49 protein-coding genes (1 of these 49 running past the window's edge) are annotated in these 46,941 nt (G+C 62.2%); 39 read left to right on the forward strand and 10 right to left on the reverse strand.

Translation table 11 applies throughout. From position 1 onward, the window contains the following. The 21 genes from HWE17_RS02735 to HWE17_RS02835 form a co-directional block, all read left to right on the forward strand. On the forward strand, positions 1 to 819 hold the 3' portion of the coding sequence (locus tag HWE17_RS02735; RefSeq protein ID WP_176387722.1) for an RNA polymerase sigma factor. It extends 423 nt beyond the left edge of the window; the window shows 819 of its 1,242 coding nt (coding positions 424-1,242); its start codon lies off the left edge, out of view; it ends in the stop codon at positions 817 to 819. Positions 820 to 848: 29 nt separating this feature from the next. Beyond that, a complete protein-coding gene (gene ubiE / locus HWE17_RS02740; protein WP_176387723.1) occupies positions 849 to 1,583 on the forward strand; it encodes a bifunctional demethylmenaquinone methyltransferase/2-methoxy-6-polyprenyl-1,4-benzoquinol methylase UbiE in 735 nt (244 codons plus the stop codon). Positions 1,584 to 1,614: 31 nt separating this feature from the next. Then, positions 1,615 to 2,568, forward strand: a complete 954-nt coding sequence (locus HWE17_RS02745; protein WP_176387724.1) for a Tim44 domain-containing protein — start codon at positions 1,615 to 1,617, stop codon at positions 2,566 to 2,568. Positions 2,569 to 2,720: 152 nt separating this feature from the next. Beyond that, complete coding sequence (locus HWE17_RS02750; RefSeq protein ID WP_255206086.1) at positions 2,721 to 3,359, forward strand: SCP2 domain-containing protein; 639 nt, start codon at positions 2,721 to 2,723, stop codon at positions 3,357 to 3,359. Beyond that, positions 3,356 to 4,927 (forward strand): ubiquinone biosynthesis regulatory protein kinase UbiB, encoded by a 1,572-nt coding sequence (ubiB, locus tag HWE17_RS02755; protein ID WP_035824160.1) that lies wholly within the window; start codon positions 3,356 to 3,358, stop codon positions 4,925 to 4,927. The genes HWE17_RS02750 and ubiB overlap by 4 nt, the downstream gene beginning before the upstream one ends. Before the next feature lie 18 nt (positions 4,928 to 4,945). After that, positions 4,946 to 5,548: a methyltransferase gene (locus HWE17_RS02760; RefSeq protein ID WP_176387725.1), complete on the forward strand. Its 603-nt coding sequence runs from the start codon at positions 4,946 to 4,948 to the stop codon at positions 5,546 to 5,548. Between the two features lie 79 nt (positions 5,549 to 5,627). Further along, complete coding sequence (locus tag HWE17_RS02765; RefSeq protein WP_099378504.1) at positions 5,628 to 5,936, forward strand: FmdB family zinc ribbon protein; 309 nt, start codon at positions 5,628 to 5,630, stop codon at positions 5,934 to 5,936. A 39-nt stretch (positions 5,937 to 5,975) separates the two neighbouring features. Then, entirely contained in the window at positions 5,976 to 6,617 is a 642-nt protein-coding gene (locus HWE17_RS02770; RefSeq protein WP_035824167.1) for a DUF502 domain-containing protein, read from the forward strand. A 69-nt stretch (positions 6,618 to 6,686) separates the two neighbouring features. After that, entirely contained in the window at positions 6,687 to 8,483 is a 1,797-nt protein-coding gene (gene aspS, locus HWE17_RS02775) for an aspartate--tRNA ligase (RefSeq protein ID WP_176387766.1), read from the forward strand. Between the two features lie 84 nt (positions 8,484 to 8,567). Further along, positions 8,568 to 9,032: a dihydroneopterin triphosphate diphosphatase gene (gene nudB, locus HWE17_RS02780; RefSeq protein WP_035824172.1), complete on the forward strand. Its 465-nt coding sequence runs from the start codon at positions 8,568 to 8,570 to the stop codon at positions 9,030 to 9,032. A gap of 13 nt (positions 9,033 to 9,045) precedes the next feature. Continuing rightward, positions 9,046 to 9,339: a hypothetical protein gene (locus HWE17_RS02785; RefSeq protein WP_176387726.1), complete on the forward strand. Its 294-nt coding sequence runs from the start codon at positions 9,046 to 9,048 to the stop codon at positions 9,337 to 9,339. A 108-nt stretch (positions 9,340 to 9,447) separates the two neighbouring features. Further along, on the forward strand, positions 9,448 to 9,711 hold the full coding sequence (locus HWE17_RS02790; protein WP_176387727.1) for a hypothetical protein: 264 nt from the start codon (positions 9,448 to 9,450) through the stop codon (positions 9,709 to 9,711). Positions 9,712 to 9,781: 70 nt separating this feature from the next. Further along, a complete protein-coding gene (locus HWE17_RS02795; protein WP_176387728.1) occupies positions 9,782 to 10,603 on the forward strand; it encodes an endonuclease/exonuclease/phosphatase family protein in 822 nt (273 codons plus the stop codon). A 9-nt stretch (positions 10,604 to 10,612) separates the two neighbouring features. Continuing rightward, positions 10,613 to 11,776: a cardiolipin synthase ClsB gene (clsB, locus tag HWE17_RS02800; protein WP_099401337.1), complete on the forward strand. Its 1,164-nt coding sequence runs from the start codon at positions 10,613 to 10,615 to the stop codon at positions 11,774 to 11,776. Further along, the gene (locus HWE17_RS02805) at positions 11,773 to 12,162 is read left to right on the forward strand and encodes an RNA-binding S4 domain-containing protein (RefSeq protein WP_096233566.1); all 390 of its coding nucleotides are present in this window, start codon (positions 11,773 to 11,775) and stop codon (positions 12,160 to 12,162) included. The genes clsB and HWE17_RS02805 overlap by 4 nt, the downstream gene beginning before the upstream one ends. A 258-nt stretch (positions 12,163 to 12,420) precedes the next feature. Continuing rightward, positions 12,421 to 13,023, forward strand: coding sequence for a TetR/AcrR family transcriptional regulator (locus HWE17_RS02810; protein WP_035824184.1), 603 nt, complete (start codon positions 12,421 to 12,423; stop codon positions 13,021 to 13,023). 79 nt (positions 13,024 to 13,102) lie between these two features. Beyond that, entirely contained in the window at positions 13,103 to 14,893 is a 1,791-nt protein-coding gene (locus tag HWE17_RS02815; RefSeq protein ID WP_035824186.1) for an acyl-CoA dehydrogenase C-terminal domain-containing protein, read from the forward strand. A 14-nt stretch (positions 14,894 to 14,907) separates the two neighbouring features. Then, a complete protein-coding gene (locus HWE17_RS02820; protein ID WP_176387729.1) occupies positions 14,908 to 17,307 on the forward strand; it encodes a 3-hydroxyacyl-CoA dehydrogenase/enoyl-CoA hydratase family protein in 2,400 nt (799 codons plus the stop codon). A gap of 62 nt (positions 17,308 to 17,369) precedes the next feature. After that, a complete protein-coding gene (locus tag HWE17_RS02825; RefSeq protein ID WP_176387730.1) occupies positions 17,370 to 17,816 on the forward strand; it encodes a PaaI family thioesterase in 447 nt (148 codons plus the stop codon). Between the two features lie 60 nt (positions 17,817 to 17,876). After that, on the forward strand, positions 17,877 to 19,073 hold the full coding sequence (locus tag HWE17_RS02830) for an acetyl-CoA C-acyltransferase (RefSeq protein WP_099378511.1): 1,197 nt from the start codon (positions 17,877 to 17,879) through the stop codon (positions 19,071 to 19,073). Between the two features lie 94 nt (positions 19,074 to 19,167). Then, the gene (locus HWE17_RS02835; protein WP_176387731.1) at positions 19,168 to 19,947 is read left to right on the forward strand and encodes an enoyl-CoA hydratase; all 780 of its coding nucleotides are present in this window, start codon (positions 19,168 to 19,170) and stop codon (positions 19,945 to 19,947) included. 453 nt (positions 19,948 to 20,400) lie between these two features. Here the strand turns inward: HWE17_RS02835 and HWE17_RS02840 are convergent, their stop codons facing one another. Continuing rightward, entirely contained in the window at positions 20,401 to 22,113 is a 1,713-nt protein-coding gene (locus HWE17_RS02840) for an anti-phage dCTP deaminase (RefSeq protein WP_369681702.1), read from the reverse strand. 344 nt (positions 22,114 to 22,457) lie between these two features. Here HWE17_RS02840 and HWE17_RS02845 point away from each other — a divergent pair, with 344 nt between their 5' ends. The 3 genes from HWE17_RS02845 (at position 22,458) to HWE17_RS02855 (ending at position 25,025) form a co-directional block, all read left to right on the forward strand. Beyond that, complete coding sequence (locus HWE17_RS02845) at positions 22,458 to 23,066, forward strand: TetR/AcrR family transcriptional regulator (RefSeq protein ID WP_176387733.1); 609 nt, start codon at positions 22,458 to 22,460, stop codon at positions 23,064 to 23,066. 82 nt (positions 23,067 to 23,148) lie between these two features. After that, positions 23,149 to 24,312: an iron-containing alcohol dehydrogenase gene (locus HWE17_RS02850; RefSeq protein ID WP_176387734.1), complete on the forward strand. Its 1,164-nt coding sequence runs from the start codon at positions 23,149 to 23,151 to the stop codon at positions 24,310 to 24,312. A 35-nt stretch (positions 24,313 to 24,347) separates the two neighbouring features. Then, entirely contained in the window at positions 24,348 to 25,025 is a 678-nt protein-coding gene (locus HWE17_RS02855) for a type 1 glutamine amidotransferase domain-containing protein (RefSeq protein WP_176387735.1), read from the forward strand. A gap of 30 nt (positions 25,026 to 25,055) precedes the next feature. On the opposite strand, the gene HWE17_RS02860 is transcribed toward HWE17_RS02855, so the two are convergent. After that, positions 25,056 to 25,652 (reverse strand): TetR/AcrR family transcriptional regulator, encoded by a 597-nt coding sequence (locus HWE17_RS02860; protein ID WP_176387736.1) that lies wholly within the window; start codon positions 25,650 to 25,652, stop codon positions 25,056 to 25,058. A 41-nt stretch (positions 25,653 to 25,693) separates the two neighbouring features. Here HWE17_RS02860 and HWE17_RS02865 point away from each other — a divergent pair, with 41 nt between their 5' ends. Beyond that, positions 25,694 to 26,221, forward strand: coding sequence for a dihydrofolate reductase family protein (locus HWE17_RS02865; RefSeq protein ID WP_176387737.1), 528 nt, complete (start codon positions 25,694 to 25,696; stop codon positions 26,219 to 26,221). Here the strand turns inward: HWE17_RS02865 and HWE17_RS02870 are convergent. Next, the gene (locus tag HWE17_RS02870) at positions 26,218 to 27,129 is read right to left on the reverse strand and encodes a metallophosphoesterase family protein (RefSeq protein ID WP_255206087.1); all 912 of its coding nucleotides are present in this window, start codon (positions 27,127 to 27,129) and stop codon (positions 26,218 to 26,220) included. The genes HWE17_RS02865 and HWE17_RS02870 overlap by 4 nt on opposite strands. 30 nt (positions 27,130 to 27,159) lie before the next feature. Here HWE17_RS02870 and bla point away from each other — a divergent pair, with 30 nt between their 5' ends. Next, positions 27,160 to 28,116, forward strand: coding sequence for a subclass B3 metallo-beta-lactamase (bla, locus tag HWE17_RS02875; RefSeq protein WP_176387738.1), 957 nt, complete (start codon positions 27,160 to 27,162; stop codon positions 28,114 to 28,116). A 266-nt stretch (positions 28,117 to 28,382) separates the two neighbouring features. Beyond that, on the forward strand, positions 28,383 to 28,556 hold the full coding sequence (locus HWE17_RS02880; RefSeq protein ID WP_176387739.1) for a hypothetical protein: 174 nt from the start codon (positions 28,383 to 28,385) through the stop codon (positions 28,554 to 28,556). On the opposite strand, the gene HWE17_RS02885 is transcribed toward HWE17_RS02880, so the two are convergent. Together HWE17_RS02885 and HWE17_RS02890 are read right to left on the reverse strand one after the other, a co-directional pair. Then, positions 28,553 to 29,356, reverse strand: coding sequence for a metallophosphoesterase (locus tag HWE17_RS02885; RefSeq protein ID WP_176387740.1), 804 nt, complete (start codon positions 29,354 to 29,356; stop codon positions 28,553 to 28,555). The genes HWE17_RS02880 and HWE17_RS02885 overlap by 4 nt on opposite strands. Positions 29,357 to 29,402: 46 nt before the next feature. Beyond that, positions 29,403 to 30,308 carry a LysR family transcriptional regulator gene (locus tag HWE17_RS02890; protein WP_176387741.1) on the reverse strand — a complete coding sequence of 302 codons (906 nt, stop codon included), beginning with the start codon at positions 30,306 to 30,308 and terminating at the stop codon, positions 29,403 to 29,405. Between the two features lie 119 nt (positions 30,309 to 30,427). Between HWE17_RS02890 and HWE17_RS02895 the strand changes: the two genes are divergently transcribed. Both HWE17_RS02895 and HWE17_RS02900 read left to right on the forward strand, forming a co-directional pair. Continuing rightward, on the forward strand, positions 30,428 to 31,294 hold the full coding sequence (locus HWE17_RS02895) for a pirin family protein (RefSeq protein ID WP_099378521.1): 867 nt from the start codon (positions 30,428 to 30,430) through the stop codon (positions 31,292 to 31,294). A gap of 65 nt (positions 31,295 to 31,359) precedes the next feature. Next, complete coding sequence (locus HWE17_RS02900; protein ID WP_217916680.1) at positions 31,360 to 32,061, forward strand: isochorismatase family protein; 702 nt, start codon at positions 31,360 to 31,362, stop codon at positions 32,059 to 32,061. Positions 32,062 to 32,067: 6 nt separating this feature from the next. Here the strand turns inward: HWE17_RS02900 and HWE17_RS02905 are convergent, their stop codons facing one another. Further along, a complete protein-coding gene (locus HWE17_RS02905) occupies positions 32,068 to 32,823 on the reverse strand; it encodes an ABC transporter substrate-binding protein (protein ID WP_255206088.1) in 756 nt (251 codons plus the stop codon). 228 nt (positions 32,824 to 33,051) lie between these two features. Here HWE17_RS02905 and pnuC point away from each other — a divergent pair, with 228 nt between their 5' ends. Together pnuC and HWE17_RS02915 are read left to right on the forward strand one after the other, a co-directional pair. Further along, entirely contained in the window at positions 33,052 to 33,642 is a 591-nt protein-coding gene (pnuC, locus tag HWE17_RS02910) for a nicotinamide riboside transporter PnuC (RefSeq protein ID WP_176387743.1), read from the forward strand. A 331-nt stretch (positions 33,643 to 33,973) separates the two neighbouring features. Further along, a complete protein-coding gene (locus HWE17_RS02915) occupies positions 33,974 to 36,541 on the forward strand; it encodes a TonB-dependent receptor (protein ID WP_176387744.1) in 2,568 nt (855 codons plus the stop codon). Here HWE17_RS02915 and HWE17_RS02920 read toward each other — a convergent pair. Further along, entirely contained in the window at positions 36,538 to 37,341 is an 804-nt protein-coding gene (locus HWE17_RS02920; protein WP_176387745.1) for a response regulator, read from the reverse strand. The genes HWE17_RS02915 and HWE17_RS02920 overlap by 4 nt on opposite strands. 349 nt (positions 37,342 to 37,690) lie before the next feature. Here HWE17_RS02920 and HWE17_RS02925 point away from each other — a divergent pair, with 349 nt between their 5' ends. Genes HWE17_RS02925 through HWE17_RS02940 form a run of 4 tightly spaced genes read left to right on the forward strand, consistent with a single transcriptional unit; the run spans position 37,691 to position 42,381 of the window. Next, positions 37,691 to 38,221 carry a spore coat U domain-containing protein gene (locus HWE17_RS02925; RefSeq protein WP_176387746.1) on the forward strand — a complete coding sequence of 177 codons (531 nt, stop codon included), beginning with the start codon at positions 37,691 to 37,693 and terminating at the stop codon, positions 38,219 to 38,221. A gap of 12 nt (positions 38,222 to 38,233) precedes the next feature. Then, positions 38,234 to 38,962 (forward strand): molecular chaperone, encoded by a 729-nt coding sequence (locus HWE17_RS02930; protein WP_369681701.1) that lies wholly within the window; start codon positions 38,234 to 38,236, stop codon positions 38,960 to 38,962. 57 nt (positions 38,963 to 39,019) lie between these two features. After that, on the forward strand, positions 39,020 to 41,374 hold the full coding sequence (locus HWE17_RS02935; protein ID WP_176387747.1) for a fimbria/pilus outer membrane usher protein: 2,355 nt from the start codon (positions 39,020 to 39,022) through the stop codon (positions 41,372 to 41,374). Next, entirely contained in the window at positions 41,374 to 42,381 is a 1,008-nt protein-coding gene (locus tag HWE17_RS02940) for a spore coat U domain-containing protein (protein ID WP_176387748.1), read from the forward strand. Before HWE17_RS02935 ends, HWE17_RS02940 begins: the two co-directional genes overlap by 1 nt. On the opposite strand, the gene HWE17_RS02945 is transcribed toward HWE17_RS02940, so the two are convergent. Next, the gene (locus HWE17_RS02945; RefSeq protein ID WP_099401350.1) at positions 42,378 to 42,614 is read right to left on the reverse strand and encodes a hypothetical protein; all 237 of its coding nucleotides are present in this window, start codon (positions 42,612 to 42,614) and stop codon (positions 42,378 to 42,380) included. The two genes, HWE17_RS02940 and HWE17_RS02945, sit on opposite strands and share 4 nt — an antisense overlap. Positions 42,615 to 42,867: 253 nt before the next feature. Between HWE17_RS02945 and HWE17_RS02950 the strand changes: the two genes are divergently transcribed. The 3 genes from HWE17_RS02950 (at position 42,868) to HWE17_RS02960 (ending at position 45,083) form a co-directional block, all read left to right on the forward strand. After that, complete coding sequence (locus HWE17_RS02950) at positions 42,868 to 43,425, forward strand: helix-turn-helix domain-containing protein (protein WP_034753667.1); 558 nt, start codon at positions 42,868 to 42,870, stop codon at positions 43,423 to 43,425. A gap of 167 nt (positions 43,426 to 43,592) precedes the next feature. Beyond that, positions 43,593 to 44,030, forward strand: coding sequence for a CHRD domain-containing protein (locus HWE17_RS02955; protein WP_176387749.1), 438 nt, complete (start codon positions 43,593 to 43,595; stop codon positions 44,028 to 44,030). 99 nt (positions 44,031 to 44,129) lie between these two features. Then, a complete protein-coding gene (locus HWE17_RS02960) occupies positions 44,130 to 45,083 on the forward strand; it encodes an AEC family transporter (protein WP_176387750.1) in 954 nt (317 codons plus the stop codon). Here the strand turns inward: HWE17_RS02960 and HWE17_RS02965 are convergent. Both HWE17_RS02965 and HWE17_RS02970 read right to left on the reverse strand, forming a co-directional pair. Then, positions 45,067 to 45,720 (reverse strand): FMN-binding negative transcriptional regulator, encoded by a 654-nt coding sequence (locus HWE17_RS02965; protein ID WP_176387751.1) that lies wholly within the window; start codon positions 45,718 to 45,720, stop codon positions 45,067 to 45,069. The two genes, HWE17_RS02960 and HWE17_RS02965, sit on opposite strands and share 17 nt — an antisense overlap. Further along, positions 45,721 to 46,182: an OsmC family protein gene (locus HWE17_RS02970; RefSeq protein WP_176387752.1), complete on the reverse strand. Its 462-nt coding sequence runs from the start codon at positions 46,180 to 46,182 to the stop codon at positions 45,721 to 45,723. A gap of 106 nt (positions 46,183 to 46,288) precedes the next feature. Between HWE17_RS02970 and HWE17_RS02975 the strand changes: the two genes are divergently transcribed. Then, a partial coding sequence (locus tag HWE17_RS02975; protein WP_176387753.1) for an aminotransferase class I/II-fold pyridoxal phosphate-dependent enzyme occupies positions 46,289 to 46,941 on the forward strand: 653 nt, incomplete at its 3' end.

Raw genomic sequence — 46,941 nt, forward strand, 5'->3', positions numbered from 1 at the left:
GCCTTCGGCCTGGCGGAAGCGGCCCTGTCGCAGCGGCTGTTGCGCGCCAAACGCAAGATCGCCGAAGCGCGCATTCCTTTCGAGTTGCCCCCGGAGCAAGAGTTGCAGCCACGGCTGGCACAAGTGCTGCACGTGATTTACCTGGTGTTCAGCGAAGGCTATTGCGCCAGCGGCGGCGACACCCTGCTGCGCGCGGACTTGTGCGCCGAGGCGCTGCGCCTGGGACGCTTGCTCGACTGCCTGCAGCCTGGCCAGCCGGAAGTGCAGGGGCTATTGGCCCTGATGCTGCTGCAGGCGTCGCGCGGCCCGGCCCGTTTGTCGCCCGAGGGTTTTCTGCTGACGCTGGAAGAGCAGGAGCGGCGCCTGTGGGATGACGCTCTGATTGCCGAGGGGCTGGCCGTGCTGGAACTGGCCTTGCCGGCGCGCGCACCGGGGCCATATCAGTTGCAGGCGGCCATTGCCGCCTTGCACGCCAAAGCGCCCACGGCCAGCCAGACGGACTGGCGCCAGATCAGCACCCTGTATGGCGCCTTGCTGCGGCACAAGCCGGAACCCTTGATTTTGCTCAATGCCGTGATCGCCTGCGCCATGGCGCATGGCGTCGAGCACGGGCTGGTGTGGCTCGATCGCCTGGAAACCGTGCCCAGTCTGGCGCTATCGCATTATCTGCACGCGGCCCGCGCCGACTTGCTGCGCCGCCAGGGCGACCGGCCGGGGGCGCTGGCGGCATACGCGCGGGCGGCCATGCTGGCTTCGAATGCAGTGGAAAGGCAATACCTTCTCCGGCGTCACGGGGAAATGCGCCTGCCGCTTGTATAATGCTCCCAAGTTCAAACAGACTGCCTACCATGACCAATACGACCCATTTCGGATACAAAACAGTTGCAGAAGACGACAAAGTGCGCGAAGTCGCCAAGGTGTTCCATTCCGTCGCTGCCAAATACGACGTGATGAACGACTTGATGTCGGGCGGGCTGCACCGTCTGTGGAAGACGTTCACCATTGCCAACGCGGGCGTGCGCCCCGGTTTCAAGGTGCTCGACATCGCCGGCGGTACGGGCGACCTGTCGAAGGCATTCGCCAAGCAGGCGGGCCCTACCGGCGAAGTCTGGTTGACCGATATCAATGAATCGATGTTGCGCGTGGGCCGCGACCGCCTCTTGAATCGCGGCCTGCTCACCCCCACCATGTTGTGTGACGCGGAAAAACTGCCATTCCCCGACAATTATTTCGACCGTGTCAGCGTGGCCTTTGGCCTGCGCAACATGACGCACAAGGATGTGGCGCTGGCGGAAATGCGCCGCGTGCTGAAACCGGGCGGCAAGCTGCTGGTGCTGGAGTTTTCCAAGGTGGCGGCGCCCCTGCAAAAGCCGTACGACCTGTATTCGTTCTCGGTCTTGCCGTGGTTCGGACAGAAAATCGCCGGCGACGCGGAAAGCTACCGCTACCTGGCCGAATCGATCCGCATGCACCCGGACCAGGAAACCCTCAAAACCATTATGGAAACGGCGGGCCTGGAACGCGTGCAGTACTACAATTTGACGGCAGGTATTGCCGCTTTGCACACCGGTATCAAGATGTAATGCATCAACGTTGGTGATTTTAGGAGATGGAATGAAATTGAAGAAATTTATGGTCGGCATGATGCTGGCCGCGACCACGGTATCCATGCTGGGCGAGGCGCTGGCCCGTCCCATGGGCGGTGGCCGTTCGTTTGGCCGCCAGTCGCAAAACGTGGGCCGCCAGGCGCCCGCACCGGCGCCAACCCCGGCACCGGCCGCCGCGCCACGCCAGGCGCAACCTGCGCCGGCTCCCGCACCGGCCCCTGCCGCCAAGGCACCGAGCCGCTGGAAGGGCTTGCTGGGCGGCGCCTTGCTGGGTCTGGGTTTGGGCGCGCTGCTGTCGCATTTCGGCCTGGGCGGCGCCCTGGCCAGCATGATCAGTACCCTGCTGATGGTGGCCTTGCTGGCCGGCGTGGCCTTCTTCATCTACCGCATGGTGCGCGGCAAGCGTGACAGCAATGCCAGCGGCAATGCGCCGTTCGCCGGTTTCGGCAACCAGCCTGCGCCAGCCGGCAACGTGCCTGACATCGGTTCGCGCATTCCACCGCTGCCGCCGCTGCAACCCGTCTCGTCCGGCGTTGGCCTGGATAAGCCGGACCCGGTCCCGGCCCCCGCTGCAGCGCCATGGGGCGTGCCAGGCGACTTCGACAAGGATGCCTTCCTGCGCCACGCGAAAAGCAATTTCATTCGCCTGCAAGCGGCCTGGGACAAGGCGGACGTCAACGATATCCGCGAATTCACGTCGCCGGAAGTGTATGCGGAACTGCGCATGCAAATCCAGGAACGGGGCGCGCAGCCGGACTTTACGGATGTCGTCACCATCGATGCCGAACTCCTGGGCATCGAGACGAGCGTCAACGATTACCTGGCCAGCGTGAAATTTACGGGCCTGATCCGTTCGGCGCCGGGCGCGGCGGCGGAACCGTTCGCGGAAGTGTGGAATATGTCGAAACCCGTCAGCGGCAACAGCGGCTGGGTCCTGGCAGGCATCCAGCAATTGAATTAATTGCAAAAACTTGCTGAATACTGGCTTAAGTCCATGCGGAATGCATGATGCTTAACAGATATTTCCTGCTGAACTGGTAAGATCGAAACCGCCCGCGTAGTTTTACGGGCGGTTTTTTCTTTTTAGGGGCGCGCCAGGCGCGCTGTATATAGATGGCACCACTTTCCGATCTCTCCCTGATGACGCCCGTCATCGCGACTATCAACCACTTGCTGGCGCAAGAGCCGTGGGCGCGCCAGCAGTTGGCCGTGCACGCCGGCAAGCTGGCCTGCATCGACACGGGCGCCGTGGCCTTGCGCCTGCGCGTCGACAGCGCAGGCATGCTGGAAGCGGCACCGGCCGATATGCCGGCCAACGTCACCATCCGCGTGAAATTGTCCGATGTGCCGCTGATCCTGCAAAACCGCGAGCGGGCGTTTTCCTACGTCAAGATCGAAGGCGATGCCGAGTTTGCCAATGCGATTTCGCAATTGAGCAAGGGCTTGCGCTGGGAAGCTGAGCACGACCTGGAAAAAGTCGTCGGGCCCATGCTGGCCACGCGCCTCGTTGCCGGCGCCAAGGATGCGGCTGCCTTTGTGCGCACGGGCCAGCAAAAGCTGGCGGAAAACGTGGCCGAATATTTCCTCGACGAACAGCCCATGCTGATCCGTCCTGCTACCTTGCAAGAGTATTCCGCTGGCGTGACGCGCGTGCGCGATGACGTCGAACGCCTGGCCAAGCGCCTTGCCCGGCTGGAAAAGGCGGCCGCCGCCGTCCAGCCGCAGTCCTCCTCACCGGATTTGTCTACATGATATTGAAATTCCTGCGCCTGTTTAAAATCATCCGTGTTTCCATCAAGTACGGTCTGGATGAGATAGCGATTTCTGGTCTGCAAGTTCCCCGCACCGCCAAATTGATCGACACCCTGATTTTCTGGCGCGACCTGTCGTCGCCACGGGGCTTGCGCCTGCGCCTGGCGCTGGAAGAGCTGGGCCCGATTTTCGTCAAATTCGGCCAGGTGCTGTCGACCCGGCGCGACCTGATGCCGCCCGACATCGCCGAAGAACTGGCGCGCCTGCAAGACCGCGTGCCGCCTTTCGATTCCGACCTGGCCATCGCGCAAATCACCAAATCGCTCGGTGCGCACCCGGATCAATTGTTTGCCCGCTTCGAGCGCGAGCCGGTGGCGTCCGCCTCGATTGCCCAGGTGCACTTCGCCACCTTGAAAGATGGCCGCGAAGTGGCCGTGAAGGTTTTGCGTCCAGGCATGAAAAAGCTGATCGACGAAGACGTGGCCCTGATGCACATCGCCGCCGACTGGACCAGTCGCCTGTGGGCCGACAGCAAGCGCTTGAAACCGAAAGAGGTGGTGGGCGAGTTCGACAAATACCTGCACGACGAGCTGGACCTGATGCGCGAGGCGGCCAACGCGAGCCAGCTGCGCCGCAACTTTGCCAATTCGGACTTGCTGCTGGTGCCGGAAATGCACTGGGATTATTGCTCCAGCAGCGTCATCGTCATGGAACGCATGGTTGGCATCCCCGTGTCGCAGACGGAGCGCCTGGTGGCGGCCGGCGTGGATTTGCGCAAACTCTCCAGCGATGGCGTGGAGATTTTCTTCACGCAAGTGTTCCGCGACGGCTTTTTCCATGCGGATATGCATCCGGGGAATATTCTCGTGTCGATCGCGCCCGAATCGTTCGGCCGCTACATCGCGCTCGACTTTGGCATCGTGGGAACGTTGAACGACTACGACAAGGATTATTTGTCGCAAAACTTCCTCGCCTTCTTCCGCCGCGACTACAAGCGCGTGGCCGAGGCACATATCGAATCGGGCTGGGCGCCGAAAGACACGCGCGTCGATGAGCTGGAAGCGGCCGTGCGCGCCTGCTGCGAACCGATTTTCGACCGTCCGCTGAAGGATATTTCTTTCGGACAAGTTCTGCTGCGGCTGTTCCAGACTTCGCGCCGCTTCAACGTGGAAGTGCAGCCGCAGCTGGTGCTGTTGCAAAAGACCCTGCTCAATATCGAAGGCCTGGGGCGCCAGCTGGACCCGGAACTGGACCTGTGGCAAACGGCCAAGCCGTATCTGGAAAAATGGATGAGCAACCAGGTGGGCCCGCAAGGCTTCATGGAGCGCCTGCGCGCCGAGGCGCCCCGCTATGCGCACATCTTCCCGCAACTGCCGCGCTTGCTGCACCAGGCCTTGACGGTGCATGGCGAGCCGCGCGAAAACGATGTGGAATTGATGAAAACCTTGCTGGCGGAACAACGCCAGACGAATCGCTTGCTGAGCTTTATTGTGTACTTCGTGGGCGCCTTCGCCCTCGGCGCGTTGGGCTTGCAAGTGTTCATGCGCTGGCATCAACTGCCGTTTTAAAGGCTGAGGACGTAAGTGATGGCTGACTTCCAAACCCGCGATCCGCTCTCGCCCGCCTTCTGGGACGAGCGGTTCGAGAAGCAATTTACGCCCTGGGACCACGGCGGCGTGCCGTCGCGCCTGCGCAGTTTCGTTGCCGGCAGCCCGGCGCCGTTGCGCTGCCTGATTCCCGGCTGCGGTTCCGCGTATGAACTGGTCTTCATGCTCGATCACGGCTGGGATGCCACGGCCATCGACTTTTCGCCGGCCGCCGTGGCCGCCGCGCGCGCCGTCGTCGGTGCGCGGGCAGGGCAGGTGGTGGAAGCGGATTTCTTTGCCTGGGAACCCGCCGCACCGCTGGACCTGATCTATGAACGGGCCTTCCTGTGCGCCATGCCGCGTGCCATGTGGCCGCAAGTGGCGGCCCGCTGGGCGCAGCTGCTGGCGCCCGGTGCCATGCTGGCCGGTTACTTTTTCTTTGACGACAATGCCAAGGGACCGCCATTTGGTATTTCTCGTGAGAAACTGCAGGAGTTGCTGGCGCCGCATTTCGACTGCCTCGCCGATGAAGCCGTCGATGATTCCATCGCCGTCTTCGCCGGCAAGGAGCGCTGGATGAGCTGGCGCCGCCGGGCGGACTGAGGCGGGCGGGGCAATTTCTGCTGGGAGCAAAGGAAAAGCTTTATAATTCAGGGTTTTTGATGATTTTCTCGGAGTAGAGATGCCGATTTACGCTTACCGTTGTGACGAGTGTGGTTTTGCCAAGGACGTCTTGCAAAAGATCTCCGATCCAGTACTGACGGTGTGCCTGTCGTGCGGCAAGCCCAGTTTCAAGAAACAATTGACGGCCGCCGGTTTCCAATTGAAGGGCACCGGCTGGTACGCGACCGATTTCCGCGGCGGCACGGCGCCCACCACGGCCATCCCGACGGGCCCGGCTGATGGCGCCAAGCCTGCCGCAACCACCGAGAGCGCGCCTGCTGCCGCGCCTGCGCCCGCCCCGGCTGCCGCTGCGCCGAAAGCGGACTGAGCGCGCGCCGCGCCGCTACGATCCCTTACCGAGAAACCGATGCGTAAATATTTTATTACCGGATTACTAATTTTGGTGCCCCTGGCCATTACGGCCTGGGTTCTGAATCTGGTGATCAGCACGATGGACCAGTCGCTATTGCTGGTGCCCGGCAGTACGAAGCCCAGCATATGGTTCGGCCACCTGGTTCCTCCGCTGAGCACCATTCCCGGCCTGGGCACGGTATTGACGGTACTGATCGTGTTCTTCACGGGCTTGCTGACGAATAACCTGGTCGGCAATTACGTGGTGAAACTGTGGGAAAAATTGCTGCAACGCATACCCATCGTCAATTCCCTGTATTCGAGCGTCAAGCAAGTCTCCGATACCCTGTTTTCCCCGTCGGGCAACGCCTTCCGCAAGGCCGTGCTGGTGCCGTATCCGCATCAGAACTCCTGGACCATCGCTTTCCTGACCGGTGTGCCGGGCGGCGATGCGGCGAACCATCTGGTGGGCGACTTTGTCAGCGTGTATGTGCCGACGACGCCGAACCCGACATCAGGCTTTTTCCTGATGATGAAGCGCAGCGATGTCGTCGAACTCGACATGAGCGTCGATGCAGCGCTCAAATATATCGTCTCGATGGGCGTGGTGGCGCCTGCGGAAGTTGTTGCTGTACCGGCCCCGGCAGCCAAAGAATAAAGGCAGGCGTCCCACGTGGGACGTGGCCGGATTGAACACTCACTAACCTGAACTGAGAATTTTATGTCTATGCGTACTGAATACTGCGGCCTCGTTACCGAAGCCATGCTGGGACAAACCGTCAGCCTGTGCGGCTGGGTACATCGCCGCCGCGACCACGGCAGCCTGATCTTCATCGACTTGCGCGACCGTGAAGGCCTGGTGCAAATCGTTTGCAACCCGGAACAAGCGGAAATGTTCAAGGTCGCCGAAGCCGTTCGTAACGAATTCTGCCTGCGCGTGACGGGCGTCGTGACCAACCGTATCGACGGCACGATCAACAACAACCTGAAGTCGGGCAAGATCGAAGTGGTCTGCTCGGAGCTGGAAGTGCTGAACCCTTCCGTGCCCGTGCCTTTCCAGCTGGACGACGACAACCTGTCGGAAACGACGCGTCTGACGCACCGCGTGCTGGATCTGCGCCGCCCGCAAATGCAAAACAACCTGCGCCTGCGCTACAAGGTGACGATGGAAGTGCGCAAGTACCTCGACGCGCTGGGCTTCATCGACATCGAAACGCCGATGCTGACCAAGTCCACGCCAGAAGGCGCGCGCGATTACCTGGTGCCGTCGCGCGTGAACGCGGGCAGTTTCTTTGCCTTGCCGCAATCGCCACAGTTGTTCAAGCAACTGTTGATGGTCGCCAACTTCGACCGTTACTACCAGATCACCAAGTGTTTCCGCGACGAAGACTTGCGCGCTGACCGCCAGCCTGAATTCACGCAGATCGACTGCGAAACCTCGTTCCTGACGGAACAGGAAATCCGCGACCTGTTCGAAGACATGATACGTGTCGTCTTCAAGAACACCCTGGACATCGACCTGCCGAACCCGTTCCCGGTGATGGATTTCGCCGAAGCGATGGGCCTGTACGGTTCCGACAAGCCGGACATGCGCGTCAAGCTGGCCTTCACGGATTTGACGGAAGTCATGAAGTCGGTCGAATTCAAGGTCTTCAACGGCGCCGCCAACATGAAAGGCGGCCGCGTGGTGGCCCTGCGCGTACCGCAAGGCGGCAGCATGCCCCGTTCGGAAATCGATGCTTACACGCAATTTGTCGCCATCTACGGTGCCAAAGGCCTCGCCTACATCAAGGTCAACGAGAAAGCCAAGGGCCCTGAAGGCTTGCAGTCGCCGATCGTCAAGTTCCTGCCTGCCGACGTGCTGGCCACGATCTTGGAGCAGACGGGCGCGCAAGACGGCGACCTGATCTTCTTCGGCGCCGACAAGGCCAAGGTCGTCAACGACGCCATCGGCGCGCTGCGCGTGAAAATCGGTCACAGCGAGTTCGGCAAGAAGGCCGGCCTGTTCGAAGACGTGTGGAAGCCATTGTGGGTGGTCGACTTCCCGATGTTCGAGCACGACGAAGAAGCGGACCGCTGGACGGCAACCCACCATCCATTCACGGCGCCGAAAGACGGCCATGAAGACATGCTGGAAAGCGATCCGGGCGCCTGCATCGCCAAGGCCTACGACATGGTTCTGAACGGCTGGGAACTGGGCGGCGGTTCGATCCGTATCCACCGCGAAGAAGTGCAGTCGAAAGTGTTCCGCGCGCTGAAGATCGACGCGGAAGAAGCGCAGCTGAAATTCGGCTTCCTGCTCGACGCCCTGCAATACGGCGCGCCACCGCATGGCGGCCTGGCATTCGGCCTGGACCGTATCGTGACCATGATGACGGGTTCCGAATCGATCCGCGACGTGATCGCCTTCCCGAAAACCCAGCGCGCGCAAGACTTGCTGACCCATGCGCCGTCGGAAGTGGACGAGAAGCAACTGCGTGAACTGCACATCCGTTTGCGCAGCGCCGAGCCAAAAGTAGTGTAATGAAGCATGCGGCTGCCCAAGCGGCCGCTGTTTGATCCACTATGCAAAAAAAGGCGCTGTCGTGGCGCCTTTTTCATTGTTCATATGACTCATAAAATCCCTGTTTCCGTGCTGGTCGTCATTCATACGGCTGACCTTGACGTCTTGCTCATCGAACGCGCGGGCCAGCCCGGTTTCTGGCAATCGGTGACGGGTTCCGTCGATGCCGTCGACGAACCGCTGCTGCGGACGGCCGCGCGCGAATTGGCGGAAGAAACCGGCATCGTTGCCGATGGGCGCGATATTGTGCTGCGCGACTGGAACTTGTCGAACGTGTACGAGATCTACCCGATCTGGCGCCACCGCTATGCGCCCGGCGTGACGCGCAACACGGAACACGTGTTCAGCGTGCAAGTGCCGCGCGATATCGCCATCACCCTGAGCCCGCGCGAACACTTGCAGTACGCATGGCTGCCTTACCTGGCGGCGGCCGACCGCTGTTTCTCGTCATCCAACGCGGAAGCGATTTTGCAATTGCCGGCCATGACGGGCCTGGCGCGCCCCACTTGATAGAAAGCATTCCATGTTGAACTGGTTACATTTGACGACGCAGCAAAAACTGCTGGGCACCCTGGGCATCGTTTTTTGCCTGTGCTTTATTTTCCTGCTGTTCAGCTCCACCGTCCCTGGCCGCACGCCGCCGATCGGCATGCCGCTGATGGCGATCGGCTGGCTGTTGCATCCGGGCGCCTTTGCCAAGGGCAAGCGCACCGTGGCCTGGCGCGGCGCACCGTTGCTGGTGAAAATCGTCTGGGCAGCCGGCATTACCGCGCTGCTCGTCAGCGTGACGGCGGGCGTGGGACGCATGCTGGCTTAAGCGCTGCAAACTATTGTCATGTGGTATTATTGCTTTAATAGTAATTTCACTTCCTGACGAAAGGCGTACATGCTGAACTGGTCTCAACTTTCTTTTCAGCAGCGTCTTGTGGGCGCCGTATTTCTGTCCTGGATAGTTGGCGCCTTGTATGCCGTGTGTTTCCCCGATCAGCTGCATGCCCGCCTTCCACAGGCAGGCTTGCCCTTGCTGATGCTGGGATTTCTGTTGCATCCCCGTTGCTTTGCCGGCGGACGGGGCGCCTTCAGCTGGAGCAGCGCACCCGGGATCGTGAAGGGCTTGTGGGTGATCGGCATGGTGGTGGGCAGCATCAGCGCCATCGATAGTTTGCTGGCAGCGATGACGGGCAGATAAAGCTGCCATAGGTGCGCACGCGCACCTACGCTGGCGCCGCGCGAGGCCCGTCAGGGAGTAGAATCAATGCATGAAAATCCGCGTAGCAACTTATAATATACACAAGGGTGTCTCCTCCGTGCGAGGCTTGCCCCGCGTGCATGCTTTAAAACAGGCGATTGCCCTGTTCCATGCCGATGTCGTCTTTTTGCAGGAAGTGCAAGGCAAGCATGACCGTAATGCGGCCCGCTATGGCGCCGAGAAAAACGGCCACAAGCATTGGCCGGAAGCGTCGCAGCACGAGTTCTTTGCCGGCGCCGAGCACCATTCCGCGTATGGCATGAATGCCGTGTACGATCACGGCCACCATGGCAATGCCTTGCTGAGCAAGTTTCTCATCGCCTCGCAAACCAACCACGACGTCTCCGACCATGCCTACGAGCAACGCGGCATCCTGCATTGCGTGCTCAAGACGCCGCAGGCCGACGTGCACTGTTATGTCGTCCACCTGGGCCTGTTCGAATCGGGACGGGGACGCCAGACGCAGGCGCTGATCGACGCCGTCATGGAATCGGCGCCGGATGGCGAGCCCGTCATCATCGCCGGCGATTTTAACGACTGGCGCAACACGCTCAGTGACAAGCTGCGCAATGCGCTCGGCGTGGTGGAAGTATTCGACCAGCGGGCGTCGAACTCGGCTCTGGGCGATCTGGTGCGCACCCTGGCGCGGCGCCAGAGCAAGACCCCGACACCCGTGCCGGCGCGCACCTTTCCCGCCGCCTTGCCTTGGTTCCGCCTGGACCGCATCTATGTGCGCGGTTTCCACGTGGAAGGCGCGCAAGTGATGCATGGCACCTTGTGGGCCAAACTGTCGGACCACGCGCCGATCGTTGCTGCTTTGAAACTCGCGTAGACTGCCGGCATGCGTACAGTCAATTTCATCGCCCACAACGACATCCAGCTGCTGTATTGCGGCACCGATTACTTTCCCGCTTTGATCGCCGCCATCGACGGCGCGCGCGCGGAAGTCTATTTCGAAACGTATATCTTTGCCGACGACGCCACGGGCACCCTGGTGCTCGACGCGCTCAAACGCGCGGCCGCGCGCGGCGTGCTCGTGTGCATGATCACGGACTGGTTCGGCACGGGCAACCGCCGGGTCAACGCCATGCATGCGGAGCTGGAAGCGGCTGGCGTGCACCACCGCATCTTCAACCCCTGGTTCAAGCGCGGCATCACGCGCACGCATCGCAAGATTTGCGTGGCCGATGGCGAAATCGCTCTGGTGGGCGGCATCAATATCAACGATGACATGTTTTGCGACTACGACCACAACATCAGCCTGGAAGCGCCGCGCTGGGATTTCGCCGTGCAGGTGAAGGGCCCGCTGGTCGACGCCATCCACGAAGAGGTGCAGGCGCAGTGGGCGCGCTTGGGCAAGATGAATCTGGTGCGGCGTATCAAGCTGTACCGCAAGATGCGCGTCGTCAGCAAGGAGCTGGCGAAGAACCCCGTCGTGGCCGGCTTTGTCGTGCGCGACAACCTGCGCAACCGCCGCACCATCCAGCGCGCCTACCTGCAGGCGCTGGGCCAGGCGCGTAAAAGCGTGATGTTGGCCAACCCGTATTTCGCGCCCGGACACAAGCTGCGCCGCGCGCTGGCCCAGGCGGCCCAGCGGGGCGTCGATGTGGTCTTGCTGATCGGCGTGGGCGAATTTCGCATGCAAGACGCCGTGGCGCACTCGTTTTATCCGAAACTGCTGGCCGCCGGCGTGAAAATCGTCGAGTACCGCAAGACGCAGCTGCACGCCAAGGTGGCCGTCGTCGACGATGACTGGGCGACGGTCGGTTCCAGCAATATTGACGCGCTGAGCCTGTTCCTGAACCAGGAAGCGAACGTGGTGATCAAGGACGTGGCGTTCGCGCAAAGCTTGCGCCAGCACATCGAGCAGGGCGTGGCCGACGGCATCGTGATTCACCAGGATGATTTCAAGCACATCGGCCGCTTCCGGCGCATCGGCTATGAAGCCGCCTTCCTCGTGTACCGGCTGGTGATGCGCATTTTTTCAGTAGGCAAGTACGCATGAACGAGATGACAACGGTAAGGCTGGACAAATGGCTGTGGGCGGCGCGCTTCTTCAAGACGCGCTCGCTGGCCAGCGAAGCCGTCGACACGGGCAAGGTCAAAGTGGGTGGCGAGCGCGTGAAACCGGCGCGCAGCCTGCGCGTGGGTGACGAGCTGGCCATCGACAATGGCGCGGAGACATGGGAAGTGGCCGTGCTGGGCCTGTCCGACAAGCGCGGCGCGGCGCCCGTGGCGCGTCTGCTGTATGGCGAAACGCCGGCCAGCATCGCCCGCCGCGAGCAACTGGCCGAGGAGCGCAAGCTGTTCCGCGAGCCGGGCACCACCATCAAGGGGCGGCCAACCAAGCGCGACCGCCGTCAATTGAGCAAGGCAGGCGGCCTCGACTGAGGCGCGCTGCTACCCAGGCGGCAGGGGCGCATGCCGCTTTTGCCTGCCTGAAATCGCTATAAACACGCGGCCCAAAAATGCTGCGCTGCACCAATAGAACATCGGCTCTAAAGTTCCCGTTTGACTTTTACGTGGTAGTGGATAATAGTACGAGCGTTCGGATTTTTTCGGAGCGTGCTTTTTTTTACCCTCGCTTCAGTCCGCCCAATCGGCAACATCACTTTTAGAACGGACCTCTTGAATACTTCAGTCAAATTCATGCGCAAGGGCGAACTGACCCGTGCAGCCATCCTCGACGTGGCGCTGGACCTGTCCAGCCGCGACGGCCTGGAAGGCCTGACCATCGGGCTGCTTGCGGACAAAATGAACATGAGCAAGTCGGGCGTGTTTGCCCACTTTGGCTCGCGCGAAGACTTGCAGATGGAAGTGCTGAAGCTTTACCACTATCGTTTCGAGCAAGAAGTCTTTTTCCCCAGCATGAAAGAACCACGCGGCATCCAGCGTCTGCAATCGATGTTTGCGCGCTGGGTCAAACGGGTCAGCGTGGAAATCGCTTCCGGCTGCATCTATATCAGCGGCGCCGTCGAGTATGACGACCGTCCCGGTCCCATCCGCGAGTCCCTCGTGGCCATGGTGCGGGCCTGGCAGGGCGCGTTGCTGCGCAGTGTCGAGCAATCGATCGCCACGGGCGACCTGAAAGCGGACACGGACGCCCAGCAGCTGGTGTACGAGATGTATGGCCTGATCCTGGCCCTGCATCACGACGCGCGTTTCCTGCGCGTGCCGGGCAGCATCGAACGGGCGCAAGCGGGCTTTATTCGCCTGCTGGCGTCGTACCAGAATTCCGTCACAAGCAAATAAGCCGTCAGGCAGTATCCGCAACAACGCATACGCAGTTCACAAGTACAACACTTTAGCTAATCGCCTTCAGGAGAAAATTATGGGTCAATACGTCGCGCCAATCCGGGATATGCAATTCGTCCTGCATGAGTTCCTGCAAGTGGAAGAAGAACTGAAGCAAATGCCGTCGTACGCCGATGTCGACGCCGACATCATCAACCAAGTGCTGGAAGAGGGCGGCAAATTCACCTCCGAAGTATTGTTCCCGCTGAACCATTCCGGCGACCGCGAAGGCTGCCACCACGACCCCGTCACGAAAAGCGTGACCACGCCTAAAGGTTTCAAGGAAGCCTACAAGCAGTACGTCGAAGGCGGCTGGGCGGCCTTGGCTTGCGATCCGGAATACGGCGGCCAGGGCTTGCCGGTCGTGCTGAACAATTCGTTCTATGAAATGCTGAACTCGTCGAACCAGGCCTGGTCCATGTACCCTGGCCTGTCGCACGGCGCCTACGAGTGCCTGAAGGAACACGGCACCGACCACCAGAAGGAAGTGTATCTGCCGAAACTGGTGTCGGGCGAATGGACGGGCACCATGTGCCTGACCGAGCCGCACTGCGGCACCGACCTGGGCCTGCTGCGCTCGAAAGCGCTGCCTGAGGCGGACGGTTCCTGGACCATCACCGGCAACAAGATCTTCATCTCGGCCGGCGAGCACGACATGGCGGAAAACATCCTGCACCTGGTGCTGGCCCGCGTGCCGGACGCGCCGGAAGGCTCGAAAGGCATCTCGCTGTTCCTGGTGCCGAAATTCCTGCCGAACGCGGACGGCACGGTCGGCGAACGCAACCCGATCACCTGCGGCGCCATCGAAGAAAAAATGGGCATCCACGGCAATTCGACCTGCCAGATGAACCTGGACGGCGCGAAAGGCTGGATCATCGGCCAGCCAAACAAGGGCTTGAACGCCATGTTCGTCTTCATGAACGCGGCCCGTCTGGGCGTGGGCATGCAGTCGCTGGGCCTGACGGAAATCGCCTACCAGAACGCGCTGATCTACGCCAAGGACCGCACGCAAATGCGTTCGCTGTCCGGCATCAAGAACCCGGAACTGCCGGCCGACCGCATCATCGTGCACCCTGACGTGCGCCGCATGCTGTTGACGGGCAAAGCCTACGCCGAAGGCGCGCGCGCTTTCACCTCGTACGTGGCGCTGCAGATCGACCGCGAACTGCACCACCCTGACGCCGACGTACGCAAGGAAGCGGCCGATGAAGTGGCGCTGCTGACGCCCGTCATCAAGGCCTTCATCACCGACAACGCCTGGATCGCCACTTCGGACGCGATGCAAGTGTTCGGCGGCCACGGCTACATTTCGGAATGGGGCATGGAGCAGTATGTGCGCGACGCGCGCATCAACATGATCTACGAAGGCACGAACACGATCCAGTCGCTCGATCTGCTGGGCCGCAAGATCCTCGGCGACAACGGCGCCAAGCTGCGCAAGTTCGGCGAAAAGATCAAGGCCTTCGTCGAAGACAATGGCACCGATGAAGCGATGAGCGAATTCGTCACCCCACTGGGCGATTTGGGCGACAAAGTCACCAAGCTGACCATGGAAATCGGCATGAAGGCCTTCCAGAACCCTGACGAAGTGGGCGCGGCATGCGTGCCTTACCTGCGCGTCGTCGGCCACATGATCTACAGCTACCTGTTCGCGCAGATGGCCAAGATCGCCCTCGAAAAAGAATCCAGCGGCGACACCTTCTACACCGCCAAACTGGCTACCGCACGTTTCTACTTCGCCCGCTTGCAGCCTGAAACGGCAACCCTGATCCGTCAGGCGCGTTCCGGTTCGGCCAACCTGATGGCACTCGACGCAGACCTGTTCTAAGACTTGAGGAAAATATGACCAATTTCATCGTTAAAAAAGTAGCCGTCCTCGGCGCCGGCGTGATGGGCGCGCAGATCGCCGCCCATTGCATCAACGCGAAAGTGCCGGTCGTGCTGTTCGACCTGCCAGCAAAAGAAGGCCCAAAGAATGGCATCGTGCTGCGCGCCATCGAGAACCTGAAAAAGCTGTCACCTGCCCCGCTGGGCAACAAGGATGACGCCGCGCTGATCCAGGTGGCCAACTACGAAGACAACCTGGACTTGCTGGCCGGTTGCGACCTGATCATCGAAGCCATCGCCGAGCGCATGGACTGGAAACACGACCTGTATCAAAAGGTCGCACCGCACATCGGCCCGAACGCGATCTTCGCCTCGAACACCTCGGGCCTGTCGATCACCAAGCTGGCCGAAGGCTTCGACGCCGACCTGAAATCGCGCTACTGCGGCGTGCACTTCTTCAACCCGCCGCGCTATATGCACCTGGTCGAAATCATCCCGACCGAGTCTACCCGCCCGGAAATCGCCGACCAGCTGGAAGGCTTTTTGACCACCACCCTGGGCAAGGGCGTGGTCCGCGCCAAGGATACGCCGAACTTCATCGCCAACCGCGTTGGCGTGTTCGGCATCCTGGCCATCGTGCACGAAGCCGAGAAATTCGGCCTGTCCGTGGACGTCGTCGATGACCTGACGGGCGCCAAGCTGGGTCGCGCCAAGTCGGGCACCTTCCGTACGGCGGACGTGGTCGGCCTGGACACGATGGGCCATGTGATCAAGACCATGCAGGACTACCTGCCGAACGATCCCTTCGCCGCCGTCTACAAGACGCCGGCCGTGCTGGCGCAGCTGGTGGAAAAAGGCGCGCTGGGCCAGAAGAGCGGCGCAGGCTTCTACAAGAAGGTCGGCAAGGAAATTCAACGCCTCGATTTCGCCACCGGTGAATACGTGGCCGGCGGCGCCAAGGCTGCCGACATCATCGCCCGCATCCTGAAAGAAAAGGATCCGGTCAAGAAGATGAAGGCGCTGCGCGAATCGACGAACCCGCAAGGCCAGTTCCTGTGGGCGATCTTCCGCGACGCTTTCCACTACATCGCCATCCACCTCGACACCGTGGCCGACAATGCGCGCGACATCGACTTCGCCATGCGCTGGGGCTTCGGCTGGAACGTCGGTCCGTTTGAAACGTGGCAGGCATCGAACTGGCTGCAAGTGGCCAACTGGGTCAAGGAAGACATCGACGCCGGCCACGCGCTGTGCAACGCACCGCTGCCAGCCTGGGTCTTCGAAGGTCCGGTTGCAGACAAGGGCGGCGTGCATACGCCGGAAGGTTCGTACTCCGCCGTGTCGAACAGCTTCGTGCCACGTTCGACCCTGTCCGTATATGACCGCCAGCCATTCCGCGCGCCCGTCCTGGGCAGCGGTGCCATCGACGGCAAGACCGCCGGCACCACCGTCTTCGAAGACGAATCCGTGCGCGTCTGGCATACGGGCGACGATGTCCTGATCATCTCGTTCAAGACCAAGATGCACGTGATCGGCGAGGGCGTCATTAATGGCCTCAAGCTCGCGCTGGCCGAAGCCGAGAAGAACTTCAAGGGCCTGGTGATCTGGCACGCGGACGCAGCCGAAGGCGGCGCCTTCTCGGCCGGCGCCGACCTGCAATCGGCCCTGCCGGCGTTCATGCAAGGCGGCGTGAAGGCCGTCGATCCGATCATCGCCGAACTGCAGAACACCTTCATGTCGCTGAAATACGCGAACGTGCCGGTGATCGCCGCGGTCGCTGGCCTGGCGCTGGGCGGCGGTTGCGAGTTGGCGCTGCATGCATCGAAGCGCGTGGCATCGATCGAGTCCTACATCGGCCTGGTGGAAGTGGGCGTCGGCCTGATTCCTGCCGGCGGCGGCTTGAAGGAAGCGGCGCAGCGCGCCTACAAGGAAGCCAAGGGTAACGACATCCTGCAATTCCTGAAAACGGGCTTCACCAATGCGGCCACCGCCAACGTGTCGAAATCGGCGCTGGAAGCGAAAAAAATGGGCTACCTGAAGGAAGACGACGTGATCGTGTTCAACGCCTACGAGCTGCTGCACGTGGCCAAGGTCGAAGCGCGCGCCATGTTCGACGCCGGCTTCCGTCCAGCGCTCCCTTCGCTGATCCAGGTGACGGGCCGTTACGGCTGGGGCACCATCAAGGCGCAGCTGGTCAACATGCGCGACGGCGGCTTCATTTCGGCGCACGATTTCAAGCTGGGCGAGATGATCGCCGAGATCGTATCGGGCGGCGACGTGGACCAGGGCAGCTTCGTCAGCGAACAGTGGCTGCTGGATATGGAACGCAAGGCATTCCTGGAGCTGTTGAACCATCCGAAAACCCAGGAACGGATCATGGGCATGATGCAAACCGGTAAGCCGGTACGCAACTAAGCCTGACGTCGATGACGATCCTGTTCATTATTTTTAAAGTATTGCTGCGCGTGAGGCCAAGCATGGTGTATGACCGTATCAAACAACAGATGATGGACACCTTGCCCTTCGTGCGGCTGCTGGGGATCAGCATCGACGACATCGGCGCCGGCACCGCGAAGGTGTCGATGCCGGAAGATCCAAAACTGAATAATCACCTGGGCACGCAGCACGCGGGCGCCTTGTTTACCCTGGCCGAAACGGCTTCCGGCGCGGCCATGGCTGGCGGCTTCGCCGAGCTGATACTGGGCTTGCGCCCGGTGGCCAAGGAGTCGCGCATCCAGTACCAGAAGGTGGCCCGGGGCGCGACGCGCGCCGAAGGCCGGGTACCGGGCGACCTGGCTGCATTGAAGGCGCAGCTGGCGCAGGATGGCAAGGTGGCGTTTCCCGTGGAAGTCGATATTTTCGATTCCGAAGGCACGCTGGCGGCACAGGTGACGGTGGACTGGTATTTGTCGCAGAAGCGATAGGCCAGCATCCCGGACATTCGACAGAACACGAACCTCGTTCAACATCTTTGAAAGCATAAAATGAGCAAACAACTTCAAGACGCGTACATCGTCTCTGCAACCCGCACCCCGATCGGCAAGGCGCCGCGCGGCATGTTCAGAAACACCCGCCCGGACGACCTGCTGGTGCGCGTGCTGCAATCGGCCCTGGCGCAAGCGCCTGGCCTCGACCCGGCGCTGATCACCGACGCCATCATCGGCTGCTCGTTCCCGGAAGCGGAGCAGGGCTTCAATATCGCGCGTAACTCGGTGCTGCTGGCCGGCTTGCCGAAAACCGTGGGCGGCGTCACCGTCAACCGTTACTGCGCTTCGGGCATCACGGCCATCGCCATGGCGGCCGACCGCATCCGCGTGGGCGAAGCCGACGTGATGATCGCCGGCGGCATCGAATCGATGTCGATGGTGCCGATGATGGGCCACCACCCATCGATGAACCTGGACATGTTCAGCGACGAAAACATCGGCATGGCTTACGGCATGGGTCTGACGGCCGAAAAAGTGGCGCAGCAATGGAAAGTGTCGCGCGAACAGCAGGACGCGTTCTCCGTGGAATCGCACCGCCGCGCCATCGCCGCGCAGCAAGCCGGCTTCTTCAAGGCGGAAACGACGCCCGTGGAAATCATCACGCGCACGCCTAACCTGGCTACCGGCCAGGTCGACGTGAGCCGCCGCACCGTCGACACCGACGAAGGCGCGCGCGCCGATTCGTCGATGGAATCGCTGGCCAAGCTGAAGCCTGTCTTCGCCGCCAAGGGTTCCGTCACGGCCGCAAACAGCTCGCAGATGTCCGACGGCGCCGGCGCGCTCTTGATCGTCAGCGAAAAAATCCTGCGCGAGCACAACCTGACCCCGCTGGCGAAATTCTCCTCGTTCGCCGTGCGCGGCGTGCCGCCGGAAATCATGGGCATCGGTCCTAAATTCGCCATTCCGGCAGCGTGCGCCGCCGCCGGCATCACGCAAGATCAGCTGGACTGGATCGAGCTGAACGAAGCGTTTGCCGCGCAAGCCTTGGCCGTCATCGGCGACCTGGGCCTGGATCCATCGAAGGTCAACCCAATGGGCGGCGCGATCGCCCTGGGCCACCCGCTGGGCGCCACCGGTGCCATCCGCGCCGCCACCGTGATCCACGCACTGCAGCGCACCAAGCAGAAGTACGGCATGGTCACGATGTGCGTGGGCGCCGGCATGGGTGCGGCAGGCATTTTCGAACGCGTTTGATCTGCCGGGCGTCGTGAGGTAAGAGGTCAGATTAGATTGGTCAAAACTTGGGCGCTGGGGATACCTCGGCGCCCTTTATCTTTTTGGAGACGACATGGATATTTTGTGCAGCAAGAGCGAGGGCATTCTGACCCTGGAATTCAACCGCCTGGAACGCAAGAATGCGATCACGGGCGCCATGTACCAGACCCTGGCCGATGCGCTGGTAGCGGCCGAGACGGACGATGCGGTACGCGCCATCCTGATCTGCGGCAAGCGCGAGATTTTCACGGCGGGTAACGACCTCGATGACTTCATGAAGACGGCGCGCCCGAAAGATGGTTCGCTCGACCATGACCGTCCCGTGTTCCAGTTCATGCGCGCCCTGTACGGCAGCAGCAAGCCCGTGGTGGCGGCTGTCTCCGGTCCCGCCATCGGCATCGGCACCACCTTGCTGATGCACTGCGACCTTGTCTATGCGGCCGACAACGCCAGCTTCTCGATGCCGTTCACGCAACTGGGCCTGTGTCCGGAATTCGGCTCCAGCCTTCTGCTCACGCAACTGGCCGGCTACCCGCGCGCGGCGGAAAAGCTGATGCTGGGCGAAGCGTTCCCTGCCAGCGAAGCGCTGGAAATGGGCCTGGTCTCGAAAGTCGTGCCCCTGTACGAATTGATGACGTTCGCGCAAGGCCAGGCTGCCAAACTGGTGGCTCTGCCAGCCGCCTCGATCCGCGCCACCAAGCGATTGATGAAACAAAGCCGCATGGAACCGATGAAGGCGGCCATCGCCGACGAAAACACACTGTTCAGCGCCATGCTGGGCGGCGCCGAGGCGAAGGAAGCGTTTACGGCCTTCTTTGAAAAACGCAAGCCGGATTTCAAGAAGTTTGCCTAAGCTGACTGCCGGTGCTTGATGTAGGGCAGTGATTCTTCACTGCCTAGTTGTCGTATGCAGGCGTAGGAGTTTGTTCTTGATGGCAGCAGATAGGCACCATCAAACCTTCGATTTAGACGCTAAAAAGATGGCCTTGAGGCGCATCCTTACCAGGAAAGCGTGCGGGCAAACGATAAAGTTTCAGAGATAATTAATTCACGCTCGGTGTTCTCTCGTCGAGCAGATGCTGGCGCAGAGTACGCGAGTATTAAACTAGGCGGGCGATGCAAAGGTTTAGCAACTCCGCTGCGTACGATGGGGCTATCGAAGTCTAGACTGAGCTGTTTTGCTTGCTCTTTGGGATCAGTTTTCATGAGCGATAGTCGAGTTTCGGAATGAAGATAGCAAAGTCAGATTAGGTTAGCTTAATGCTACAGTCAAGCGGAATTCGCAACTACATGAGAATCCGTAGCCTTATCGTGAATTCACCTCATCCGCCTCCGCAGTAGCCTTCGTACCTACGACCATAGTAAGCCCAGCTTTCATAGCATGTTCTGGCTCTGAAGCCTTGATCCGTAGAAGAACTTTTGCTTCGAAGGACCTGTAGTCGTCCAAGTACTCTCCGACGGCCTTGGGCGCATCTTTAGGCATGATTTTTATCACTCCTCCAGTTGCGCTATCCTTCCGCTTAGTCATCTGGAAGAAATTCAGGTATTGTCGAGGCGTCACGCCTTCAAAGTGGATGAACTTGACCTGATCAAAAGGTCGAACATTATGACCTACTTTTTCCTCTTCGTCATCCTCAGTATCGAACTCGATTGCATCCGAATGTAGCTTTTGTGCCAAGCTTTTTTCGTATGGTTCGATGTAGTACACCTTCGAGATCCCTGCTGCCACTATGTGGCGGGCGCAGCTGTGACACGGAAAGGTTGTAGTAAAAAGTTTCGCCCCGACTATGCCGGGAGTGCCAGTACGTGCTAGCGAGATGATTGCATCCATCTCTGCATGTACAGCCCTGGAAAATTCTGTCAAATCGTCGATGTGAGATGCCTTGAACACCGTCGAAAGAACCTTGTCAAGTATAGTGTCGGGTATCAAACGCTTAGTCAAACCAGCATCATCAACTGTGGTTAATTCTTCAAGTGCGAGACGAATATCCTCCTTGTGTGAGAGCTTCTCTCTATCGTTGAAACAGACTTGCTCTTCACGGTGTACGCAGCGGCGATCGTTCGTCCCATCCTCTGTTGTATACAAGCCTCCGGATGACTTCGGTACGTCGTTACACCCGGTGGATACTATTTTTCCTGATAAATCAGAGATCGAGGCACCGACCTGACGAGACAGGCATGCTGATTTGAGCCCAGCTGAATAAGCAGCATACATTCCATACTCTTGTGTGGTTGGAGATATGCCGTTCTCTCCATGCAGTAAGCCTACAAAACGCTTTAACTTCCGTTGAAGCGAGCTTGTGGTGCCGGCATCTGTACTAGTGTAGAAATCAGCTAGTTTTAAGGCTTTATCAAGTTGCTGTCCGTTGTCTTGCTCTTGTCGTCGATCACGCTCCATAAGATCTGAAATCTCCGAAGCAGCTGCACGATCAATAGTAAGAAGCCGAGCGCGGCGTTTTTCTGCCACGCTGATTACACCAATAAGATGAAATAACTTCCGATAGACGACTCGAAGTAAGGCAACTTCGTCTTGATGTTTGATCTGGTCAATTAGATATGCGATTCGGACAGGAACGTACTCTTGAATATCGACATTGCTTCCTGAAGTTTTGCTTCGCTGTTGTCCTCGTTGTACTACAATTTCTTCAATTGCATGCTCTGCCAAGTAGCTGCTGCTGATCAGACGTAACTTGTTGCCAGCATCCTGTAGGCGGAAGTATCGTCTAACGTTTGTGGAAAACCCCTTATATTCGCCTTCTACTAACGAGATCGTTCCGTTAGTGATGGCGTTTTCGATAATTTTGCTGAGTTTAATTATGCGTACTTCATAGCCTGCAGATTCAAGGGCTAATTTTGCCTGCGATATTACCTGAGTCGTGCCGCATCCGACTGGACCCGCAAAGGCAAGCACTAGCTCTTCAGACTGCCGAGCTTCAAGGGTTTTTTGGGCTGATTGGTCGATTAACTTTCCATCTTTCACTTTGGATTTTGAGTGACTTTTTGTTTGTTTTCTTTGCACTGTATTCAAGGTGAACCTCATTTTAATGTCGAGATTTGACGATATTTTTCTCACTCACACATGAACTTTTCCAATGGCGAAGAGGGACATTTCTATATGTGCTCTTTAGTTTGCCTGCTTTCAAATAGCTCTTGAGTAGATAGAACTTCAGCAATTCTATGCAATATTTACAAGAGTGATCTCTCCAAATGTAACAGCCTTGTAGTATGGCATTGGTATTGTTGACAGCAGTCAGCTGTAGCCATACTTTTGTTGCTTTACAGATAATCAGAGTTGAAGAGTTTCATTGTAGGAACGAAATTTCACAACATAGACGACTGGTCTAATTGTGCTACAATCATCGCATGAAAGCTGAATACACCGACGTGCGCCAGCACATTATCGACCAGGGCAAGGCCATCATCACGCGCAAGGGCTTTGCCGGCGTGGGGCTGAATGAGATCCTGTCGGCCGCCGACGTGCCCAAGGGTTCGTTCTACCATTACTTCAAGTCCAAGGAATTGTTTGGCGAAGCGATGCTGGAAGATTACGTCACCGGCTACCTGGACGAAATGGAGCTCGTGCTGGGCCAGCCCGGCCAGAGCGCGGCGCAGGTGCTGATGGCGTATTGGGCCAGCTGGACCAGTGCAAGCCTCGATGGCAGCGGTTGCGACTGCCGCTGCCTGGTGGTCAAGCTCAGCAGCGAAGTGGCGGACATGTCGGAACCGATGCGCGTGGCGCTGCTGGACGGCACCCATCGCATCATCGCCAGGCTGGCCCTGGCCATCGCGCGGGGCAGGGTGGACGATACCCTGCCATCGGTAGCCGACCCGGCGCAGATGGCCGCCACCTTGTACCAGCTGTGGCTGGGCGCGGCGATGCTGACCAAGCTGCGGCGCGACGCCAGCGCCTTGCAAACGGCCTGGCGGGCGACCCTGGCCATGTTGCAGCTGTCGCCGGACAGGGACCGATAAACAACCAACAAGCGGACGCACCACGTCCGCGTTTTTTGAACCGCACTCTAGACGACCAGTCTAATAATAAAGGAGCAGCAGCATGAAGAATTTTGAATTCCATAATCCGACGAAGATTGTGTTCGGTGCCGACACCGTCGCCAAATTGTCCGCCCTGGTGCCGCACGATGCGCGCGTGCTGATTTTGTACGGCGGCGCCAGCGCGGAAAAGACGGGCACTTTGGCCGAGGTGCGCGCCGCGCTTGCGCTGGGCCAGCGCAGCGTGCAGGAGTTTGGCGGCATCGAACCCAATCCCAGCTATGAAACCCTGATGCGCGCCGTCGCTCAGGTGCGCAGCGAAAAGCTGGACTTCCTGCTGGCCGTCGGCGGCGGCTCCGTGATCGACGGCACCAAGTTCGTTGCCGCGGCCGCCCTGTACGACGGCGAGCCGTGGGAAATCGCCGAGCGCGGCGGCGCCAATGTGCAGCGCGCCCTGCCGTTCGGCACGTTGCTGACCTTGCCGGCAACGGGATCGGAAATGAACAGCGGCGGCGTGGTGACGAAAAAAGCCACGCATGACAAGCTGAGTTTTCGCAATCCGCTGCTGTACCCGCAATTTTCCGTGCTCGACCCTAGTAAAACCTTTACCTTGCCGGCCACGCAGGTGGCCAATGGCCTGGTCGACGCCTTTGTCCACACGACGGAACAGTATCTGACCTATCCGGTGCAGGCGAAGGTGCAGGACCGCTTTGCCGAAGGCTTGCTGCAAACCCTGGTCGAGATCGCGCCGCAGGCCATCGCCTCGCCCGACGATTACGATACCCGCGCCAATCTGATGTGGACGGCCACCCTGGCCCTGAATGGCCTGATCGGCGCCGGCGTGCCGCAGGATTGGGCCACTCACATGATCGGCCACGAACTGACGGCCCTGTACGACATCGACCATGCGCGCACCCTGGCCCTGGTGCTGCCGGCCCTGCTGGACGTACAGCGCGAACAGAAACGCGGCAAATTGCTGCAATTTGGCGAACGTGTCTGGAACATCAACAGCGGCAGCGACGACGAGCGCATCGACGCCGCCATCGCCCGCACGCGCGCTTTCTTTGAAGGCCTGGGCATCCCGACCCGTTTGTCGGCCTATCAGCTGGGTCAGGAAGCGGTGGACGCGGTACTGACGCAACTGGAAGCACATGGCATGACCTCCCTCGGCGAACACCGCGATATCGACCTCGCGCGCAGCCGCCGTATCCTCGAAGCAGCACTGTAATCCTACCCTCGCAAGCTCACTGAAAAGGAAACAACATGAACATCCTGATGGTACTGACCTCGCACGATCAACTGGGTAACACCGGCAAGAAAACCGGCTTCTGGCTGGAAGAATTCGCCGCTCCCTACTATGCCTTGCAGGAAGCGGGCGCCAGGCTGACGGTGGTCTCGCCCAATGGCGGCCAGCCGCCGCTGGACCCGAAAAGCGACGAGCCCGATTCGCAAACGGACGCCACGCGCCGCTTCAAGCAGGACGCCGATGCGCAAGCCGTGCTGGCCAACACGGGCAAGCTGGCCGACGTGAAGGCGGGGGACTTTGACGCCGTGTTCTATCCGGGCGGCCACGGTCCGCTGTGGGACCTGGCCGAAGATCGGCACTCGATCGCGCTGATCGAGCAGATGATCGCCGCCGGCAAGCCCGTCGCCGCCGTCTGCCACGCGCCCGGCGTGCTGCGTCACGTGAAGGCAGCTGACGGCACGCCGCTGGTGCGCGGCAAGCAGGTGACGGGCTTTACGAATACCGAGGAAGACGCCGTCGGCCTGAGCGCCATCGTGCCTTTCCTGGTCGAGGACATGCTCAAGCAAAACGGCGGCGTCTACTCGAAGCTGGGCGACTGGCAGCCGTACGCCGTCACCGATGGCTTGCTGGTCACGGGCCAGAATCCGGCGTCGTCGGAAGCGGCCGCCCAGGCGCTGCTCAAGCTGCTGGCCTGATGCCAAGGTAGGGCGTCCGGCCGCTGGACGTCACACCGCAGTGCGTCCGGCGGCCATGCCCGCCAGGATCAGGCCGACCGAGGCGTGCCATTGCGTCTCGCTGGCCGGCCTGCCCGCCAGCGCATAGCCGTGCAGGAAATCAACGAGCGCATCGCGCCCGCGCAGGCGGGTTTTCTTGTCCAGGCCCAGGCCCTCCACGGCCAGTTCGAACAGCGCCGTGAACCGCTCGGCCACGTCGGCTTGCTCCACCAGCCCGCGCGCCATCAGGCGCACGAAATACGGCGTGGCGCTGACCAGTTCCAGGTACAGCGCGCACAGCGCGAGCAGGCGCCGCTGCGGCCCCTGGCGTTGCGTAAACGGCGGCTGGCACGGGTCGAGCGCGGCAAAGCGCTGCGCCATCAAGGCCAGCAATAATTCCTCTTTTCCCGCGTAGTAGTGATACAGGGCCATGGCATCGACGCCCAGGCTGTGCGCCAGTGCGCGCATGGAGAACGCTTCGCCTTTTTCTTCCAGCAGGGCCAGGGCCGCTTGCAGGATGCTGGCGTTGTCCAGTGCGGGCGCGGCGCGGCGCGGACGTCCGGCGCGGCGCACGGGAGATGCCACGACTTGAAGTTTTGGAGTTTTCATGGGCATAATTCTACACTGTAGAATTAAATCAAGGAGCACCCATGCAAAAAACTTTCGTCAGCGTTTTTCTCGGCATCAGCCTCGACGGCTGCATCGCGGGAGAAAACGGCGACCTGTCCTGGCTGGCCGAACTGGCCCCCGACTCGCCCGACTCCACCGGCTATACGGCCTTGATGGAGCAGGTCGATACCCTGCTGATCGGGCGCACCACGTATGACGCCGTGCTGGGTTTTGAGCCGTGGCCGTATGCGGGCAAGCGCGTGGTGGTCCTGAGCCGCCGCGACTTCGCGCCGCGCCATGGCGAGCAGCGTCGCGCAGGCAGTGTGCGGGCAGTGCTGGAGGGGCTGGCGGAGGAGGGGTGCCGCCACGTGTATCTTGATGGCGGCGCCGTCATCCGCGCCGGCTTGCGCGAGGGCGTCATCGACAGCCTGACCTTGTCCGTGCTGCCCGTGGTGCTGGGCAAGGGCGTGCGCCTGTTCGAGGACGGCTTGCCGCGCAGCGACTGGCGCCTGCACAACACGCGCCAGCTGCCCAGTGGCGTGGTGCAGCTGCGCTATGCAAAGCGTTAAACCGTGCTGGCGAGGTCGACGATGAAGCCGGAATCGTAGCGTTCATTCTCCGGCGTGCCATCGGGCCGCTTGTAGCCGCAGGGGTTGCACACGACGCGACAGTCCTGGACGCGGTAGTCGAGCGAGGCGTGCATGTGGCCATGCACCCACAGGTCGGCCTGCGCCACCAGCGCGTCCAGCTGCGAGGCGAAGGCGGGCGAGCCCAGGTTCGTTGCGTATTGCTCTTCCACCGACTGCATCGATGGCGCCATGTGCGTGATGACGACCGTCTTGCCATCGAACGGTTGCGCCAGCTGTTGCTCTAGCCAGGCGCGGTGCCGCGCGTGCAGCTGCGCCGTGTCGCTCGCGCACAAGAGACGCGGCGTATCGCCGCCCGTGCTGATGCGCTTGTAGTCGGGCATGTAGGTTTGCGCCGCGCTCAAGGCTTCCTCGTACCTGTCGGCGCCGAACAGCAAAAAATCCGTCCACAGCGTGACGCCGAGAAAACGCACGCCGTTCAGCACCATGGCGTCGGCGTCGAGCAGGCGGATATTGGCGCCGTGCGCATTGGCGCTGGTGCAGGCGTCGCGCACGGCGTCCTGCATGTGTTCCAGCTGATGGCCATAGCCCTCGTGGTTGCCGTGTACGTACAGCACGGGCAGGGCGCCGAAGGTGCGCGCGGCCCAGGCGATGGCATTGCTGCCCGTGTCGATGTCGCCGGCCAGGATCACCACGTCGGGCCGGCAGGCGGCAAGGTCGATGGCGGGCGTGTCGTCACCCCAGACTTCCAGGTGCAGGTCGGACAGAATCAGCAAACGCATGGCAGGAGGCGCGGCGAGGCGCACGGCAGTGAATGGGCCTCTATCGTAGCGCAAGTCGCCACGCCCGTCCGCTTGACCGCGCGCGGGGGCGACGTTACCCTGTGGCATCGATTACCGCACACTCATTACTGGAGCCGCATGCCGCCTTTCTACTTTCCCAAGTCTCTGCTCAGCATCGCGCTGGCCGCCATGGCGCTGCCGTTTGCCGCGCATGCCGCCACGCCCGCCGTCGATCCCTTGACGCAGCCGATCGCCTCGCCGTATGCGGCGCAGTGGAACCGCCCGCAGCAGCCGGCGCGCATCCACGGCGACACGTATTACGTGGGCGTGGGCGGATTGAGCGTGGTGCTGATCGACACGCGCGAGGGCTTGATCCTCATCGATGGCGCGTTGCCGCAATCGGTGGCCGCCATCAAGGAGCATATCCTCGAGCTGGGCTTTCGCCTGGAAGACATCAAGTTCATCCTGAGTACGGAAGCGCATTTCGACCATTCGGGCGGCATCGCCGCCCTGGCCCGCGACAGCGGCGCGCAAGTGATCGCCAGCCCGCTGGGAGCGCAGGCGCTACGCGCGGGATCGGTGCTCGCCATGGACCCGCAAGCGGGCGAAATCGACCCCATGCCGGCCGTGGAAAACGTGCGCGAGATCGCCGATGGCGAAACCCTGCAACTGGGCGACGTGACCGTCACGGCGCGCTACACGCCGGGCCATACGCCGGGCAGCACCAGCTGGACCTGGGTGTCGTGCGAGGATGCGGAGCGCAAGGAATGCCTGAACGTGGTGTTCGGCGCCAGCCTCACGCCGGTGGCGGCCGATGATTTTCACTACCTGGGCGATGAACGCCATGCGGACCTGACGCCGGCCTTCCGCCGCGTCATGCAGGACTTCGCCAGACTGCCGTGCGACATCCTGATCTCGGCCCACCCCGACCACTCGGGCGGCGACCGCAAGCTGACGCAGTTGCTGGAAGGCGTCACGCCGAATCCCTTCATCGATGCGCAGGCGTGCAGCAGCTACGCTGCCAGGAATGAAGTGAAGCTCGATGCCCGCATCGCCAAGGAAAAAGCCATGGCTGGCGAGGCTGCGACAAAATAACAACGTTGGCGCATGCGCCATGAAAAGCGGTTGACGCACTGCAGCATCCGGCGCAGAATCGTCATCCGCAGTACAGATCAACCACACAAAAAGAAAGGAAACCCATGTTCGAGCAGGCTGGCAGCAAGTTGACGTACTACTAGCCCCGCGCATGACGCTCGGGGCCATCGGCAGCAATGCCGATCCCGAGCCGGTGTCCTTCAAACCCCGGTGAGGAAACTTGCCGGGGTTTTTTGTTTTGCGCGAGCGGGTTGAAAGGAAACAGCATGAAAATCAAAGTGAAAGCCACGTCCAAGCCGCGCAATCCGCTGGTGGTTGCCGCCAGGCTGCGCGGCGGCGCCGGCGCGCACCAGTCGGAGGCGTCGCCACGCGTGGCGCGCCGGGCCGGCAAGCACCGCCTGCAGCAATGGCTGGCGGGCCGTTTGAAACCGGATGATTAGCGTGGGCCTAGTTCGACGATGAAATTCGGATCGAACGCGGGATTTTGCGGCGCGCCGCTGCGCGTCTTGTAGCCGCACGGGTTGCTGACCACGCGGCACTGGCCGATCCAATAGTCGCGCGAGGCGTGGAGGTGGCCATGCACCCACAGGTCCGCCTGCGCCGCCAGGTCGTCCAGGCGCGAGGCGTAGGCGGGCGAACATCCCTCGCTGCCGTAGGCATCGTCGACCGACAACAGCGACGGCGCCATGTGGCTGATGACGACGGTGCTGCCGTCGAAGGGCTGCGCCAGTTCGCGCGCCAGCCAGGCTTTTTGCTGCGCGTGGAACATGGCCGTATCGGCCGCGCGCAGCTTGCGAAAACCCATGTTGGCCAGGCGGATGCGCTTGTAGTCGTTCATGACGGCTTCCGCATCGCGCATGGCCGCCTGGCGCGTGTCGTCGCCCAGCAGGCGGAAATCCGTCCACAGGGTGGCGCCCAGGAAGCGTACGGTGTGGCCTGCCTGGTCGGTGATGAGGTGAGACCCGGCGTCGAGAAAATGCACGTTGTCCGTGGCGGCGCAGGCTGCGCGCAGCTCCTGGCGCACCTTGTCGAGGTGGTGGCCATAGCCTTCGTGGTTGCCGTGCACGTACATCACGGGCAGGCCCGCGAATGCGGTGGCCGCCCAGGCGACGGCGCGCGCGCCCGTGTCGATGTCGCCGGCCAGGATGACGGCGTCGGGGCAGCTGAGCGCGAGGTCGCCCTGCGGCGCTTCGTCGCGCCATAACTCATGGTGCAGGTCCGACAGTATCAATAAACGCATGCGGTATCCAGGCGATTGAAAAGTAGGCCATCGTACCTGAAAAGCCTCATTCCTCCTCCAGCGCGGCGAAGCTGTGCGCCAGGTAGTCGAGCAGCGTGCGCACGGCCGGCAGCAGGCCGCGCCGCGAGGGAAATACCGCGTGGATGATTTCGCGCTGCGGCCGCCACTGCTCCATCAGCGGCAGCAGGCTGCCATTGGCCACCTGTTCCGTGATCATCATGGTCGGCAGCTGCACCACGCCCACGCCGGCCACGGCCGCGTCGCGCAGGGTCAGCATGTCGCCCGTGACGAAGCGCGGCACGTGGCGCAGCTGCGCGCGCGCACCATCGGGGCCGTGCAAATCCCACTGGTAGTGCTGTTGCGGCGTGCCCAGGGCCAGGCTGGGCCAGTCGGCCAGGTCGGCCGGCGCCTTCGGCAAGGCCGCGCCGGCGAACAGCAGCGGGCTGCCTACCATGCACTGGCCCCGTTCGGTCAGCACGCGCAATACCAGGTCGCTGTCGGGCAGCGGAGGCGGACGCACGCGGATGGCCACGTCGATACCCTCGGCCACCAGGTCGACGCGGCGGTTGCTCGCTTCCAATAGCAGAGTCACTTGCGGATGCTCGCGCATGAAACCGGCCAGCATGGGTGCGACCAGCGAGTGCAGCAGAGCGATGGGACAGGACAGGCGCACCGTGCCGCGCGGCGCCGCGCGCGTCAGTTCGATCGCTTCCTGCGCCGCCTCCGCCTCCACCAGCATGGCCTTGCAATGCTCGTAAAACGTCTGCCCCACATCGGTGACGGAAAAATGCCGCGTCGTGCGTTGCAGCAGGCGCGCGCCGAGCCGCTCTTCCAGCAGCGCGATGCGCCGGCTCAGTTTTGATTTCGGCATGCCCAGCGCGCGCCCGGCCGGCGCGAAACCACCATGGTCGACCACCTGCACAAAGTAATACAAGTCATTCAGGTCCTGCATGTCGCCTCCTTGATCGTTCTATTTATGGAACGCTGATGGCATATTTTACCGTCTACCGCCTTCATCGTTGCAAGCGTATTCTGTCTTCATCGTAATGCAAACCCCAACAGGAGATCGAGATGAACAAAGTCACAGGTATCTACAGCGCACCCCGCCAGCATTGGGTCGGCGACGGTTTCCCCGTGCGCTCGATGTTTTCGTATAACGGCCATGGCAAGCAGCTGAGCCCCTTCCTGCTGCTCGACTATGCCGGTCCTGCCGAATTTGCGCCCGGCACCCGTCCGCCCGGCGTCGGTTCGCATCCGCACCGCGGCTTTGAAACGGTGACCATCGTCTACAAGGGCGAAGTGGCGCACCGCGATTCGACGGGCCAGGGCGGCGTGATCGGCCCCGGCGACGTGCAGTGGATGACGGCCGGCGCCGGCATCCTGCATGAAGAGTTTCACTCGCCTGCCTTCACACAGTCCGGTGGCACGCTGGAAATGGTGCAGCTGTGGGTGAACCTGCCGGCGAAAAACAAGATGACGGCGCCCGGCTACCAGGCCATCACCAGCGACACGATTCCCACAGTGGCGCTGCCCGATGATGCCGGTTCCGTGCGCGTGATCGCCGGCGACTTCGCTGGCCAGCATGGACCCGCCCGCACGTTCTCGCCGATGCAGGTGTGGGACATGCGCCTGGCCCAGGGCAAGCTGACGGAGCTGCCCGTGACCCGAGGCTGGAGCACGGCGCTGATCGTTTTGCACGGCACGGTGCTGGTCAATGGCGAGAGCGTGGTGCGCGAAGCGCAGATGGCGCTGTTCGAGCGCGATGGCGACAGCATCACCATCGAAGCGAACAACGACGCCGTGGTACTGCTGCTGAGCGGTGAGCCGATCGAGGAACCCATCGTCGGCCACGGTCCCTTCGTCATGAACACCGAGGCGGAAATCGCGCAGGCGTTCGAGGATTTCAACAGCGGCCGCTTTGCCCGTATCGCGACGTAATTTGTGCAGTGAATTTGTGTAGTACCCATGCCGCATCCCGCGGCATGGTTTTTCAGGAGACCACCATGAGCACCCCCGCCAACTTCCAAGGTTTGCCACCGATGATCGATCCCGACGATGCCGTCATGCTGCTGATCGACCACCAGAGCGGTTTGTTCCAGCTGGTGCGCGACATCGAGCAGCACGTGCTGCGCGGCCACGTCACGGCGCTGGCCAAGCTGTCGCGCCTGGCCAACATGCCGACTTTTACCACCGCGTCCGTGCCCGACGGTCCGAACGGCCCCTTGATTCCGGAAATCCACCATTTCAACCCGGAAGCCGTCTACATCCCGCGCACGGGCCAGATCAACGCCTGGGACAATCCGGCCTGGGTCGAAGCCATCGAAAAGACGGGCCGCAAGACCCTGCTGATCGCCGGCACGCTCACCAGCGTGTGCATGGCCTTCCCGACCATCAGCGCGCTGGCGGCCGGCTACAAGGTGTTCGCCATCATCGATGCCTCGGGCAACTGGTCGAAGATGGCCACCGACATTACCATGGCGCGCGTGACGCAGGCGGGCGCCGTGCCGATCGACACGTACGCCGTGCTGGCTGAAGTGATGAGCACCTGGAACCGCGCCGACGCGATGGAATTCGCCGCCATCATGACCGACCATATCGTGCCGCCATACCGCGCCCTGATCGAAAGCTACGACAAGGCGCAGGGTGTGCAAAAGAATGGCCGCGAAACCAAGCTGGAAATCCTCGAAGCGGCCGGCAAGGGCTGACCGTCGCTACGGCGCTTCGTAGCTGTTGCGTATCGCCGCCAGCACGCCGCGCTGTTCCAGGTGCGTGATGGCGGCGTTCAGGCGCGCCAGGTCGCCGGCGCTGGTCGTGCGCGCATTGAGCATCAGGTGCACGGGGGCGCGCAGGACCAGGAAGGGCAGGGTGCGCAAGGCAACGCCCTGCAGGCGCGCTTCGTGGCGCACGGCCAGCACGTCGCCCAGCAGCAGGTCGGCGCGGCCCGCGTCAAGCATGCGCACGCCTTGCTGGAAACTGCCGAACGCATTCAGGCGGCCGGCCTTTTCCAGCGCCGGCCGGGCCGCCGCGTATTGCGCGCCATACCAGCCCACCTTGGGCGCCAGCAAGGTCGACTTGCCGCGCGCGAGCTGCGCGAAGCTGGCGATCTGCTGGTGGTTGCCGGGCGAGCCGGATTTGCTGAAGACGCCCACGGCTTCATCGCGGTACGAGAGGGAAAAGCGCGCATACGACTGGCGTTCCGGCGTCTCGGACGCGGCCAGCATCAGGTCCAGCCCCCCTTTCTGGAACAGCCGCTGGCGCCGCGCCGTGGGCAGCTCCGGCACGGTGACCAGGGTGCAGCGGGCTTCCTTGAAAATGGCCTTCAGCAATTCCAGGTCCAGGCCCGTATGGCGGCCCTGGGCATCGCGGTAGACATACGGCGGCCACTGCTCCAGCGCCATCGTCATGCGGCAAGCTACGGCGGGCAGGGCAGATACGCCGAGCACTGCCGCAAACAGGAGATGGCGCATGCGCATAAGGGGGCTTCCTGGAGTTTCAACTTGCTATTCAATTTGCCAGAATGGCCACGGAAGTCAAGGGCTGCGGCGGTTGAAGGCCGGCCTGGTTCGCATTTCCTCGATGTTTGCGCGTTTTTTGCCGCTTTCCCCCATGGGTGTCGGCTCCGGCGTGGCGAACACCGTGCAGTGTAATCGGCTATAGTGACGCGGTGCCACCACTGCCCCGCAAAGGAAGACCGCTTGACTGCCCCGCTCGAGATCGCCGCCAATGTATTGATGACTGCCTCCATCATCCTGGCCGGACGCAATAATATTCATTCCTGGTGGATCGGCATGGTCGGCTGCGTGCTGTTTGCCGTGCTGTTTTTCCAGGTCAACCTGTACGCCGACGTGATGCTGCAACTGTTTTTCATCGTCACCTGCGTTATCGGCTGGATGCAATGGCGGCGCGGCGCCGGCGGCAAGCCGTTGCCGATCACGCGCACGGGTTGGCGCAGCCTGGCCTGGGTGGTGCCGGCCGGCATCGTCTCCGTGGCGATCTACGGCATGCTGCTGCACCGCTTCACGAATGCCTACGCGCCGTTCATCGATTCGGCAGTGTTGGTATTTAGCATCATCGCGCAATTCCTGCTGATGAGCCGACGCATCGAAACCTGGGCTTTCTGGTTGCTGGTCAACACCGTGGCCGTGCCGCTGTACTACAGCCGCGGCCTGCACCTGACGGCCGTGCTGTATGCGGCCTACTGGGTCAACGCCGTGATTTCCTGGTACTGGTGGAGCGTGCAGGCACGCCGCGCGGCGCAAGCGCCTGCGGTGATGGCCGACGCCTGATCTTGCCTTACACCAAGTCCTTAGATTCAAATCGTATATACAATCAATTTTTAATTCGTTCACGCGATAAAGACACCGGGATATAGTGGCCTTTCCCCGCTTACCGGTGTCTTTTATGTTGCGTTTTACCCTTTCTGCCTGTTTTTACGCCGCCCCGCACCAGCTGACCATGCAATGCATGGCGCAGTGGATGCCGGTGCGTGCCCGTCCACGCATCCCTTAAGTCATTCCATCCGTTTCGTTGTCGTCTGCCCGTAGGCCCACCCGGTCTGCGTGCCCCTGCTCGGCCTTTTTTATCGGAAAAAGGCTGCAATCCCAATAAGAGGAAACCATGTTCAAACCACTCGCCATCAGTCTTGCCATCGCCGCCGCCTTTCCCGCCGTTTCCAGCATCGCCCATGCCGAGGACGACATGCTGCGCGTGAACGTCACCGGATCGAATATCCGCGTCAGCGAAAAGGAGGGCGCCAGCGCCGTGCAAGTCATCACGGCCAAGGAATTGAAAGCCAGCGGCAAGACCAGCGTGTCGGACGTGCTGCGCGCCATCTCCGCCAACAGCGGCAACAGCTACAACGAACAATATACGGGCAGTTTCTCGGCCGGCACCTCGGGCCTGTCGCTGCGCGGCATCGGCCAGCAAAATACCCTGATCCTCGTGAATGGCCGCCGCGTGGCCAGCTACGCCACGGCGCAGGATTTGCAGCAGACCTTCGTTGACCTGAACAGCCTGCCGATGGCGGCCGTGCAGCGCATCGAGGTGCTCAAGGATGGCGCCTCGTCCGTGTATGGCTCCGACGCCGTGGCCGGCGTGGTCAACATCATCCTGTACAAGGAATTCACGGGCACGGACATCACGGCGCAATGGGGCGGCTCGACGCAAGGCACGGGCCAGCATGAAAAGAGCGCGGCGCTGCAAACGGGTTTCGGCAAGCTCGAGGAAGATGGCTACAGCGTGGTCTTCTCGGTCGACGCGCAGCAGCGCGACAAGCTGCAGCAAAGCGACGTGGCCTGGCTGCGCGACGCCGATTACCGCCAGCAGCAGCGCGGCAGCCTGGGCTGGGCTGCCACGAATTACGCCGGCAACGATCCCACGCAGACCCTCGGCGGCGTGCGCGGCCCGCTGCAACTGGTGCCATACAACGATATCAATCCCGATCGCAGCGGCCAGGTGCTGGCCTACAATCCGGCGCCGTATAAGACGCTGATTCCGGGCATCCAGCGCATCCACTCGTCGCTGCGCGGCACCCTCAAGCTGAACGCGGACACGGAAGCCTATGTCGATTTGCTGCACAGCTATTCGCGCGCCGACCAGACCTTCAGCGCGCCGCTGACGGTGAATAACGCCACGCGCGTGTGGAACAACAGCACCAAGCTGCTCGACACCATTCCCGTGGTGCTGCCCGTGGGCCATCCGAACAATCCGGGCACGACGCCCTTGCCGTTCACGGCCACCCTGTTCGACCTGGGACCGCGCCTGAAACAGGACCGCGTCACCTTTTACCGTGCGCTGGCCGGCGCCAAGGGCACCTGGGCGGGCTGGGACTGGGATACGGCCGTGGCCCATTCCAGCAGCAAGCTGGAGGAAACGGTGCAGAACTTCGTCAACCGCTACGAATTCCAGAAAGTGCTGGCCGACGGCAGCTACAATTTCTTCGACCAGTCGCAAAACAGCGAAGCGGTGCGCAACCGCCTGCGCCTGTCGACCCTGCGCCCGGCCGAATCGACGCTCGACACGCTCGACTTCTCGGCGGCCAAGGATATCTGGGACTTGCCCGCCGGCCCGCTGGGCTTTGCCGCCGGTGCCCAGTGGCGCCGCGAAAAGATGGATTCGCAAACCTCGACGGCCGTGCTGTCGGGCACGGAACTGCGCCCCGCACTCAATATCATCAACGGCTCGCGCAATGTGTCGGCCCTGTTTGCCGAATTCAATGTACCCGTCGTCAAAGACCTGTCCGTCAACGTGGCGGGACGCGCCGACCATTACAGCGACTTTGGCAATGCGTTTTCGCCGAAGGCCAGCGTGCGCTACCAGGCGGCGCCATGGTTGTTGCTGCGCGGCACCGTTTCACGCGCCTTCCGCGCGCCGTCGCTGCCGGAAATCACCGACAGCACGGCCGTCAGCTATACCGGTGTGATCGATGCCCGCGATCCGCTGACGCCGACGCAGTCGCGCGGCGTGACGGTGATGACCATCGCCAATCCGAACCTGCGCCCCGAGCGCTCGAAAAACCTGAACCTGGGCGTGGTGGTCTCTCCCACCAGCAGTTCGAGCATCGGCCTCGATTACTACCGCATCAAGCAGGATGGCGTGATCGGCACGGCCAGCGCCACCACCATTCTCGAGAATGAAGGCACGGCGCCGCAACAGATCACGCGCGGTGCCGATGGGCGCATCACGACCCTGTATCGCCAGTTCCGCAACCAGGGTCAGCGCGAAGTGTCGGGCATCGATATCGACCTGCGCCAGCGCTTCGTCGACAAGGACTGGGGCAAGCTGACCCTGGCCGGCCAGTTGAGCCGCGTGCTGCGCTTTGCCGAACCGCTGTCCGATGGCGCGCCGCTGACCGATGGCGCCGGCACCAATTACTTCGGTTCCATCCCGAAATGGCGCGGCGTCTCGTCGGCCACCTGGGAACAGGGCAAGTGGTCGTCGACTCTGACCTGGAACTACGTGGGCAGCTATGCGCAGCAGCAGCACCTCGACGAATCGGTGGCCGCCTTCAGCACGTTTGACGTGACCAGCACCTGGCAGGTGACGCCACAGGCGAACGTCACCTTCATCGTGCAAAACCTGGCCAACAAGCGCGCGCCCTGGGACTATGCCTCCACCGGCTTTGACTTTACCCAGGCCGATCCGCGTGGACGCGTCGCGGCGCTCAAGCTGAACTACAAGTTCTAACCGCCCGCCGCCTGCCGCTGGCCCGTCTGCTCCTGCAGGCGCTGGCGGTAGGCGCTGGGGGGAACGCCCATGCGTTCGCGAAAGGCGGTGGCGAAGTTGCCCGCGTTGTGAAAGCCGATCAGCAGGGCGATATCCTGCACGTCGATGTCCGTCTGCTGCAGCAATTCCACGCCGCGGGCAATGCGCGCTTCGCGGATGAAGGCAAACACCGTCATGCCCGTCTGCTCGCGGAACATCAGGGTCAGCTTTTCGCGGTAGGTGCCCACGCTGCGGGCGATTTCGGACAGGTTCGGCAGGCTGCCCAGGTTGTCGAGGATTAACTGTTTGACCGCATTGACGAAGACCAGGTCGGGATGCTGCAGCTTGTCGCTGACCGGCGTCGTCGCCGGCAAGGTACTGTTGCTTTTACGCATCAAGCCCAGGTGAATATGGATGCGCGCGGCCAGTTCTTCCGGCAGGAAGGGCTTGGAAATGTAATCGACGCCGCCCACCTGCAAGCCCATGATGCGCTCCTTGGCGGCATCGGCGCCGCTGAGAAAGATCACGGGTATCTCTTCCGTTTCGGGATTGGCCTTGAGTAAACGGCAGGCCGTGTAGCCATCCATCTCGGGCATGCGCACGTCGAGCAGGATCAGATCCGGATGCGTGGCCAGTGCCAGCTGATAACCCTGGTAGCCATTGAAGGCAATGCTGAAACGATAGGGCTGCTCGCTGAGCAGCTCCATCAGCATGCGCTGCTCGAACGCGGAGTCGTCCACGATCAAGATGTTCTTTTTGATGGTTTCGCTGGTCAATGGCATGGCATGGATGACTTAACCAAATAGCAAGTTGTGGCTTATTATGCCTCGCTTTTTCTTTTTTTTCTGCTTTTCTCGTGTTTCAAAAGATGTTTCTCCGCGAGAAGAAGCGCGGATTTCCCAGATCGCCAATAATTCACTCATGCATTGATTTTAAGCAATGTCGCTTGCCAAAAAATCTGTTTTGCCAATGCTGCAAAAAGTGCCGGAGTCCCCGGGTTCCTGACTCTCGGCACACGTAATTTGTCGTCCTGGTTTGCGTGCCCAAGAAAACGCCGGCAATACCGTGACTATCCTCGATGCCCTCCCTATTGGCGGGCTCATTAATGATGTTCCATCATCAGGAGGTATCATGTTGCGAGTTATTTTTCCCCGCCTTATCGTTGCCGCCAGCGTGGCTGTTGCCGCCACGGCATTGCTGCCGCGTGGCGCCGACGCCGCCGTGTATCTGAATGGCAGCGCCAACACCACCTTCGACGTCACCCTGAAAATCATCGCCAATTGCACCATCGCGGCGGCCAATCTCGACTTTGGCCAAAGTCAGGGTGTACTGGCTACTGCCGTTAACGTCAATACGACCGTGAACGTCACCTGCACCAATACCACGCTGTATAACGTGGGCCTGACGGCTGGCTCGGGCACCGGATCATCGGGCACCACGCGCTACCTGAGCGGCACTGGCGGCAACCTGGGCACGGTGCAGTTCAATCTGTACCAGACGGCCGGCAGCACCTTGTGGGGTGATACCCAGGGCACGAATACCGTCGGCGGCACCGGCAACGGCTCATCGCAGCCAATCACCGTGTACGGCAATATTCCGCCGCAGGCGACACCGGCGCCCGATACCTACAAGTCGACCATCACGGCCACCGTTTACTTTTAAGCCGGGCGCTGCGTGAAGGCCGGTGCTGCTTCCCTGATGCAAGGCGTGCTGGCGCTGCTGGCTTGCTGCGCCACGGGTGCGCACGGCGCCAGTCTGCAGATTTCGCCGGTGACGCTCAATTTGCGCGCCCCACAGAATGCGGCCGGCATCAGCCTGCAAAACCTCGGCGACCAGCCCATCTACGGGCAGGTGCGGGTGTTCGTCTGGGACCAGCGCGATGGCGAGGAAACGCTGGCGCCCACGCAGGAACTGGTGGCCAGTCCGCCGATCGTCGAGATCGCCGCCAACAGCCGGCAGACCATCCGCCTCGTGCGTGCCCAGGCTGGCCCCGTCGCGCAGGAAAAGACGTATCGCGTGCTCATCGATGAAGTCAGCCGCGAGGATGAGGCGGGCCGCAGCGGCGTCGATATCCGCCTGCGCTATTCGGTGCCCGTGTTCGTGCTGCCGGCTGGTGCGCCGGGCAAGGAAGTGCTCGACTGGCAGGTGTTCCGCGAGCAGGGCGAGTGGATGTTGCGCGTCAAAAACAGAGGTAATTTTCATGCGCAGCTCGGTGCGATGACGTTCACGAACCAGGCGGGCAAGGAGTTTGTCATCAGTAAGGGGCTGTTTGGTTATGTCCTGGCGGCACGCATGCGCGTCTGGCGCCTGCCCGTTGCCAGGGAGGCCGAACTGGATGGACCGTTGAGTATTGCGGTCAATGTGAATGCCAAGGCACTCATTGCCAAGAATTCGACACCTTGAACATGGCTGCCATGACGGGCCGGCTCGCCGCGCGCCTCGGGCGCAAGCGGCCACACCATGAAACGCGTACTGGCAGCGTTGCTGTTGCTGGGCATGGCGCCGCTGGCCAGGGCCGATGCCGCGGTGGCCGTGACGGGCGCCGATCCGGGCCCCGCCAGCTTGCCCAGCGATCCGGCGGCGCCGAATGAACTGTATCTGGAGGTCACTGTGAATGCTGAATCAACCGGGCTGATCTTGCGCTTTACCCAGGTGGGCAAAGGCTTGCGCAGCAGTGTGGCGAACCTGCAGCAGCTGGGGCTGGACCCGGCGCGCCTGGTCGCCCCCGGTCAGAGCGAGGTGGCGCTCGATGCGATTCCCGGACTCAGCTATGAATATGACGCGGCGCGCCAGAGCGTGTCGCTGCAGGTGGCGGACGACGTGCGCGCGCCTTACCGCATCAGCGCGCGCACGGCGGCGCAGACGCCGCCATCGCGGGTCACGCCCGGCGCCGTCCTCAATTACGAAGCCTATGCGGAACTGGGCCAGACGCGGCGCGCCGCCATCTTCAACGACGTGCGCTATTTCAATGACAGCGGCGTCTTCAGCAATACGGGCACGGTGAACCTAGGGGCGGACCAGCGCAAATACATGCGCTTTGACACCTTCTGGAGCCACGCCGACCCCGAGACCTTGCAAACGTGGCAGGTGGGCGACCTGATTTCCTCGTCGCTCAGCTGGAGCCGCGCCGTGCGCGTCGGCGGCGTGCAGTGGCGCAAGAATTTCCAGCTGCGCCCCGACCTGCTGACCTTCCCCGTCGCCTCCGTCGATGGCACGGCGCTCGTGCCTTCGTCGCTGAGCCTGTATGTCAATGGGGTGCAGCAATATGCTGCCAGCGTGCCCAGCGGTCCGTTTGTGCTGAACCAGGTGGCCGGCATCAATGGTGCGGGGCAAGCCACCCTGATCACGCGCGATGCGCTGGGGCGCAGCGTGACGACCGTGCTGCCCCTGTACGTCGATACGCGCATGCTGGCCGGCGGCTTGAGCGATTATTCGATCGAGGCGGGCGCCGTGCGGCGCGACTATGGCCGCCGCCTGTTCGGCTATGAACGGCAGCTCGTTGCCAACGCTTCCGTCCGCCATGGCGTCAGCGACAGCTTCACCCTCGAAGGCCATGCGGAGTTGGCTGCCGGCCTGTATCAGGCGGGGGCGGGCGCGTTGCTGCGGCTGGGCCAGGCGGGCGTGCTTAACGGTTCGCTGTCGGCCAGCGCCGGCCGCAGCCGTGGTGTACAGCTGGGCGCCGGCTACCAGTACATGGGGCCGCGCTTCAGCGTCGATGTGCAAAGCGTGCGCGCCAGCGCCGGCTTTGGCGACCTGGCCTCGCGCGACGGCAGCCCCGTGGTGCGCGCGGCAGACCGCTTTACCGTCAGCCTGCCATTGCCTGCAGGAAGCAGCATCAGCAGCAGCTATATCAGTTACCGCACGCCTGTCGGGCCGCCATCGAAGCTGGCCACCGTCGGCTATTCCGCCACCCTGTTGCACGGCCTGTTCTTCAACGCCAGCCTGTTCCAGGACTTGCGGCAACGCGAGAAACGGGGCTTTTACTTTGGCCTGAGCATGGCCTTCGACAACAATCTGTCCCTCAGCGTGAACAGCAGCCGGCAAAACGGCGAGAGCGGCCGCAGCGTCAGCGCCCAGCGCGCGGCCGACTTTGGCGGCGGTTTCGGCTGGAACGTGCAGGCTGGCACGGCGGGCGGCAATGCCTACCGCCAGGCGCAGGTGGAATATCTGGGCAATGATGGCCGCGTGAGCGCGCGCACGCAAAGCAGCAGCATGGGCAATGCCTCGTCGCTGGGCGCGGCTGGCGCGCTGGTGCTGATGGATGGCCATGTCGAGGCGGCGCGCCAGGTGGGCAATGGTTTTGCGCTGGTATCGACTGGCGGCGTGGGCAATATCCCTGTGCTGCATGAAAACCGCCAGATCGGCGTGACGGGCAGGGGAGGCTATTTGCTGGTGCCGAATTTGAACCCCTATGGCAATAACCAGATCAGCATCGCCACCGACGAGCTCGATGTTGATGCGCGGGTACCCGTGAGCAATATCAATGTCGTGCCGCAGTACCTGGCGGGCGTGCTGGCGGATTTCCCCATCGAGCGCTACAGCGCGGCCACCGTCATCGTGCAGGATGCGCAGGGCAAGCCGCTGGCCACGGGCTTGCCCGTGTTGCACGTGCAAAGCGGCAAGCAGACGGTCGTGGGATTTGACGGCATCGTTTTCGTCGACGACCTGCTCGAACAGAATCAGTTGCAAGTCGGCGAGGGCGACAGCGCGTGCACCGTGCGGTTTGCCTATGTGCGTCCGGCGGCTGGCGGCTTGCCCGTGATCGGGCCGCTGCGCTGCGCTGGCGTTGCCGCCAGCGCCGGGGCGGGCCACTGATGCGCCGCCTGTTGCTATGGCTGACCATGCTGCTGGGCTGCGCCTGGGGCAGCGCAGCGCAGGCGGTCGATACCTGCACGGTCAGCATGACGAATATCGATTTCGGCTCCGTCAGCCCGATTTCCGGTACCGATTATGTGGCGCAGGCAACGGGGACCTTCAGCTGCCTGTTTTCGTCACTGAACCTGGGGCAGTTGCTCACGCCGAATGCGCAAGTGTGCATCTCGCTGGGGCTGGGCACGAATTCCACCTCGGCCCTGCCGCGCAAGCTGGGCAACGGCAGCAACCGCATGGAGTACAACATCTATGTGGACAACTCGTATGCGACGGCGAAGATCTGGGGCGGCGCCGGCGTGGCGGGCGCGCCGTCGACCTTCGGCATGATCCTGTCGGCCGGCTTGCTGGCGCCGCCCGGCACGTATTCCACCACGTTTACCGTGTACGCGAAGATCCCTGCCGGCACGGCCCTGGCCGCCGTGCCCACGGTCGCCAACGCCAATACCGTGTATACGTCGAGCTTTGCCGGCGTGGGCACCTACACCTACACCACGTATGGCCTGATCAACCTGCAGGGCTGCTCGGCCACCAGCGGCAGCTTCGGTTTCACGGTGAATGCCACGGCCGTCAACGATTGCACCATCACGGCCACGCCGATGGCGTTCGCGAACGCCTCCATCCTGACGGGCAACCTGCGCAGCACCAGCACCTTGTCGGTGCGCTGCGTGAACAACAACGCCTACCAGATCGCCCTGAACGGCGGCAGCGTGGCGCTCAATGTGGCCAACCGGCAAATGAAGAACACCGTCACGACGGACAAGGTCAGCTACCTGCTGTCGGCCACGCTCGATGGTGCGCCCTGGGGCGATGGCACGGCTGGCACGAGCATGGTGACGGGCACGGGGACGGGCGCCAGCGTACCGCTGACCATTTACGGCCGCGTGCCGGCGCAGGTGTCGCCGCGCCCCGGCGACTACAAGGACACGGTGACGGCAACGATTTATTTTTAGAACGTGACGGTGACGAGGCCAGCGCCCGATGGCGTTGTCTGCTGGAGCAGCAGATAGGGCGTGTTGTGCTGGCAGCGCACCTGGGCGCTGTTGCGCTGCGAGACGATGGTGCACGTTTCGTGAACGACAAAGGTGGCCTGGAACGACGCGGAAGACACGGTACCGGCGGTGGTGGTCTGGCAAAGGGACAGGGCGAGCAGGGCAGGCAGTACGGCAAGCTTCAAAGGGGTCATCGTGAACGCATCGAGTGAAAAACGGGCGTGGGCAGCAGCGCCGCAAGGCGTGGCTGGCACCGTTTTTCGCACCGGGATTGGGGGAACAGAACCAGCCACGATTGTACTTGAACAAGGAAAGTGTGAGTTTTCGCGTATTTTCAGCCCGCCACAGGGGCACGCACCTCACTTTCAAAATGATAGTAACTAAGTTTCCGTGTTGCAACTGAAATTTTTTTCGATTGTTGTGTTGAATCAATGTGAGGAGATGGCCATGAAACATACCAACTTTAATAATTTGCCTTGCCCGATTGCGCGCAGCCTGGGCAAGGTGGGCGAATGGTGGAGCATCCTCATCCTGCGCGAAGCGTTTTATGGCAAGACGCGCTTCGACGAATTTGAAAAAAGCCTCAAGATCGCCCCCACCATCCTGACGCGCCGCCTGGCCGACCTGGTGGAAGGGGGCTTGATGACGCGCCGCCTGTATTGCGCCAAGCCGCCCCGCTACGACTATGTGCTGACCAAGTCCGGGCGCGCCTTCAAGCCCGTCTTGCTGGCGTTTATTGCCTGGGGTAATGAAAACTTCGCCCCGGAAGGCGCTAGCCTCGTCATCGCCAGCCGCGACACGGGCCTGGCCGCCGACCCGGTGCTGGTCGACGCGACGACGGGCTTGCCCATCAATGACGAGTACTACGCGTTCGCGCCAGGGCCGGCCGCCAGCGACAGCATGCGCAGCATCATCCTCGACGCGGAAAAAAGCAGCGGCATCGCGCCCAAACCGAAGGCGCCGGCCGCCAACCGCGGCTGGGTGGCGGAAGGGCATTTGGCCTGAGGACGCGCTGGCAGGCGCGCAGCAAGTTTGGCGAAAAGCAATGCGGACACGGCGGCATGGCGTTACTGTCGCACTATGCAACGCAAGTGCGGCGCAAACCCCGGTTCGGCACTGCTGGCGGGGCGGGGCGCCATCCGTGATCCGATGTCCGTTGAAGGAGTATTGCGATGAGCACACTGCAACAACACGTACGCAGGGCCGCCAGCGTGCTGGCGCTGGCGGCCCTGCTGGGCGCCTGTTCCCATGGACCGCATCAGCCGGGCGGCCATGACGTCACCTTGACGGGCGCGCAGGAAGTGCCGGCCAATACCAGCACGGCCAGCGGCAGCAGCAATCTTCGCGTCGCCCACGACCGCAGCATCAGCGGCGGCGTGCGCTACACGGGCATGGTGGCGACCGTCGCGCATATCCATGAAGCGCCGGCCGGCGCCAATGGCCCCGTCATCGTGCCCCTGGTGAAAACGGCCGAAGGCATGTTTGCCGTGCCGGCCGGCGCCATGCTCACGCCGCCCCAGTATGCGAGCTACCAGGCCGGCAACCTGTACGTGAACGTGCACAGCGCCGCCTACCCGGCCGGCGAGATCCGCGCCCAGCTCAAGCCCTAGCCGGCCAGCGGCGTTATCCCCGAAACCTCCTTGGGCCGCGCGAGCGGCCTTTTTTTGCGCCAGGCGGCCAGCCGGTGCGGCGCGCTACAATGGCGCTCCATGCTGACCATCCTCGCCATCACCTTTCCCTTCTTCGCCCTGGTGCTGTGCGGCTACCTGGCCGTGCGGCGCAAGCTGCTGCCGCTGGCCGCCATCGGCGGCTTGAACAGTTTTGTCCTGTACTTCGCGCTGCCGTGCATGCTGTACCGCTTCGGCGCCGCCACGCCCATCGCGCAGCTGCTCGACGCCAGCGTGTTTGGCGTCTACCTGCTGTGCGCGCTGATCATGGTGGGCGTCACCATGGCCATGACACTGAGCCACCGTATCGACTGGAACAACGCCGCCTTCGGCGCGCTGGTGGCGGCCTTCCCGAACACGGGCTTCATGGGCGTGCCCCTGCTATTGACCTTGCTCGGCCCCCGTTCCTCGGGCCCCGTCATCGTCACCATCGTCGTCGATATGCTCATTACCAGCTCGCTGTGCATCGCCCTGTCGCGCATCGGCAGCGGCGGCGCGCACGGCAGCCGCGCCGCCGTCGTCAACGCCATGAAGGGCATGGTGGGCAACCCGATGCCGTGGGCGATCGTGCTGGGGGCCATGTCGTCGTGGCTGGCACTGGCCTTGCCCAAGCCATTGATGCAGACGGTGGGCCTGCTGGCCGACGCCGCCTCGCCGGTTGCCCTGTTTACCATCGGCGCCGTGCTGGCCCGCTCGCAAATGAGCACGAGCGACCCTGCGCCGCTGGGGGAATATGTGCCCGTGGCGCTGAAAAAACTGCTGCTGCATCCGCTGCTGGTGTGGGGCATCGGCCATGCGGCCATCGCGCTGGGCGCGCCGCTCGATCCATTCGCGCTGACCTGCATGGTGCTGGTGGCGTGCCTGCCCAGCGCCAGCAATGTCTCGCTGCTGTCGGAGCGCTTCGGGGCAAATACCGCGCGCATCGCCCGCATTATCCTGGTCTCGACGGCGCTGTCGTTTTTGACGTTTTCGGCGGCCGTCAGCTGGCTGGCGTGACGTTGGCGGCGATCAGCGCGCCCAGGGCCTGCGCCGCGCCGGGCTGGGTGCCAGCTGCCAGTTCGCGCGCCATCGTGGCCTGATCTTCCTGCGTGCGGTTCTGCCCCAGCTTCCATTTGCCCGAGATGCGCGTGAGGGGAATTTCGATGCCGACGATGGCTTTCAAGAGTTTCTCGATATAGCCGGCCGGCGCATCGCTCACCCGCCACGGCGCGGCCAGTCCCGCTTCATGGCGCGCCGTCAGCCGCTCCACCAATCCCAGCAGCCACGCCGCATCGTCGATGACGCGCAGGGGGCCGTGGGCGTGCACGACCGCATAATTAAAGGTCGGTACTTCCTTGCCGCTGCGCTGCTTTTCCGCATACCAGGCGGGCGTGATGTAGGCGTGCGGCCCCTGGAAAATCACCAGTGCTTCATCGTTCCCGCCGGCTGTACGCCACAGCGGATTGGCGCGCGCCACATGGGCGCGCAGGATGCCGAATGGGGCGTCAGGCGTGGGCGCGGCGATCTCGAACGGCAGGTGGTCGGCGCACAAGCCATCGGTATCGTGGCGCACCAGCGCGCCCAGCGGATGCGCATCGATCAGGCCATGCAGCACGTCGAGGCGTTCTTCGCGAAAGCTGGCGGGCGAGTACATTTAATCGGCTCCTTCCACGACCACGTCGGCCGTCAGCGAATTGGCGATGTAGCAGCGTTCATGCGCGTCGTGGTGCAGGGCCGCCAGCGCCTCGGGCGAGGGCGGCGTTCCAGCAAACACGATGCGCGGACGCAGCACGATGCGCGTCATGGCCAGGCGGTCTGCCGCGTTTTTCCCCAGGTCGCCGGTGGCTTCGTCGCGGTAGTCGTCGATGACATAGCCGCGCTGCGCTGCCAGCGACAGGAAGAACAGCATGTGGCAGCTCGACGTGGCGGCCACCAGCGCTTCTTCCGGATCGATATTTGCCGCCACCGACATGGGCAGCGGCACGGACAGGGGCGACGACGAGGCGGCTACCGTCAGGCCGCCGTCGAACTGCCATTCATGGCCGCGGCTGTAGCGCTGGCCGGCGAAATCCTGGCCGTCGTGCTGCCAGGCCACGGTGGCGAAAAATTGATGCATGGGTGCTCCGCAAGAGTAGAGGGGATGCGCCATCTTAGCGCCAGTCTTGGCTATTTAAAACAGCCAATAAGTGCTATCTTGAAGCTACCAATTTAAGAAGGCCACCATGCCAGCTTCCCATCTGCACCAGCTCATCGCCGCCTTGCCTTTGCAGCGCGGCGCCGGCGAGCCGCTGTTTCGCCAGCTGTATGCGGCCATCAAGGCCGCCATTCTCGATGGCCGCATGAGTCCCGGCATGCAGCTGCCGCCCACGCGCGACTTTTGCCGCCTGCTGGCCGTGTCGCGCCAGACGGTGCTCAATGCGTATGCGCTGCTGACGGCCGAAGGCTATCTCGATGGCGCCGTGGGGCGCGGCACCTTCGTCAGTCGCGACGTTCCGCTGCCGGCGCCTGTCCCTGCAACGGCGCCCGGCCTGCTGCGGCCCCTGTCGGCGCGCGGGCAGGGCGTGGTGGCGGCCATGCGCCAGGTGGCGTTCCACCGGGGGCCGCTGCGCGCTTTTCGCGTCGGCATGCCGCGCATCGACCATTTCCCGTTCGACGTGTGGCACCGCCTGGAAGCGCGGCGCTGGCGCCGGCCCGACCACCATTTCGGCTACAGCGATCCGGCCGGCTACCTGCCGCTGCGCGAGCTGCTGTGCGTGTATCTGAAAGCGTCGCGCGGCGTCCAGTGCACGCCGCAGCAGATCGTCATCACTTCCGGTTCGCAGCAGGCGCTGTTTTTGCTGTCGACCATTTTGCTGGCGCCGGGCGACTCTGCCTG

Source organism: Janthinobacterium sp. BJB401 (genome assembly GCF_013372745.1).
GTDB classification, from domain to species: Bacteria; Pseudomonadota; Gammaproteobacteria; order Burkholderiales; family Burkholderiaceae_D; genus Janthinobacterium; species Janthinobacterium rivuli.

Coding starts and splice junctions, on each gene's coding strand:
- ubiE (WP_176387723.1), top strand. CDS start 849: ATGACCAATACGACCCATTTCGGATACAAAACAGTTGCAGAAGACGAC.
- HWE17_RS02745 (WP_176387724.1), top strand. CDS start 1,615: ATGAAATTGAAGAAATTTATGGTCGGCATGATGCTGGCCGCGACCACG.
- HWE17_RS02750 (WP_255206086.1), top strand. CDS start 2,721: ATGGCACCACTTTCCGATCTCTCCCTGATGACGCCCGTCATCGCGACT.
- ubiB (WP_035824160.1), top strand. CDS start 3,356: ATGATATTGAAATTCCTGCGCCTGTTTAAAATCATCCGTGTTTCCATC.
- HWE17_RS02760 (WP_176387725.1), top strand. CDS start 4,946: ATGGCTGACTTCCAAACCCGCGATCCGCTCTCGCCCGCCTTCTGGGAC.
- HWE17_RS02765 (WP_099378504.1), top strand. CDS start 5,628: ATGCCGATTTACGCTTACCGTTGTGACGAGTGTGGTTTTGCCAAGGAC.
- HWE17_RS02770 (WP_035824167.1), top strand. CDS start 5,976: ATGCGTAAATATTTTATTACCGGATTACTAATTTTGGTGCCCCTGGCC.
- aspS (WP_176387766.1), top strand. CDS start 6,687: ATGCGTACTGAATACTGCGGCCTCGTTACCGAAGCCATGCTGGGACAA.
- nudB (WP_035824172.1), top strand. CDS start 8,568: ATGACTCATAAAATCCCTGTTTCCGTGCTGGTCGTCATTCATACGGCT.
- HWE17_RS02785 (WP_176387726.1), top strand. CDS start 9,046: ATGTTGAACTGGTTACATTTGACGACGCAGCAAAAACTGCTGGGCACC.
- HWE17_RS02795 (WP_176387728.1), top strand. CDS start 9,782: ATGAAAATCCGCGTAGCAACTTATAATATACACAAGGGTGTCTCCTCC.
- clsB (WP_099401337.1), top strand. CDS start 10,613: ATGCGTACAGTCAATTTCATCGCCCACAACGACATCCAGCTGCTGTAT.
- HWE17_RS02805 (WP_096233566.1), top strand. CDS start 11,773: ATGAACGAGATGACAACGGTAAGGCTGGACAAATGGCTGTGGGCGGCG.
- HWE17_RS02810 (WP_035824184.1), top strand. CDS start 12,421: ATGCGCAAGGGCGAACTGACCCGTGCAGCCATCCTCGACGTGGCGCTG.
- HWE17_RS02815 (WP_035824186.1), top strand. CDS start 13,103: ATGGGTCAATACGTCGCGCCAATCCGGGATATGCAATTCGTCCTGCAT.
- HWE17_RS02820 (WP_176387729.1), top strand. CDS start 14,908: ATGACCAATTTCATCGTTAAAAAAGTAGCCGTCCTCGGCGCCGGCGTG.
- HWE17_RS02825 (WP_176387730.1), top strand. CDS start 17,370: ATGGTGTATGACCGTATCAAACAACAGATGATGGACACCTTGCCCTTC.
- HWE17_RS02830 (WP_099378511.1), top strand. CDS start 17,877: ATGAGCAAACAACTTCAAGACGCGTACATCGTCTCTGCAACCCGCACC.
- HWE17_RS02835 (WP_176387731.1), top strand. CDS start 19,168: ATGGATATTTTGTGCAGCAAGAGCGAGGGCATTCTGACCCTGGAATTC.
- HWE17_RS02845 (WP_176387733.1), top strand. CDS start 22,458: ATGAAAGCTGAATACACCGACGTGCGCCAGCACATTATCGACCAGGGC.
- HWE17_RS02850 (WP_176387734.1), top strand. CDS start 23,149: ATGAAGAATTTTGAATTCCATAATCCGACGAAGATTGTGTTCGGTGCC.
- HWE17_RS02855 (WP_176387735.1), top strand. CDS start 24,348: ATGAACATCCTGATGGTACTGACCTCGCACGATCAACTGGGTAACACC.
- HWE17_RS02860 (WP_176387736.1), bottom strand. CDS start 25,652: ATGAAAACTCCAAAACTTCAAGTCGTGGCATCTCCCGTGCGCCGCGCC.
- HWE17_RS02865 (WP_176387737.1), top strand. CDS start 25,694: ATGCAAAAAACTTTCGTCAGCGTTTTTCTCGGCATCAGCCTCGACGGC.
- HWE17_RS02870 (WP_255206087.1), bottom strand. CDS start 27,129: ATGCCACAGGGTAACGTCGCCCCCGCGCGCGGTCAAGCGGACGGGCGT.
- bla (WP_176387738.1), top strand. CDS start 27,160: ATGCCGCCTTTCTACTTTCCCAAGTCTCTGCTCAGCATCGCGCTGGCC.
- HWE17_RS02880 (WP_176387739.1), top strand. CDS start 28,383: ATGAAAATCAAAGTGAAAGCCACGTCCAAGCCGCGCAATCCGCTGGTG.
- HWE17_RS02885 (WP_176387740.1), bottom strand. CDS start 29,356: ATGCGTTTATTGATACTGTCGGACCTGCACCATGAGTTATGGCGCGAC.
- HWE17_RS02890 (WP_176387741.1), bottom strand. CDS start 30,308: ATGCAGGACCTGAATGACTTGTATTACTTTGTGCAGGTGGTCGACCAT.
- HWE17_RS02895 (WP_099378521.1), top strand. CDS start 30,428: ATGAACAAAGTCACAGGTATCTACAGCGCACCCCGCCAGCATTGGGTC.
- HWE17_RS02900 (WP_217916680.1), top strand. CDS start 31,360: ATGAGCACCCCCGCCAACTTCCAAGGTTTGCCACCGATGATCGATCCC.
- HWE17_RS02905 (WP_255206088.1), bottom strand. CDS start 32,823: ATGCGCCATCTCCTGTTTGCGGCAGTGCTCGGCGTATCTGCCCTGCCC.
- HWE17_RS02915 (WP_176387744.1), top strand. CDS start 33,974: ATGTTCAAACCACTCGCCATCAGTCTTGCCATCGCCGCCGCCTTTCCC.
- HWE17_RS02920 (WP_176387745.1), bottom strand. CDS start 37,341: ATGCCATTGACCAGCGAAACCATCAAAAAGAACATCTTGATCGTGGAC.
- HWE17_RS02925 (WP_176387746.1), top strand. CDS start 37,691: ATGTTGCGAGTTATTTTTCCCCGCCTTATCGTTGCCGCCAGCGTGGCT.
- HWE17_RS02935 (WP_176387747.1), top strand. CDS start 39,020: ATGAAACGCGTACTGGCAGCGTTGCTGTTGCTGGGCATGGCGCCGCTG.
- HWE17_RS02940 (WP_176387748.1), top strand. CDS start 41,374: ATGCGCCGCCTGTTGCTATGGCTGACCATGCTGCTGGGCTGCGCCTGG.
- HWE17_RS02945 (WP_099401350.1), bottom strand. CDS start 42,614: ATGACCCCTTTGAAGCTTGCCGTACTGCCTGCCCTGCTCGCCCTGTCC.
- HWE17_RS02950 (WP_034753667.1), top strand. CDS start 42,868: ATGAAACATACCAACTTTAATAATTTGCCTTGCCCGATTGCGCGCAGC.
- HWE17_RS02955 (WP_176387749.1), top strand. CDS start 43,593: ATGAGCACACTGCAACAACACGTACGCAGGGCCGCCAGCGTGCTGGCG.
- HWE17_RS02960 (WP_176387750.1), top strand. CDS start 44,130: ATGCTGACCATCCTCGCCATCACCTTTCCCTTCTTCGCCCTGGTGCTG.
- HWE17_RS02965 (WP_176387751.1), bottom strand. CDS start 45,720: ATGTACTCGCCCGCCAGCTTTCGCGAAGAACGCCTCGACGTGCTGCAT.
- HWE17_RS02970 (WP_176387752.1), bottom strand. CDS start 46,182: ATGCATCAATTTTTCGCCACCGTGGCCTGGCAGCACGACGGCCAGGAT.